Annotated in this window: 55 protein-coding genes and 1 pseudogene (2 of these 56 cut by a window edge); 19 read left to right on the forward strand and 37 right to left on the reverse strand. The window is 44.3% G+C overall.

What is annotated here, in order from left to right; genetic code table 11:
* The 21 genes from cadA to flgB all read right to left on the reverse strand — a co-directional run.
* Positions 1 to 1,314: the 5' portion of a lysine decarboxylase CadA gene (gene cadA / locus AACS80_RS06050; protein ID WP_135491320.1), read on the reverse strand. 819 nt of this gene lie to the left of the window's left edge; 1,314 of the gene's 2,133 nt are visible here — the first part of the coding sequence; its start codon is at positions 1,312 to 1,314; its stop codon lies off the left edge, out of view.
* Between the two features lie 77 nt (positions 1,315 to 1,391).
* A complete protein-coding gene (gene cadB / locus AACS80_RS06055; protein WP_135410977.1) occupies positions 1,392 to 2,723 on the reverse strand; it encodes a cadaverine/lysine antiporter in 1,332 nt (443 codons plus the stop codon).
* Positions 2,724 to 3,093: 370 nt separating this feature from the next.
* Positions 3,094 to 4,623 carry a lysine decarboxylation/transport transcriptional activator CadC gene (gene cadC, locus AACS80_RS06060; RefSeq protein WP_138183702.1) on the reverse strand — a complete coding sequence of 510 codons (1,530 nt, stop codon included), beginning with the start codon at positions 4,621 to 4,623 and terminating at the stop codon, positions 3,094 to 3,096.
* Between the two features lie 338 nt (positions 4,624 to 4,961).
* Positions 4,962 to 6,440, reverse strand: coding sequence for a methyl-accepting chemotaxis protein (locus AACS80_RS06065; protein WP_171021436.1), 1,479 nt, complete (start codon positions 6,438 to 6,440; stop codon positions 4,962 to 4,964).
* A gap of 82 nt (positions 6,441 to 6,522) precedes the next feature.
* Entirely contained in the window at positions 6,523 to 7,032 is a 510-nt protein-coding gene (locus AACS80_RS06070) for a chemotaxis protein CheW (protein ID WP_135410974.1), read from the reverse strand.
* Between the two features lie 10 nt (positions 7,033 to 7,042).
* Positions 7,043 to 9,061, reverse strand: coding sequence for a chemotaxis protein CheA (gene cheA / locus AACS80_RS06075; protein ID WP_135410973.1), 2,019 nt, complete (start codon positions 9,059 to 9,061; stop codon positions 7,043 to 7,045).
* 1 nt (position 9,062) lies between these two features.
* Entirely contained in the window at positions 9,063 to 10,004 is a 942-nt protein-coding gene (gene motB / locus AACS80_RS06080; protein ID WP_135410972.1) for a flagellar motor protein MotB, read from the reverse strand.
* Between the two features lie 6 nt (positions 10,005 to 10,010).
* On the reverse strand, positions 10,011 to 10,901 hold the full coding sequence (motA, locus tag AACS80_RS06085; protein WP_135410971.1) for a flagellar motor stator protein MotA: 891 nt from the start codon (positions 10,899 to 10,901) through the stop codon (positions 10,011 to 10,013).
* Between the two features lie 264 nt (positions 10,902 to 11,165).
* On the reverse strand, positions 11,166 to 11,876 hold the full coding sequence (locus AACS80_RS06090; protein WP_445236441.1) for an RNA polymerase sigma factor FliA: 711 nt from the start codon (positions 11,874 to 11,876) through the stop codon (positions 11,166 to 11,168).
* Between the two features lie 175 nt (positions 11,877 to 12,051).
* A complete protein-coding gene (locus AACS80_RS06095; RefSeq protein WP_138183704.1) occupies positions 12,052 to 13,704 on the reverse strand; it encodes a methyl-accepting chemotaxis protein in 1,653 nt (550 codons plus the stop codon).
* A 97-nt stretch (positions 13,705 to 13,801) separates the two neighbouring features.
* On the reverse strand, positions 13,802 to 14,737 hold the full coding sequence (gene flgL / locus AACS80_RS06100) for a flagellar hook-associated protein FlgL (RefSeq protein ID WP_135490165.1): 936 nt from the start codon (positions 14,735 to 14,737) through the stop codon (positions 13,802 to 13,804).
* A gap of 37 nt (positions 14,738 to 14,774) precedes the next feature.
* On the reverse strand, positions 14,775 to 16,412 hold the full coding sequence (flgK, locus tag AACS80_RS06105) for a flagellar hook-associated protein FlgK (RefSeq protein WP_138183705.1): 1,638 nt from the start codon (positions 16,410 to 16,412) through the stop codon (positions 14,775 to 14,777).
* Between the two features lie 98 nt (positions 16,413 to 16,510).
* Complete coding sequence (gene flgJ, locus AACS80_RS06110) at positions 16,511 to 17,461, reverse strand: flagellar assembly peptidoglycan hydrolase FlgJ (protein WP_240725719.1); 951 nt, start codon at positions 17,459 to 17,461, stop codon at positions 16,511 to 16,513.
* Positions 17,461 to 18,579 carry a flagellar basal body P-ring protein FlgI gene (locus AACS80_RS06115; protein ID WP_135490166.1) on the reverse strand — a complete coding sequence of 373 codons (1,119 nt, stop codon included), beginning with the start codon at positions 18,577 to 18,579 and terminating at the stop codon, positions 17,461 to 17,463. The genes flgJ and AACS80_RS06115 overlap by 1 nt, the downstream gene beginning before the upstream one ends.
* Before the next feature lie 11 nt (positions 18,580 to 18,590).
* Entirely contained in the window at positions 18,591 to 19,304 is a 714-nt protein-coding gene (locus tag AACS80_RS06120) for a flagellar basal body L-ring protein FlgH (protein WP_135410966.1), read from the reverse strand.
* A gap of 55 nt (positions 19,305 to 19,359) precedes the next feature.
* Positions 19,360 to 20,142 carry a flagellar basal-body rod protein FlgG gene (gene flgG / locus AACS80_RS06125; RefSeq protein ID WP_135410965.1) on the reverse strand — a complete coding sequence of 261 codons (783 nt, stop codon included), beginning with the start codon at positions 20,140 to 20,142 and terminating at the stop codon, positions 19,360 to 19,362.
* 23 nt (positions 20,143 to 20,165) lie between these two features.
* On the reverse strand, positions 20,166 to 20,903 hold the full coding sequence (locus AACS80_RS06130; protein WP_135410964.1) for a flagellar basal body rod protein FlgF: 738 nt from the start codon (positions 20,901 to 20,903) through the stop codon (positions 20,166 to 20,168).
* A gap of 11 nt (positions 20,904 to 20,914) precedes the next feature.
* Positions 20,915 to 22,123: a flagellar hook protein FlgE gene (gene flgE / locus AACS80_RS06135; protein WP_135410963.1), complete on the reverse strand. Its 1,209-nt coding sequence runs from the start codon at positions 22,121 to 22,123 to the stop codon at positions 20,915 to 20,917.
* Between the two features lie 44 nt (positions 22,124 to 22,167).
* Positions 22,168 to 22,878 carry a flagellar hook assembly protein FlgD gene (locus AACS80_RS06140; RefSeq protein WP_135410962.1) on the reverse strand — a complete coding sequence of 237 codons (711 nt, stop codon included), beginning with the start codon at positions 22,876 to 22,878 and terminating at the stop codon, positions 22,168 to 22,170.
* 10 nt (positions 22,879 to 22,888) lie between these two features.
* Complete coding sequence (flgC, locus tag AACS80_RS06145) at positions 22,889 to 23,293, reverse strand: flagellar basal body rod protein FlgC (protein ID WP_135410961.1); 405 nt, start codon at positions 23,291 to 23,293, stop codon at positions 22,889 to 22,891.
* Positions 23,294 to 23,301: 8 nt separating this feature from the next.
* Positions 23,302 to 23,715, reverse strand: coding sequence for a flagellar basal body rod protein FlgB (flgB, locus tag AACS80_RS06150; RefSeq protein WP_135410960.1), 414 nt, complete (start codon positions 23,713 to 23,715; stop codon positions 23,302 to 23,304).
* A 277-nt stretch (positions 23,716 to 23,992) separates the two neighbouring features.
* Here flgB and flgA point away from each other — a divergent pair, with 277 nt between their 5' ends.
* The 3 genes from flgA (at position 23,993) to AACS80_RS06165 (ending at position 25,515) form a co-directional block, all read left to right on the forward strand.
* Positions 23,993 to 24,691 (forward strand): flagellar basal body P-ring formation chaperone FlgA, encoded by a 699-nt coding sequence (gene flgA / locus AACS80_RS06155; RefSeq protein WP_135410959.1) that lies wholly within the window; start codon positions 23,993 to 23,995, stop codon positions 24,689 to 24,691.
* A 68-nt stretch (positions 24,692 to 24,759) separates the two neighbouring features.
* The gene (gene flgM, locus AACS80_RS06160; protein WP_135410958.1) at positions 24,760 to 25,053 is read left to right on the forward strand and encodes a flagellar biosynthesis anti-sigma factor FlgM; all 294 of its coding nucleotides are present in this window, start codon (positions 24,760 to 24,762) and stop codon (positions 25,051 to 25,053) included.
* A 15-nt stretch (positions 25,054 to 25,068) separates the two neighbouring features.
* The gene (locus tag AACS80_RS06165; RefSeq protein ID WP_135490167.1) at positions 25,069 to 25,515 is read left to right on the forward strand and encodes a flagella synthesis protein FlgN; all 447 of its coding nucleotides are present in this window, start codon (positions 25,069 to 25,071) and stop codon (positions 25,513 to 25,515) included.
* A gap of 103 nt (positions 25,516 to 25,618) precedes the next feature.
* On the opposite strand, the gene flhC is transcribed toward AACS80_RS06165, so the two are convergent.
* The 7 genes and pseudogenes from flhC to AACS80_RS06200 form a co-directional block, all read right to left on the reverse strand.
* The gene (flhC, locus tag AACS80_RS06170) at positions 25,619 to 26,170 is read right to left on the reverse strand and encodes a flagellar transcriptional regulator FlhC (RefSeq protein ID WP_135410956.1); all 552 of its coding nucleotides are present in this window, start codon (positions 26,168 to 26,170) and stop codon (positions 25,619 to 25,621) included.
* A 10-nt stretch (positions 26,171 to 26,180) separates the two neighbouring features.
* Entirely contained in the window at positions 26,181 to 26,528 is a 348-nt protein-coding gene (gene flhD / locus AACS80_RS06175; RefSeq protein WP_135410955.1) for a flagellar transcriptional regulator FlhD, read from the reverse strand.
* Positions 26,529 to 27,680: 1,152 nt separating this feature from the next.
* Positions 27,681 to 28,232 (reverse strand): C40 family peptidase, encoded by a 552-nt coding sequence (locus tag AACS80_RS06180; protein WP_135410954.1) that lies wholly within the window; start codon positions 28,230 to 28,232, stop codon positions 27,681 to 27,683.
* A 725-nt stretch (positions 28,233 to 28,957) separates the two neighbouring features.
* Positions 28,958 to 29,985 (reverse strand): annotated as a pseudogene (locus AACS80_RS06185) (IS481 family transposase).
* 143 nt (positions 29,986 to 30,128) lie between these two features.
* Positions 30,129 to 30,473, reverse strand: coding sequence for a hypothetical protein (locus tag AACS80_RS06190; RefSeq protein ID WP_138183706.1), 345 nt, complete (start codon positions 30,471 to 30,473; stop codon positions 30,129 to 30,131).
* 576 nt (positions 30,474 to 31,049) lie between these two features.
* The gene (locus AACS80_RS06195; RefSeq protein WP_171021437.1) at positions 31,050 to 31,751 is read right to left on the reverse strand and encodes a bactofilin family protein; all 702 of its coding nucleotides are present in this window, start codon (positions 31,749 to 31,751) and stop codon (positions 31,050 to 31,052) included.
* A 2,293-nt stretch (positions 31,752 to 34,044) separates the two neighbouring features.
* The gene (locus AACS80_RS06200; protein WP_135411011.1) at positions 34,045 to 35,016 is read right to left on the reverse strand and encodes a RepB family plasmid replication initiator protein; all 972 of its coding nucleotides are present in this window, start codon (positions 35,014 to 35,016) and stop codon (positions 34,045 to 34,047) included.
* A 1,174-nt stretch (positions 35,017 to 36,190) separates the two neighbouring features.
* Between AACS80_RS06200 and AACS80_RS06205 the strand changes: the two genes are divergently transcribed.
* Positions 36,191 to 36,823, forward strand: a complete 633-nt coding sequence (locus AACS80_RS06205) for a LuxR C-terminal-related transcriptional regulator (protein WP_135490170.1) — start codon at positions 36,191 to 36,193, stop codon at positions 36,821 to 36,823.
* A 156-nt stretch (positions 36,824 to 36,979) separates the two neighbouring features.
* Here the strand turns inward: AACS80_RS06205 and AACS80_RS06210 are convergent, their stop codons facing one another.
* Positions 36,980 to 37,327, reverse strand: coding sequence for a hypothetical protein (locus AACS80_RS06210; protein WP_138183708.1), 348 nt, complete (start codon positions 37,325 to 37,327; stop codon positions 36,980 to 36,982).
* Between the two features lie 634 nt (positions 37,328 to 37,961).
* On the opposite strand from AACS80_RS06210, the gene AACS80_RS06215 reads away from it, so the two are divergent.
* Entirely contained in the window at positions 37,962 to 38,147 is a 186-nt protein-coding gene (locus AACS80_RS06215; RefSeq protein WP_135490172.1) for a hypothetical protein, read from the forward strand.
* A gap of 301 nt (positions 38,148 to 38,448) precedes the next feature.
* Positions 38,449 to 39,081, forward strand: coding sequence for a winged helix-turn-helix domain-containing protein (locus tag AACS80_RS06220; RefSeq protein ID WP_240730931.1), 633 nt, complete (start codon positions 38,449 to 38,451; stop codon positions 39,079 to 39,081).
* 303 nt (positions 39,082 to 39,384) lie between these two features.
* On the opposite strand, the gene AACS80_RS06225 is transcribed toward AACS80_RS06220, so the two are convergent.
* The 8 genes from AACS80_RS06225 to fliE form a co-directional block, all read right to left on the reverse strand.
* Positions 39,385 to 39,798, reverse strand: a complete 414-nt coding sequence (locus AACS80_RS06225; protein ID WP_135410948.1) for a flagellar protein FlhE — start codon at positions 39,796 to 39,798, stop codon at positions 39,385 to 39,387.
* Complete coding sequence (gene flhA, locus AACS80_RS06230) at positions 39,795 to 41,891, reverse strand: flagellar biosynthesis protein FlhA (RefSeq protein ID WP_135411010.1); 2,097 nt, start codon at positions 41,889 to 41,891, stop codon at positions 39,795 to 39,797. Before flhA ends, AACS80_RS06225 begins: the two co-directional genes overlap by 4 nt.
* The gene (gene flhB / locus AACS80_RS06235) at positions 41,884 to 43,032 is read right to left on the reverse strand and encodes a flagellar biosynthesis protein FlhB (RefSeq protein WP_135410947.1); all 1,149 of its coding nucleotides are present in this window, start codon (positions 43,030 to 43,032) and stop codon (positions 41,884 to 41,886) included. The genes flhA and flhB overlap by 8 nt, the downstream gene beginning before the upstream one ends.
* Positions 43,033 to 43,104: 72 nt before the next feature.
* Positions 43,105 to 43,746 carry a protein phosphatase CheZ gene (gene cheZ, locus AACS80_RS06240; RefSeq protein WP_135410946.1) on the reverse strand — a complete coding sequence of 214 codons (642 nt, stop codon included), beginning with the start codon at positions 43,744 to 43,746 and terminating at the stop codon, positions 43,105 to 43,107.
* Between the two features lie 2 nt (positions 43,747 to 43,748).
* Positions 43,749 to 44,138 (reverse strand): chemotaxis response regulator CheY, encoded by a 390-nt coding sequence (gene cheY, locus AACS80_RS06245; protein ID WP_135410945.1) that lies wholly within the window; start codon positions 44,136 to 44,138, stop codon positions 43,749 to 43,751.
* 38 nt (positions 44,139 to 44,176) lie between these two features.
* On the reverse strand, positions 44,177 to 45,214 hold the full coding sequence (locus tag AACS80_RS06250; RefSeq protein WP_135410944.1) for a protein-glutamate methylesterase/protein-glutamine glutaminase: 1,038 nt from the start codon (positions 45,212 to 45,214) through the stop codon (positions 44,177 to 44,179).
* A gap of 3 nt (positions 45,215 to 45,217) precedes the next feature.
* A complete protein-coding gene (locus AACS80_RS06255; RefSeq protein ID WP_135490173.1) occupies positions 45,218 to 46,057 on the reverse strand; it encodes a CheR family methyltransferase in 840 nt (279 codons plus the stop codon).
* A gap of 186 nt (positions 46,058 to 46,243) precedes the next feature.
* Positions 46,244 to 46,579 carry a flagellar hook-basal body complex protein FliE gene (fliE, locus tag AACS80_RS06260; protein ID WP_135410943.1) on the reverse strand — a complete coding sequence of 112 codons (336 nt, stop codon included), beginning with the start codon at positions 46,577 to 46,579 and terminating at the stop codon, positions 46,244 to 46,246.
* A gap of 302 nt (positions 46,580 to 46,881) precedes the next feature.
* Here fliE and fliF point away from each other — a divergent pair, with 302 nt between their 5' ends.
* The 13 genes from fliF to fliR form a co-directional block, all read left to right on the forward strand.
* Positions 46,882 to 48,564: a flagellar basal-body MS-ring/collar protein FliF gene (gene fliF, locus AACS80_RS06265; protein WP_135490174.1), complete on the forward strand. Its 1,683-nt coding sequence runs from the start codon at positions 46,882 to 46,884 to the stop codon at positions 48,562 to 48,564.
* Complete coding sequence (gene fliG / locus AACS80_RS06270) at positions 48,555 to 49,550, forward strand: flagellar motor switch protein FliG (protein ID WP_445236442.1); 996 nt, start codon at positions 48,555 to 48,557, stop codon at positions 49,548 to 49,550. The genes fliF and fliG overlap by 10 nt, the downstream gene beginning before the upstream one ends.
* Positions 49,537 to 50,253 (forward strand): flagellar assembly protein FliH, encoded by a 717-nt coding sequence (locus AACS80_RS06275; protein WP_135410940.1) that lies wholly within the window; start codon positions 49,537 to 49,539, stop codon positions 50,251 to 50,253. Before fliG ends, AACS80_RS06275 begins: the two co-directional genes overlap by 14 nt.
* Entirely contained in the window at positions 50,250 to 51,638 is a 1,389-nt protein-coding gene (fliI, locus tag AACS80_RS06280) for a flagellar protein export ATPase FliI (RefSeq protein WP_135410939.1), read from the forward strand. The genes AACS80_RS06275 and fliI overlap by 4 nt, the downstream gene beginning before the upstream one ends.
* A gap of 2 nt (positions 51,639 to 51,640) precedes the next feature.
* Entirely contained in the window at positions 51,641 to 52,084 is a 444-nt protein-coding gene (gene fliJ, locus AACS80_RS06285; protein ID WP_135410938.1) for a flagellar export protein FliJ, read from the forward strand.
* A gap of 1 nt (position 52,085) precedes the next feature.
* Positions 52,086 to 53,408, forward strand: coding sequence for a flagellar hook-length control protein FliK (locus tag AACS80_RS06290; RefSeq protein ID WP_135410937.1), 1,323 nt, complete (start codon positions 52,086 to 52,088; stop codon positions 53,406 to 53,408).
* Positions 53,409 to 53,773: 365 nt separating this feature from the next.
* On the forward strand, positions 53,774 to 54,298 hold the full coding sequence (locus AACS80_RS06295; RefSeq protein ID WP_167852442.1) for a flagellar basal body-associated FliL family protein: 525 nt from the start codon (positions 53,774 to 53,776) through the stop codon (positions 54,296 to 54,298).
* A 5-nt stretch (positions 54,299 to 54,303) separates the two neighbouring features.
* Positions 54,304 to 55,317, forward strand: coding sequence for a flagellar motor switch protein FliM (gene fliM, locus AACS80_RS06300; protein ID WP_135490175.1), 1,014 nt, complete (start codon positions 54,304 to 54,306; stop codon positions 55,315 to 55,317).
* Complete coding sequence (gene fliN / locus AACS80_RS06305) at positions 55,304 to 55,690, forward strand: flagellar motor switch protein FliN (protein ID WP_135410934.1); 387 nt, start codon at positions 55,304 to 55,306, stop codon at positions 55,688 to 55,690. Before fliM ends, fliN begins: the two co-directional genes overlap by 14 nt.
* On the forward strand, positions 55,690 to 56,109 hold the full coding sequence (gene fliO, locus AACS80_RS06310; RefSeq protein WP_135490176.1) for a flagellar biosynthetic protein FliO: 420 nt from the start codon (positions 55,690 to 55,692) through the stop codon (positions 56,107 to 56,109). Before fliN ends, fliO begins: the two co-directional genes overlap by 1 nt.
* 49 nt (positions 56,110 to 56,158) lie before the next feature.
* The gene (gene fliP, locus AACS80_RS06315) at positions 56,159 to 56,872 is read left to right on the forward strand and encodes a flagellar type III secretion system pore protein FliP (protein WP_240725725.1); all 714 of its coding nucleotides are present in this window, start codon (positions 56,159 to 56,161) and stop codon (positions 56,870 to 56,872) included.
* Between the two features lie 12 nt (positions 56,873 to 56,884).
* Positions 56,885 to 57,154: a flagellar biosynthesis protein FliQ gene (fliQ, locus tag AACS80_RS06320; RefSeq protein WP_135410932.1), complete on the forward strand. Its 270-nt coding sequence runs from the start codon at positions 56,885 to 56,887 to the stop codon at positions 57,152 to 57,154.
* Positions 57,155 to 57,156: 2 nt separating this feature from the next.
* Positions 57,157 to 57,671: the 5' portion of a flagellar biosynthetic protein FliR gene (gene fliR / locus AACS80_RS06325; protein ID WP_135490177.1), read on the forward strand. Its footprint extends 265 nt past the window's final position; 515 of the gene's 780 nt are visible here — the first part of the coding sequence; the start codon lies at positions 57,157 to 57,159; its stop codon lies off the right edge, out of view.

The raw sequence follows: 57,671 nt of genomic DNA on the forward strand, positions 1-57,671 counted from the left end.
CTCTTTACGGAACCTGATTGCACGATTAATAGAGCCATCAATCAGACGCTTACCGGCATTTCCTTTCATCATTGCCGCAGCAGTTTCCGTCGATGCGACAATACCGTAGTGCGGTGAAGTCGTGGTGTGCATCATATAGGCTTCGCTGAACGTCTCTTCGTTAACATCCCCTTTCACATGGATCATGGATGCCTGAGAAAACGCCGCGAGCAATTTATGCGTAGACTGAGTTTCGTAAATCACTTTACCTTCAACACGACCACCGCTCATCCCGCATTTACCTTTGTAAATTGGCGAGAAATTGGTGTAAGGCACCCAGGCGGAATCAAAGTGGATGGATTTTACGTCCAGCGTTTTCTTGATGTAGTCGGTGTTGTACAGCAGGCCGTCATAAGTCGAGTTGGTAATGACAGCGTGTACAGGCCAGGTGGCATTCGGAGTTTCTTTCACGCGTTTGGCGATGGTTTCATGCTGAAATTCGCTCTGCGGAATACCGCCTAAAATACCGTAAGCATTACGGGTCGGGCGGAAGTAGATCGGCGTAATATCGCTCATCATCATCAGATGGGTCAGCGATTTGTGGCAGTTACGGTCAATCAGCACGGTACTACCCGCCGGAGCGGAATACATACCGACGATTTTGTTAGCGGTTGAGGTACCGTTGGTGACCATATAGCTGCGTTCAGCGTTGAACACGCGAGCAATATACTCTTCCGCTTCTTTGTGCGGACCAGAGTGATCCAGCAGAGATCCCAGCTCAGATACCGAGATGGAGATGTCTGACTTCATGGTGTTTGCACCAAAGAAGTCATAGAAAATGCTACCGACCGGGCTTTTCAGGAATGCCGTACCGCTCATATGACCAGGGGTACAGAATGTGTACTTACCTTCACGAACATATTTGAACAGGGCTTTGGTCAGTGGCGGCAGAATGGTATCGATATATTCGTCAGTGTTTTGTTTGATTTTTAAGGCGATATCTTCTGCCGCGCCCAGCGCGTATTCGAAGAAACGCACCTGCATACGCAGCTCGTTCAGGCTGACATCCAGGGTAGAGTGAGTATTTGCAAACGCATACAGTGGCATGTACTCATTCATGGCGCTGATTTCTTCACACAGCGCAAGATTGTACTTATCCCAGTCGAAGATCACGCCGCAAAGTTGAGCATTATTTTCAATCAGCTTCAGCAGATCTTCACGGTCGTTTGGATAGACAACCTGGAAGCCCCGTTTTTCAAGGGCACAATGCAATTCACGGATAGGCTCTTCTTTAAAGTAAACACCCATCTGATTCATTATCGCGATAACGTTCATATTTATATCTCCTGATAGAGCTGGCTCCTCCCGTCTCGTTGAGGGAGAACGAGAGGAGCACAGAGAAAGGAAGGGAATTAGTGGGTGTCTACGCTGCTAACGTCGTCAGCAGCATGTTCGCGCTGGTGCAATTTACGACCGTAAAACATCAGGATTATCAGACTGACGATAAATGTACCGGTCAGTTCGAAAGACGTAGCGCCTGCCAGGGCGATAAAGCAGAAGACACACCCCAGCACCGAACAAATCAGACTGGCGCCGTTACGCAGGTTGACGCCTTCGAAACGAATCAGATCAACACAGGAGTAGAAGTAAGGGAGCATGGTCAACAGCACTGCGATCCCGGTAAGTACGCCAAACAGGTCAGAAGCCTTACCACCGGTAGAGTTCATCACGGTTATCAACACCATCAGGACGGTCATTTTCACCGCAGCAAGCAGCAGGCCCTTTTTAGGAATATTGTTACTGTCAACATCAGCATAAATTTTCGGGAAGTTGCCGTCGTTTGCCGCACGAACACCCGCCTGACCAACCAACATCATCCAGGAACCGAGAGACGTCAGACAGGCAAAAGCAGTAAACGCAGAAACCACTGGCGCGGCCCAGCCGCCAAACATCGTCGCGGCGCTAATGGCGAACGGAGCGCCAGACGCAGCCATGCGGTCTGCAGGGTACATCCCGGAAAGGACCTGAGTCGCAGCAATATAAACAATACCGGCCATTGCTGTTCCCAGCATGGTTGCCAGCGGAACGGTGCGTTTTGGATTTTTCACCATACCGCTACTCACCGCAGCAGATTCAACACCAACGAAAGCCCACAGGCAGAGCAGAATGCTATGAATCACAGCGCGGCTGTCAGTCGTACCGGAGGTGTTCCAGTTCGCCTGGTAAGTCGCCAGATCAAACCAGTGCCAGCCAATAACGGCAGTCAGTGCGACAGGAATCAGCACCAGCATCAGACCAATAGTTGTCAAACGACTAACCCACGCACCACCAAGCATGTTGATGAACGTAAAGATCCAGACAATAGCAATACAGGCAATACCGGCCGGAATTGGATTATTTAATACAGGGAAGAAGGTAGAAAGATAAGAAACTGCGGTGATACCAATAGCAAGATTACCGATCCAGTTAGCATGGTAATAAAGTACCCCTGTCTGGAAGCCTAATGCCGGGGAGATTTCTCCCGCATAAGCAATTGGGCCGCCTTGTTGCGGGTTTTTTGTCGCCAGGCGGGCATAGACATAAGCCAGCGACATAGCGCCAATAATAGAGATAATCCATCCCCAGATGGCAATACCACCAATGCTGGCAAGATTCGCGGGTAATAATGCAATCCCGCTTCCCATCATATTACCGGCTACCACGCCAGTACAGGCAAATAGCCCGATCTGTTTGGCAGAACTCATATTTTTATCTCCTGAATTTAATATTGAAGGTACACGCCAGCATATGAACGTCTCTGCTACATGACCGACTACAGAAAAGGTTACTGATTCAGGAAAATGAAGTCATAAAGATAAAATGAATAAATAATAAGTAATAAATAAGTGATAAATAAGTGATGTTTTTAGGCGAATACATGAGTTTTCATGATCATCTATACTTATCAACAAAAAATAAATATCTTTAACTATCATTGCTTTAGAAATGTAGCGGGGAAAGTAAAACCGGAATTATACTTACTCAAAATGGATTGAGATAAATATACAATATCGATGGGGAACAAGATAAAAGCACCTTATCATATTCCTTCGGAAAAATATGATAAGGTTTTATTTATTCTGGAGAAGAGTAACTATCAAGATAGGGAACAATGCGTTTAATAGATGTCTGAAAGACACCATTTTTAATCCAGTACAGCGTGTTTTCACCAGGACGTAAATTAAATGCAGTAATGTAGGCATCAGCGGCAAGACGATTTTCACCTTTCATTTCGTAGACTTTACCTAACAGTATGTAATTTAACCAGGAGAGTTCATTCTTGATCCCAATATTAATCGTCCGATACGCCTCGTCCACGTTGCCCCGATCTAACAAATCGACAGTTTTAATCTGATAGTAAATCGACAACTCGTTGATTCCTTTGATGTTACTAATTTTCTCTATCGCTTCATACAATGTTTTTAGCTGTGTATCATCAAGCAACTGCTGCGTATGGCGGAAAATATCTATTAAGGCTTTCTCGGCATTGACATAGGTAAATTCCGGTGACTCTTTAGCAACATCTTCAAGTATTTCACTCGCCTTATTTAACGAACCGGCATCCCCCTGCATTAGCAACTGATGTGCCTCATAAAAGTGCGCCAGAGATTGACTTTTAATCGGCTGATAATGGCTTATCATTTCCGTCATTTTATCCGACCTGGGCAAAGAGAGCTCAAATGATAAATTGCTCAACAAATCATTCTGGATCGCAACCTCATTTCCTCCGGTAATGAAGTAACGTTTATCCAGCATAACCTCCCCGTTCGCATGATCGACCAGGCGGACAGACATAAAACATTGCTGAGCACGATAATGACGTTGATTGAGAAATTCCAACGTTAACGTTTTGCCGGAATTACCTGCAACATTGCCACTGTAGTTCATTTTGTCATGCACCATATAGTTAGAAAAAGTGTTCAGTGCAGATGTCACCAGGCTTCCTAAGCCAACAGCATAAAAAATCTGTAAATTCCAGTTATTACAGGCATTACCATTAACCAGGTTGATATCAATATCAAGTGGATTCAGGAGAAGCTGATTATTCATCGTCGTTAAATTAGCTTTAACTGCTGTTTTTGCAACCATAAATACACAGCTGAGGACGGCCAGTAAAAAGATGGCCCACACAAAAAAAACGCGGAAATGAAAATGTTTATGTGATTTATCTTCAAACAACCGGGGTGCGGTAAAGGAGGAGGAATTAGCCGGTGGTGGCGTATCTGAAACAATACCAGGCTGTTCAGGAGATAATGACGCCTTCAGCTCCCCTTCTTCTAAGCACCATGTAACCGGCGCTGTAAGTTTATATCCACGTTTGGGAATGGTAATGATGTATTCATGATTGTCATCTTCATTGCCATTTTTTAAGGACTTGCGTAGCTCCGAAACAGTTTGCGTTACAACGTGACTGGTGACGATATTTCGCTTCCATACATGGTCAATTAACTCATCACGCGTAAGTACCTCACCGGGGTGGTGAGCCAAAAAAACCAAAAGATCAATTAATCGCGGTTCGAGTGTTATCCGCCGTCCGTTACGACTTATTTGATTAACATCAGGACTGACTAACCATTCACCCACCAGAACGACAGGTTGCTGCATAAATTAGCTCCAAAAAACACTTGTTATATGCAGATATTAGCACCCTCTTCAATTGTTGTATCTGTTTCCATATTATTAATTATGAAATTAGTTTACGTTGTGGTAAAAAGAACCAGAATTAAGATATTTAACAAAATCAATTCAGGTGTTTACCTTGGGTAAATATAAAAACCTCGCATAAATCCGATCCCCCACTTCCATGGTAAACATCCACCCGAAACAAAATTCCAGGAGGAGAGTTTTAAAAGAAGAACAAAGCCATATTTATCACAAGACAGAAACAAGATGACAGAGATAATCTCTTGTCAGATTCTGTATCTGAATTTTATAATGTGTAATCAAAAATTATTAATCGGTAGTTTAAAGAATGAAATCATTTCCTGTAATTGTCTTACCTGATCATGCAGATCTAACGCAATGGTCTCAGATTCTCCCACCAATGCACTATTACGTTGCGTCACTGTATCCATTTCAGTGAGTGCATACGCAACCTGCTGAATTCCTTTATTCTGCTCTTCAGACGCCTGTGAGATATCATTCATAATGCTATTAACATCATAAATGGCACCTACCATTTCATTAATCGTCTTACCCGCATTGTTGGCAAGCGTATTCCCTGTCCTGACATGTGTAACTGCTGTAGCTATCAATTCATTAATTTCTTTTGCTGCACTGGCACTGTTTTGAGCCAGATGCCGTACTTCACTGGCAACAACGGAAAAGCCACGGCCATGGTCGCCGGCCCTTGCTGCTTCAACAGCGGCATTAAGCGCCAGAATATATGTCTGCCGGGCGATACCATCCACAACTTTGTTAATTTCAGATATTTTATTAACACTCTGTTCGATCGTGCGGATGGTTTCCGTTACTTCTTTCGCTGCCGTAACGCCTTCTTTTGCAGTCGTATTTGCGACACTGGCGTATTCATTAGCTTTTTTGGCGTTATCAGCATTATGCGCTACCGTCATACTGATTTCTTCCATATTGGCTGCCGTAAGCTGTAACGCACCAGCTTGCTCCTCTGTTCGGGTCGACAGGTCGCTATTTCCATGCTTCATTTTATCAGTACTGTCACTAATTAGCGTAATTGAATTTTTAAACGTAGTAATAATATCGCTTAAATTAAGCCGCATAGTATCCAGTTGTTCAATAACCTCGCCAATTTCGTTTTTCTGACCAATGATTAAGGTATGATTAAGTTCGCCATTAGAAATTAAAGAAAAACATTCCTTGATGTACTCAAACCGTGAAAATACATTATTTTTTAACCATGACCAGCATGCAACGGACAATATCACCAAAAATAAAAAAGAGATCACACTTACATAATAAGCGTTAGTTATCAGACTGTTAATAAAACCCTTAGCCTCTGGGACATCATGTTTATACACATAATCATCTGATGCACTTTCATAATCAACAAATTTATCCAGATTTTTTTGCACTTCACTTAGCCGCCCTGAACGAACTGCATCTTCAACTTTTTTAAAAGCATCACTGATTGGATTGATTTGTTTTACTCTTTCATGTGCATCAGCAACGATATTCATATAATCGTTAAAATATTTTTTTGCAGATTCCATGCTGTGTAATGATTTACCATTATCGCGGTAATCCCATTGTTCAACGACAAGCTCAAGTGCTTGTCGTGATTTGGACAATGTATTAATTTCTTCTACACCTGTCGTTAGCCTGAACACGTTATTCTTAATTTCAACAAAGTGATATAACATTAAGGCGTTCGATATGGTAAAAGCTATAACAATAAAAGAAACAGCAATAATAAATGTTGTTTTTAATGAGAGTTGTTCAAACAAAAACACGGGCTTCTTGTATTTTTTTAAGAAACAAATCATATGCACCTAACCTATAAGCATGAAAACGACTAAAGTACCATTTTCAGTCAACTACATTTTCTGCAGCACGTTCAACCAATTGCATTTCTTCACTATTGAGCAATTTTTCAATATCTACAAGAATCAGCATTCTGGAATCAAGCGTACCTAAGCCAAGCAAGTAATCTGTCGCCAATTTTGCGCCACTAAAATCAGGCGCTGGACGAATCTGCTCTGATGACAGAGAAAGCACATCAGAGACGCCATCGACCACTATTCCCACTATTTTATTGGAAAAGCTTAACACGATAACCACGGTGTTTTCACCAAACACGACAGTATCGAGATGAAATTTCACGCGAAAATCGACCACTGGCACAATAACACCGCGAAGGTTTGTTACACCGGCAATAAAATCAGGTGTATTTGCAATACGGGTAACTCGCTCATAGCCTCGAATTTCCTGTACTTTTAATATCTCGATTCCGTACTCTTCTTGCCCCAGAGTAAAAATCAAATACTCATTACCGACATTTTCTTTTGCCGTTTGTTTTTCGTTATCTGTGAATTTCATAATATTTCCCTTAATTGAGAATCTTACCAGAATCAGCTATTGCAGAGGATATTGCTTTTTTCGAATAAAGCGCAGCAACATCCAGAATCATAGCAACGCTGCCGTCCCCCAGAATTGTAGCGGCAGCAATTCCTGGTACCTTACGATAATTTTGCTCGAGATTTTTGACGACGACCTGATGCTGGCCGATCAGTTGATCAACCAGTAACGCATAGCGAATACCCGCACTTTGTACGACGACCGCAATGCCTTCATTTACACTCTGCAAATCACTCTTAATACCAAAAAGACTATTAAGTTCTATGAGCGCCAGATATTCCTCTCTGACCTTCAATACCAGCTCGCCGCCGGACATTCTGTTTAACGGCATTTCCATTAACATCAGCGATTCCATCACCGCGCCAAGAGGGAGAACATAAATTTCTGACCCAACGCGTACAGACATACCGTCCAGAATTGCCAGCGTCAGAGGCAATATTATCCGGATAGTGGTCCCGCGACCCTGCTCCGAATGGATTGTCACATGACCACCCATATCCTGAATATTCCGTTTCACCACATCCATACCAACGCCACGACCAGATACATCAGTGACTTTCTCTGCAGTGGAAAATCCCGCCGCAAAAATGAGCATCCAGACATCTTCATCACTGGGGTTATCGCCAATGGCAACCCCTTGTGCACGAGCGCGCTCAAGGATTTTTTTCCTGTTGAGTCCGGCACCATCATCCACGACCTCGATAACAATATTGCCGCCATGGTGCTCAGCCGACAGCGTCAGGCTGCCAGTCGCAGGTTTGCCATTAGCTCGTCGAACATCAACCGATTCAATACCATGATCCAGACTATTGCGTACCAGATGGGTAAGAGGATCGATAATGCGCTCGATTAAACTTTTATCCAGTTCCGCAGAACCGCCCCACAACGTCAGCTCCACCTGTTTATCTAATTTATTGGCAAGATCATGAACCAAACGAGGAAAACGGCTGAAGACATATTCCATCGGCATCATACGAATAGACATGACAGATGCCTGCAAATCCCGCGCATTACGTTCGAGTTGCGTAATACTGTTAATCAACGCGTCGTAGTGGGCTGGGTCCAGCCCCGCAGATAACTGTGTCAACATGGTCTGGGTGATAATGAGTTCACCGACCTGATTAATTATCTGGTCTACTTTTTCTACGGCGACACGGATACTACCAGATTCGGCACTTTGTTTACGGGATTCACTTGCACCACGCAGTTTTCTCGCAGGCGCACCACCAGTCGGAGAACTGGGGGGAGCAGAAAACCCATTATCTTGAGTTTCTTGTGGAATACTGTCTGCATCCAGACTGGCATTTTTTATAGAATCTTCATCACAAACATCAATAATGACTTGTTCCGGTTCCAGAATAAAACACAACACTGCCAAAATATCATCTGCAGTGGTAGTCGTAAGCATACAAGCCTGCAGGTTACTTTCCTCTATTTTAAGATCCTGTAACGTACCAAGATTTTTTAGTTCCGCAATAAGAGGTTCGAAATCCTTTTCATTTAGCTCCGTAAGGGTAATATTTAAATGATGTTTCCCAGGGCCAGTATCTTGTTTACTTTCTTTTTTCGGCTCGGATTGATTATTGCTCTTTACAGCATCTTCACTGGATTGAAGCGCTAACTGTCGCAGCGCCTCACAAATATATCGGTAGGTGTCCTCATCCGGCGTATGAGAAGATTTATATGCATCAAGTTGATCCTGCATAATATCCTTGCTTTCCAAAAAAAGGTTTATAATGTTCTCATTGAGTTGGAGTTTTCCGCTGCGGGCATCATCCAGAATATTCTCCAGAATATGTGTAGTTTCCTGTAAAATGGTAAAACCAAATGTCCCCGCACCGCCTTTAATCGAATGAGCGGCCCGAAATATAGCATTAAGCTTTTCCTTATCAGGCGATTGAGGATCAAGATCGAGCAAATGCCCTTCCATATCCGCCAGTAACTCATCGGCTTCATCGAAGAAAGTCTGATAAAAATCGCTGATATCCATCTTATTTCGTCTTCTCCTGAACCGGATTTACGGACTTAGGGTTTAACGGAAGATTTGCTATGTCAGGTTTAGCGGATAGTACAGAAATTTTATTTCCTGTCTCATCACTGTTAAGCAACTTATCCTCATTCATAATTTCTTTTTCTTTCTCTTCACTCATCACGAGGATACTGATTCGACGGTTAACGGGATCGTCTTTCGCAGTCCCGGGCTGATTCATACTGTCAGCATCACCAACAACCTGAAGGAATTTACCGATTTCCAGACCACGACTAATAAGTATCCTTCTCGATGCGTTGGCGCGATCGACTGAAAGTTCCCAATTGCTGTACCCTTTCTCACCGCCAGCATAAGCCAACGAATCGGTATGTCCGGTTATCATTATGTGATTAGGTAATTGATTCAGGATCGGAACCAATGCTTCCAGAATTCCAACCATATAGGGTTCTGGTGTCCAGCTACCGACTTTAAACATCGGATGTTCCTGACTATCCATTATCTGTATCAACAGGCCATTCAGGGTCAATGATAACCGTAAATTTGAACGGAAGTTGTTCAGACGGCTATCCGTTTTTATTATATTTTGCAGACTTGTCTCTGCATGCTTCAACGCTGTATTTCCCGTATAATAAGGCTGCTGTTGATTGTGTTGCGTTTGCAACAAAACATGTTGAAAAGCCTCCTTACCTCCGCCAGGAATAAAATTTTGGCTGAGATTACTTTTCTCACCATAGACAGTACTGACAGGCATTTTGAAATACTCGGCAAGCTGATGACGCTGCTCTGGCGTGGAAGAAGAAACTAACCACATAACCAGAAAAAATGACATCATGGCGGTCATAAAATCCGCATAAGCGATTTTCCATGAACCACCGTGTAGACCTTCTTTTTTATTACCTGACCGTCTTACTATAACAACATTACCGGTCCCTTTATTCTTCATGACGCCTTACCTGTGAAATGAGGTAGGATTATTGGCTGAATATTTAGCCTGGCGAACATGCTCCTCTAACTCGGCAAAGCCTGGACGTTCACTGGTAAATAGCGTTTTCCGCCCAAACTCAACCGCAATTTGCGGCGCAGAACCATGAATACAAGACAGCAACGTGGTTTTAATACACTGAAGCATTTTTATTTGTTCGGCACTTTTCTGGCGTAGCAAAGATGCCAAAGGAAGGATCAAACCATAAGCTAGCAGGATCCCTAAAAATGTACCAACCATCGCATGGGCTATTAAAGCACCAAGTTCCCCGGCAGGCTTATCTACTGCACTCAGGGCGTTTACCACCCCCATAACAGCCGCCACAATACCGAAAGCCGGTAAAGCATCACCTGCGGTTTGCAGACTATGAACCGTTGTTTCATATTCCATTTCACAGGTTTCAATTTCCTCATCCATTAAAGATTCCATTTCAAAGGCATTCATACTGCCACTGATCATCAACCTCAGGTAATCAACCAGAAAGTTCATCACAATTTTATCTTTCAATAAGCGAGGATAAGAAGAAAAAATATCACTGCTTTCAGGGTTTTCAATATCCTTTTCCAGCGACATTAGTCCTTTTTGGCGGCCTTTATTTAGCAGCAAAAACATCATGGCCATCAAATCCATGTACCATTCTTTCGGATAAAGAACCTTTGCACGAAATAAGACAGGAAATGTTTTTATAGTTGATCGAATAGCCTTTCCGTTATTACCAACAATAAATGCGCCCAGTCCTGCGCCAGCGATTATCAAAAATTCGGTAGGCTGATATAATGACATCAGATATCCTCCAGCGAGGACATAACCACCAAAAACAGTTACAAAAACAACAAAGTACCCTAATAAAACAAGCATGTTCGCTCCTTACTATCGGTCATACCTGATATGAAAAGGCTGACAAAGATGTTCACTACAATGAAAAACTACCGAACATCCCGACGGCAGAGTAAACAACCTCAATTAGAAAATCTCTATCGTGGTAATAATATCACGAAGGCAAATGCTCATGGCTGTATATCTGTACAGGAAGTACGACAATCACATTATTAGATAATACTGTAACTGGATGACCAGCCTTAGGACATCAAATTACTGCAGGTTGTTAATATCTGCATGCATTTAAAGCCTTGCCCTTAATCTTTTGATTGTCTGACTATGTAATTGGCTGACACGTGTCTCTGTAACGGATAACAAAAGTCCAATTTCTTTCATATTAAGTTCCTGCTGATAATACAGGTTTAATAGAAACTGCTCCCGCTCAGGTAAGTGCTGAATTTCTTCGCTAATTTTCTGCATAAGATTTTTGCGGAGAATATCATTCAGAGGATTTGCCTCATCTGTTTGAAATTCAGAAAGTTCAAACCCCTCTGCCCCATCCTCCATCAATTCATCAAGCGAACATATCAGGCTTGAGTTTGTTTCTTGTAAAATGGTCTGGTAATCCTGCAGCGACACTTCCAGTTCCGCCGCGACGTCCTGTTCTGTCGCTGCATTCCCGGTTCGTTGTTCCACACGGGCAATCGCTGCACTAACTTCGCGCGATTTTCGCCGTATGCGGCGCGGCGCCCAATCACTCTCCCGCAGTTCATCAATGAACGCCCAGCGAACACGCTGCGCCAGAAAAACTTTCAGTTTCACGCCCATACTAGGATCAAACTGATCAATTGCGTTCATTACTGCTATTGCACCGGCCTGCATCAGGTCATCCAGTTCAACACCAACAGGAAGTCGAGCTTGCAATTTAAGAGCTTCGTTGCGTACTAACCCGCCAAATTGCGCCCATAAATCACTCTTATCATATGTTACTGCCAAATTATATAACCCCTTCACTTTGCCATATTCCATATTATTTCAATGAAGGTTTATTATTCGACATTTCCCTGTAATCACATAGCTTGATAAAAGCGATTAAAGTGAAACATATCAGGACTTCAATATTCAAAGATAAATAAACCTTCTATCTACCAAATAATTATCCTGATATGTGTCTTACTATTATTTTAAATTAGAACGATTCCCACGCATCATCCGATTGAACGGGCGTTTTTTTCGTCATATCAGGTAATAAATGTTTTCTAACCTGTTTTTTAACATTCCAGGAACGTTTATCATTATCTTCTTCAATAACAAAAGAAGAAACCATATTATCGAGTTCACCGGCATTCGTTTCGACATCACTGGTAGTTTTAGCAGCCTGCTCTACCATCGCCGCATTCTGTTGCGTAACCAGATCCATTTCATTGATTGCCTGTGCAATCTGGCTTATGCCGATACTTTGCTCATCAGAAGCTGATGTAATTTCTCCCATGATATCAGTAACCTGAATGACAGATTTTACGATCTCCTTCATCGAGTCCCCAGCGACAACCATTTCCTGAGAACCGGTATTCATATTGGCGACACAGGTATTGATAAGTAAACGAATCTCTTTTGCCGCATCTGCGCTACGTTTAGCCAGGTTACGAACTTCACCGGCAACAACGGCAAATCCACGCCCTTGCTCACCTGCACGCGCAGCTTCTACTGCCGCGTTCAGCGCCAGGATATTGGTCTGATTCGCAATGCTGTCAATCACGCCGTTGATGTCGCCAATCTGACGGGAACTATCTGATATTTCACGCATAATCCCGTCTAACCTGTTCATCACATCACCTCCGCTGCGTGCACTAATACTGGCGCTTTCCGCAAGTTGCTTGGCGCTGTGAGCATTATCGGCATTCTGACGAACGGTAATTTTGAGTTCTTCCATACTGGCAGCAGTTTGCTGGAGCGCAGAAGCTTGCTCTTCCGTGCGTGAAGACAAATCATTGTTACTATTAGCAATTTCATGAACGTTGCTGTAAATATGCTTCACGCCGTCACGGATACCATTAACAGTTTCCGTAAGCGATACTCGCATTTTTTCAACTTCCGCCAGCATTAAGCCGATTTCATTCAGATTACCAATTTCTGTCTGATGGCTCAGATCTCCGCTGGCGATTTTTCTGAATGTATCTTTTGCTGTCTCAAGGCGATTAAAAACGTTACGTTTTAACCACATACGAGAAATAAAAAATATAAACAGGCCCAGTATTAGCGTGATCACCGAGATGGTAGTCATTCTTTGGGTTTCTCGGTCTGACTCGCTATTAAACTTGCTGGTAGTACTGGCGGCTTCATCCAGATAAGCCTCAATGCTGGCGCGTAATGCCTGCTGCACGCCCATATCGTCAGCAACGATATTTCCAGGATAATCCTCCGGATGAGAGATGTATTCCATTTTTTTGGTTTCTCTGTCCAGAGCATCATCAAAGCTTTTTTTGACAGCCAGTGCCCGGTTATGCTCTTCCTGAGAGTCGAATGGTTTATCCATAAACTGGCTAATTAATTTACGTGCTTTACTTAATACATCACGATAAGAATCCACTTCATCCTGAGTAATTTCTTGTTTGGTAAAATGATGCATCATCAGCGAATTAATTCCACTGAAACTATCCAGAGTATAGATAGCAGCCGTCATCAGGGATTCATTTCGTTCCTGAGATAAGACTGCCCGTCTAAAATTATCTGTCGCATTCCTTGAGCTAAAATAACTTAGACCGGATATCAGTACGAGAAATAAGATGAATCCACCCAACAGGATATTCATCCAGGTTGCAATTTTAAAATGTTTTAACATAATTTCTTAGCCAAAGTAAAAATACCCTTACTGGTAAATAGTTATCTGCAATAACAGCTATATTTAATCAATCTATAAACAAGTTATGCTTAAATATTTACGCAAACATTTTGAATATAGAAAGCTGTTGCATTGTCTGAAAGACGCTCATGGATGAATTTAAGGCAAATTCAGCCATTTTCGATTTAGTTATCATATCGCTCATGCTACCCATATCAGCACCCGTTGATTCTTCCAGTCGACTCTCGATGGTAATCGCCTGTGTATCTGCGCTGCTTCCGAGCGTTTCCAGTTGTTGCAGGCTTGAACCTACGCCAGCCTGTATTTTACCAATATTATCAATGGCTTTATGAACATCTGTATTGGTTTGCGCAAGGGTCGCTTCAAACGTTTTACGTTCAGCGTCCGTCGGGTTTTCCGGTAGATTATTTAACGCGTCAATGGTTTTCTGTAAGGATTGCATGAGATTATTCCCTGTTGCCGCATCAGTCGGGAAAAGCTCATTACCTGTCGTACTGACGTCCATTTTTGCACTGTCGGAGACATTCTGCGTCATTGCAGTCGTGCCACCCACGTAAGTACCATCATCTTTGAACGGTGCAGAACCCGTTTTATAGCCCGCAAACATGTACTGACCATCGCTGTTTTTGCTATTCCCCAGGTCAATCAAACGACTGCGGATACCGGCTAATTCTGTTGCCAGCGCTTCGCGGTCCGCTTTACTGTACGTTTCAGATCCCGCCTGAACAATTTTTCCGGCCAGATCGTCGGTCAGTATTCCTGAGATAGATGTCAGCTTGGTATCTTCTTGTCCAAGTGCATCCTGGGCATATGTTCTCGCGGTACCAAATTCGTCTATACGCGAAAGCTGATTTTGATACGACAGCGCCTGCGATGCCTTGTTCGGATCATCAGACGGTTTCAATAGACTCTGACCGGATGCAAGACGCTCAGAGATATCATTATAATTACTCATGGCTTTAGACATACTGTCTAACTGACGCTGATACAAAAAACTGGTGCTAAGACGCATAACGGTTATCTCAAAATAGAATATTGTCAGTTACGTATTATTTAAGGTTTAGCAATGTGTCAAAAAGACTATTAGCTGTTTTAAGCACTTCGGCATTGGCCTGATAATACTGAGAAAACATCTGCAAATTGACGAATTCCTCATTCATATCTACCCCTGCGACGGCCTGTTGCTGCAGCAGCCACTGGTCGTGGGCATTACTGGCGGTATCCTGTTCCCCTTCAAGGGTACTCACCGTCGACCCCACAGAGCTTACCAGGTCGGCATAGGCGTCTGTCATGGACTTATCACCAACAACGTCTTCATCTTTAAGATCCATCAACTTCTTGATATTTTCGTTGTTGTCCTCATCTGTCGGATCTGCCGAACTGGAAGCTGCAATACCATCACCATCGGTAATCGCCACCTTCATGCTGCTTGCCGCGCCGGAAACAGGATTCAAAGTGAAACTGTCACCATCCTTTGGTGTCCCTGTCGGCGTCACAGTGATGCCGTCAAATGAGAGAGCCCCCCCCGGACCCGCAGTTGTCGTAACAGATTTACCAGTACTGTCTTTAACTTCCCAGGCACCAGAAGTGCCATTCCAGGTAATGGTATAATCCTCGGCATTCACCGCTGAAGGGTTATCTACATTCACCCCCAGGAAAGCATTGCCACCATTGGAGCCATAACCTATTGCCTGCGGAGCATCAATACTAAAAATATCGCCACCGGCATTTCCGTTATGATCAAAACCGCCTTTATTGACCTCATTGAATTTCGACGCCATTTTCAGCGCTAACTCATTAAGCTTATTACGGGCATCCACCAGGTCGGTATTACGGAATTTAAACAAACCGCCGAGATTACCTGTGGTGGCATCTTCATCCAGCGGCTGAGCATTACCGGCTTCATCAATGTAATCCACTTTCATCTGAGTCGGATCTTTATCTGACGGACTGACTTTTAAATTGCTGGATTTGCTACCGTTAACCAGTGACATACCATTTTGCATCGAGACATTTACAGTCCCCGTCTCTTTATTTTCCGTTACTTTAATACCGATCTGCGTACTCAGTTTACTTAGCAGTTGATCGCGCTCATCGAGCAGATCGGAAGGCATACCCCCCGTCTGACCATGAATCTTGTCAATCTCCGCATTCAGTTCTGCTAACTGAGTAGTACAAGAGTTGATATCGTCAACACTTTGACTAATTTGCGTGTTGGTATTTTTATCAAGACCGTTCAGGGTTTTGCTGTTGGAACGAAACTGATTAGCAAGAGCATTAAATTGTGACAATACGCCCTGACGCGCAGCAGGATCGGTCGGATTTTTACTGACCCCTTCCATCGCCGTAAACATATTGCCAAATGTCGTGGAAATGTTATTTGTATCATTCCCTAACATGTCATCTATCTGGCTGACCTGCTGATAACGGCCCTGCAAGGTGGTAAATTCTGTTGTTGCGCCACGTACCTGATCATTCAGGAATCCATCGTACATGCGCTGAACACCATCGACGGCCACACCATAGCCAAAAAAGCCATAATTTGTAGACTTCCCGCCCGCTTCACCAAGCAGAGCATTCTCTCGGCTATACCCTGGCGTTACGGCATTCGTCATGTTGTTTCCAATGACATTAAGGGCACATTGCGCCGCGCTTAATCCGTTCTGAGCCAGATAGAATAAATTCATAAAGTACCTGCTATGTCGACGCTGATTAAAATGTTTAAGTTATAAAAACGCTGCTTTATTAATAAATCGGCCTGTAGGTAATTCCCTAAAGGCTGTATTTAAAATATTGATGAAAGGTCTGTGGTATATGCATTCACGGCATGCTCGGCCCGACCTTTAACCTGTTGAATAATGTTGATTAATTTATGTGCGTATGAAGGGTCAGTTGCATAACCTGCCGACTGAAGTGCTTTTGCCGCCGCCTCTGGTTTTACTGCATCACAAACATGTCGGTAACGCGGGTTATTAACCAGTAATGACGCGTAATCCTCCAGCGCCGCTGTATAAGAGGGATAAACCTTAAATCGTGCTTTAGTTTTATTAGCCACCCCATTTTTATATTCCGTGGTGGTTATTTCCGTTGTTTCACCGTGCCAGTCAGCCGACGCTTTTATGCCAAACAGATTATGGCTAGGTTTGCCGCTTTGCGTTGGAATTTCACGATTTCCCCAGCCTGATTCGAGTGCGGCCTGCGCAATAATAAGTTGATGCGGAATGCCACTTTTGCGGGCAACGGCCAGAGCAGGTTGCAGCAGGCGTGAAATAAAACCGCCCCCTTCCCGTAGCGCTGTTTCGGGTAGTTCCCGAACAGAACGAGGCACTAATTGCGATAGCGAGAAAGGATGCACCGGTGAATGAGGCAGCGCCGCATTAAAATGCGACGAGGACGGAACATACGGCTGAGAAGTGGCGGTATGCGGATGAAGACCGCCGCCCATCTGGGCGACCATCTGATCCGCAAAGCCGAGTTTCCCCGTTTGCGCGATATTCTGCGAAATTTGCTGATCGAACATCGAAGTAAACATCGAGGACTGTTGTGAATCCATCGCCCCGCTTCCCAACGAGGCATCACGCATACTTTTCAGCATCATCTGTACAAACAGCCCTTCAAGCTGTTGTGCCGCGGCTCTCAGACCATTTGCCGAATTACTTTTTACGTCCCGCTTAAGCCCGTCAAGGCTATGTTCATCAAATGCGGCACCATTAGATATCATTGACAGGCTGTTCATTAATTAACCTCCAGACGAGCATGCAGGCAACCGGCATCATTCATTGCTTGCAGGATCGCCATCAAATCATTCGGCGTCGCGCCGAGGCTATTCAGCGAACGTACTACGTGGCTTAAATCGGCACTGGTGTTGACGCGCTGCAGAGAGCCACCTTGTTCACGAATAGAGACTTGCGTTTGCGGCACAACTACCGTTTCTCCGCCACCGAATGGTGTGTCAGGTTGACTCACCTGGCTGGTATGGGAAATATCCACACTCAGATCGCCCTGGGCAACGGCACAAGTATCAAGCGTGACATGGCGGTTAATGACCACTGATCCGGTGCGCGAGTTAATAATGACACGGGCATCTCCGGAACCAGCCTGTAGTGACAAATCCATAACAGATGCCAGAAAACGGACTCTGCCAGCCGCATCACTTGGCGCATACAGTTTTACTGTCCGCGCATCTTCAGCCACGGCAGCGGAATAGAAACGGCGATTAATGGTATCGCTGATCTTCTGGGCAACAGAGAAATCACTCTCGTTAAGCAGCAGTTTTAACTGACTCTGGTTGGCATAATCCATCGGCACTTCGCGTTCGACAGTTGCTCCATCGGTAATGCGTGCACCATTAAGCTGGTTCACCTGTACGCGACTTCCCCGACTCTGCGCTCCGGCGCCAGAAACCAGCAAATTACCCTGCGCCAGCGCATATATCTGATTATCCGCACCTTTCAGCGGTGTCATAAGCAGGGTGCCGCCACGCAAGCTTTTTGCGTTACCCATAGACGAGACGACAACATCAAATTTTTCACCAGCACGGGCAAAAGGCGGTAGTTCCGCTGTCACCATTACCGCGGCGACGTTTTTCAACTGCATACTCGAACCGGGTGGGACTGTAATCCCCAGTTGCGAAAGCATGTTGTTCAACGTCTGAGTCGTAAACGGGGTTTGCATGGTCTGGTCGCCAGTACCATCCAGACCGACGACAAGGCCATACCCCATCAGAGAGTTACCGCGCACACCTGACAAAGAAACCAAATCACGGATACGCTCCGCCCTGACCGACAGGGAGAGCATAATTAACAATAAAAGGCCGGTCAGACGGGTAAATTTATGCCAAAAAAAACGATTCATCGCCGATACCTTTAGAACGGAGAAAGATTCAGGAACAGACGCTGTAACCAGCCCATTTGCTCTGCTTCGTTGATATAACCGTTACCAACATATTCGATACGTGCATCAGCAACCTGTGTGGAAACAACCGTATTACTGCCGCTAATCGTGCGCGGGTTAACCACACCAGTGAAACGGATAAATTCTGTACCCTGATTTATAGCGATTTGCTTTTCTCCAACCACGCGCAAGTTGCCGTTGGCGAGAACATCACTAACCGTGACGGTGAGCGTACCGCTAAAGGTGTTACGGGCTGCCGCCCCGCCTTTACCCGAGAACTCATTCTTGCCGCTGATATCCGCATTAGCCCGATCGCCACCGAACAATCCTTCTATGAAATGCGGTATTGTCTTGAAAGATAGTCCCGTTGATCCGCCATGAGAGGCATTGGCAGACGAGCTTTTGCTGGCGCTGACATTTTCCTGCAACACGATGGTCAATGTGTCACCCACATTTCTTGGGCGACGATCTTCAAACATCGGCTGAAAACCGTAATTCATCACGCCGCCTGGCTGAAAAATCGCGCCATTATTAGCAGCCCGAGAAGGGATCTGTGGCGTCGCAGACGTTGCACCGTCGACTAACGGCTTATGAGGGATATACGCGCATCCGGAAAGAAGCGCCACCAGAGCAACATGCGTTAACTGACGCCGGAATAAGCGCCCTGAGTCAATCGGATAGGTCATAACGATCACATAAGAAAAAAAAGCCGCGAAACCACCTGCGGCTTAAAGGCACAAATTAAAGCTGCGTTAAACGCTGCAGCATCTGGTCGGAAGTAGAGACAGCTTTGCTATTAATTTCATAGGCACGCTGGGTCTGAATCATGTTGACCAGTTCCTCGGCCACATTGACGTTGGAGGTTTCCACGTAACCCTGTCGCAGCGTACCCGCACCATTCTGACCTGGCGTTGATTCATTCGGCGCACCAGATGACTGCGTCTCGCGGTACAGATTTTCACCAATACTTTCCAGCCCGGAATCATTGATAAAGGTACTCAGAGTAAGCTGTCCTACCTGTTGCGGCTGCGCTTGTCCGTCAATTGTGACGCTAACAATACCGTCGTTGCCGATGGTGATAGATTTCGCATCCTGCGGCACGGTTATTGCCGGTTGAACCGGATAACCGCTGGCAGTCACCAGTTGACCGTTCTGATCAAGCTGGAACGAACCATCACGGGTATATGCGGTAGTACCATCTGGCATCATGATTTGCAGGAATCCATCCCCTTGAATAGCCACATCTTTTGAGTTGTTGGTCTGGGCCAGGCTGCCCTGGCTGTGAATTCGTTCAGTCGCCACCGGTCTTACCCCTGTACCTAACTGTAAACCAGAGGGAATAGTGGTTTGTTCAGATGACTGAGCACCCGGCTGGCGTAGTGTCTGGTACAACAGATCTTCAAATACAGCTCGCTGACGTTTAAAACCATTCGTGCTTACGTTAGCAAGGTTGTTGGATATCACATCCATATTGGTCTGTTGTGCTTCCAGACCCGTTTTCGCAATCCACAGGGAACGGATCATGTGTTATTACTCCTTACCAGTGATTAGCTGGCGCTCAATAACTGATTAGCATTACGTTCATTGTCATCAACCGTTGTGATGACCTTCATATTCATATCAAAGCTGCGGGCAGTGGTGATCATGTTCACCATCGAATTGACCGGGCTGACGTTGCTGCCTTCCAGCATACCCGGCATAAGTTGCAGATTCGTATCTGCCGCCAGCGAACTGGCATCACTGGTATGGAATACTCCATCATCGCCGTGCTGTAGTTCGCCAGGTTGCGCATTAACTATCTTGATGCGCCCGGCTTGCGCCATAGCAGATGGTTCTTCACCGGCTCCCAACGCAGAAATCGTGCCATCTGGCGCGATTGTTAACTGAGCCTGAGTTGGCACTGTCAGCGGACCGTTATCCCCCATCAATGGCAGACCACGGACTTGCAGTTGCCCGTCTGCTGTCATTTGAATATTGCCGTTTTTGGTGTAACCCTCGGAGCCATCTGGCAGTTGTACCGCCAGCCATCCCTCTTTCGGCAGCGCAACATCCAGCGTACGTCCTGTTTTTTCGACTGTCCCTGAGGAGTAGTCACTACCAGGGGTCGATTCTGTCACCAATGTGCGGGTCGCCATTGACGGGCCTTCTACTGGAACGGCACGATAGGCAGCTATCTGTGCGCGAAACCCTGGCGTTGAAGTGTTAGCCAGGTTATCCGACACTACTGCCTGGCGATCGAGGGCCGCCGTTGCGGCCCCCATTGCGGTATATATCGCATGATCCATGTTTTAAGCCATTAGCCCAGGTTAACCAGCGTTTGCAGGATTTCAGACTGTGTTTTGATAGTCTGGGAGTTAGACTGATAGTTACGCTGATAGACGATCATATTGACCATCTCTTTACTCAGATCCACGTTCGAGGCCTCCAGTGCGTTCCCGCGCAGCGTTCCAAGATTTCCGGTATCAGAAACCCCGATGACTGGTTGCCCCGAGTCCGGGCTGGCAGACCAGCAGTTATTCCCTTCTGACTGCAGCCCGCCTGGGTTGGTGAAATTCGCCAGAACAACCTGGCCTATTAACTGCTGCTGTCCGTTGCTGTAAGAAGCAACAATCTGACCATTATCACCAATAACATATCCGTTCATGGTACCCGGTCCATAACCCGTAGTTTCTGGGCTATCCATCGAGTTATCAGAGGCTTGCTGCGACAATTTGGATAAATCAAGATCGAAGTTAAGCGCGTTAGCACCATTGTATGGTTTACCCTGAACACTCAATTTAGCGGGAGTCGTCTTGAGTTTTCCGCTGGCATCAAATTCTATGTCAAGTTTTTGAGGTGCCGCGGCTGGAGAGGTAGAGTCATCAGAGTAGACGCTCCATTTGTTATCGGCCGTTTTTACAAAATACACATTAATTGAATGCTCATTACCCTGGCTGTCATAAGCATTCACTTGAGTGGAATAGTTATAGGAATCGCCATCGGTGGTGCTAAAAGGATGCGCGGTCTGGTCAATGACTTCATTACCGGAATCCAGGTTACCGCTCAGACTACCAGAATCCGATGCTTTAGCTGGCATCGCGCCCGTAGGGATCTGCATCGGTCCGACCGGTGAACCCGCCTGAATAGTCGGCGGTACACCCATTGCCATATAACCACTCAGGCGCATCCCCTGGCTGTTTACAATATAACCATTGGCATCTGTCTTAAACTGACCGTTACGGCTATAAAATACTTTGCCCGCTTCAGATTCCATACGGAAGAAGCCGTTGCCCTGAATACCCATATCCAGCGGGCTGTTGCCAGCGCCAAGAACACCATCACTGAAATTCTGACTCACACCGGCAACCTGAACACCCATACCAATTTGCGAACCTGCAAACATATCGGCAAATGAAATAGCGCCAGCCTTAAAGCCGACTGTTTGCGAGTTAGCGATGTTGTTACCAACGACATCCAGCGCTTGGGATGCGGCATTCAAACCGCTAAGACCTTGTGAAAAACTCATTTTATTTTCCGAAAAATAAGATAGTAAAAGTTATGTGAAATTGATTATTTAATGAGAAAGACGTCGTTCAACATGGCTGTCTCATCATTCTCTAACTGCAGAACAGCCCCTGAAGGGGTGAAAGAAACGCTATCTACACTTGTCTTCTTCAGCGGTGTGATGTCAGGATTGTTGCCATCAGTGTAGGTAGAGTCATATGAAACCGTAAAATTCGTATCGCTTACAGTGCGTGGATCAGAAGGCTCAAAATCACTGAGATCATCCAGGGTATATTCATGCACGCCGGCTTTAACATCTTTCAATTTTCCGGTGTAAGCATTTCCGGCATCATCAGTCAGCGTAACCGAGACATCACCCGCATCATTCGCGGCAGAGAGAGCAAATTGCTTATTACCATCCGGGGCGGTAGAAACGGTGGTATCACCTTTCACCCATATCTGCCGTCCTACCCACTCGGCTGCATTCATCTGCTGCAAACTCATGACTAACCCCCCGAGTTGACCCGTAGTACTGTTCAACTGCTGTACACCCGCCGCCGTATTAAACTGCGCCAGCTGAGTTGTAAGCTGGTTGTTATCCATCGGATTGGTGGGGTCCTGATTCTGCATTTGCGCAACCAGCAACTGCATAAAGTTATTCATAATATCTTCGGCGCTGCTGCCATTGGTGGCGGAGGCCGCGCTATTACTGGTTGCTTGACTGGCTTTATTAACTGCGGCAGAACTGCGTTGTGTCATGACGGGTAAAACCGACATTACTATTTCCTTACTGACCCAAAGTCAGTGTTTTGAGCATCATGGTTTTAGCGGTGTTCATTACGTCGACATTGGCCTGATAACTACGGGAAGCCGAGATGGTATTAACCATTTCGCCCACCACATCGACATTCGGCATATGGAGATAGCCTTTTTTATCTGACTGAGGATTGTCAGGGTCATAGACCAGACGATCCGGCGCATCGCTTTCCACCACATCACTGACTTTCACTCCGCCGATCTCCTGATCCGCAGCATGATCAACGCTAAAAATGACCTGTTTCGCTTTATATGGTTTACCGTCCGGCCCCGCGATACTGTCGGCATTGGCCATATTACTGGCGCTGACGTTCAAACGCTGAGACTGGGCAGCCATCGCTGAACCGGAAATATCAAAAATACTTAGAAGTGACATAATGTTATTTATCCCTGACTAACAACAGTCATCATGTTTTTAATCTGTGATGTCAGAAACGTTAAACTGGACTGATATTTCACTGAGTTATCTGCAAAATTAACACGCTCGCGATCCATATCTACGGTATTACCATCAGCGCTGGGCTGATCAGGTATACGATAAAGAGGCCGCGAATCACTCATTAAATGCGTACTGTCAGCAATATGTCTTTCAGAAGTGACCGTCATACTCATATTATTGTCAGTCGTCTGACTGCGGTTAACGGTTTCTTTTAACTGTTGCGAAAAATCGATATCCCTTGCGAGATATCCTGGTGTATCAGCATTCGCGATATTAGAAGCAAGGATGCCCTGGCGTTGCGTCAGCAGACTCAACGCTTGCTGCTGAAACCGGAATTCACTGTCGAGTTTATCCAGCATGAGATAAAACCTTTCTTGTTTATTAACAATATTGCGGTGCATTTTATGGTGAGTGGTCGAAAAAACCATAACGCAAATATGCGACAGCAATGACGTCAATTAACTAGATTGTTCTCCAAAATGGCATACAAAAAACACTTTGATATATTTTGAAATGTCTATCCTGCAAATAAGCGCTTTTATGGCATCACATTAGCGAGTAAAAATTTTGCTTATCAGGATATATTATTATGTATCTCTTAAGTCGAAAGCTTTTCTGACGAAAGGTCGATAACAAATGTTATTTAAACGTTTACCCCTCGTTTTATTACTTTTCTTGATAGTTTATCTTAATCTGACAATCCTGGCTCATGCCTCACAGTCACCCCGTCAGTCGCTGTCCACGCGTATCGCGTTGCTGTTGGCCCCCTATAGTCAGGGAATGCCACAACTGCAGGTTACGCTCCTGACCCCCACCACTCAACTGGCAACACTTTGTGGAACCCCGGCATTACGTTTACCAGGCCATTCAAAAAAACTAAGCGGCAATCACAGCATTATCGCCTCTTGTGGAGCACACCAGAAATTCATCCAGGTTTCCGTGAGTGCCTCTGCGACATACTGGCTGGCAGCACATGAACTTACGCCAGGGCAAACGGTAAGTCAGAATGATATCCAGTCACAGCGAGGGAACATTGACCATCTTCCAGCCGATCTCATCCTCGACCCACAGAAGATTATTGGTGCAACGCCAACCCGGTGGATACAACCAAATCACCCTCTGACTTTCAGCGAACTACGCCAACAATGGGTGATCCACACAGGTGAAAAAGTTGATGTTATGACTAAAGGCGATGATTATGAGATTCATACCACCGGAAAAGCATTAGACAATGCAACCCTCAGAGAGTCATTTCGCGTACAAATACACTCCGGGCAAACCCTGCTGGCTACAGCCGTTGGTAACGGTAAGGCATTTATCAGCCAGAACGACTGACTTCAGTTATTTCCCTGTACGCCGATATACATAGTAACCGTTCATTATTATTTCGAATCAGGATAACTATGAGTATCGAGCGTATTTGCCAGACCGCTCCTGTACAGGGAGCTGATATCCGACAATCAACGGACTCACGTCAGCATCAACCGCAGGATGGATCACTGCGATCCGACGATCAAGATGCCAGTGTGCATGTTGAATTAAGTCATCTGTCTGACAGATTTACCTCAGATGATTCCAACGATGTAGACCACGCCCGCCTCGCCAAAATCTCTGCGCAAATAGAAGCCGGTGAATTAACCCTGGACAGTGATCATATCGCCGCCCGGTTGGTTGATGAGATTATTCGATTTTCATAAACAAGGAGCAACAAAGTGAAAGATCAGTTAGAAAAAAATCTTATTAAATTACAAACACTGCTTGATGAACTGGAGGGTACTTTGCTGGAAGAAGTTTCCCAACTCAGTCGCGCGAGAATAAATCCAGTCTCGCTTCAGGTTATCTCTGACAATAAAAGTCGTTTGTTGGCTGCAATTAATTTTTATGATGAAGAACGTAAGCATGCAGAAAAAAATGCACAGCTTTATATTCCTTATAAAAATAATGCCAGACTTGCCACTCGTTGGGAAGGAATTACTTTGGTGCTACGTCGTGCAAGTGATTTGAATCAAAAAAGTAATCAGCTACTCGAAATCCATATGGAAAGAGTAACTGCTCTGCGAAAATTAATTATTCAAACAGGGAATATGACATCAATTTATGGAGAAGATGGTGAACATTCTTATCATCGCACTGGAAACAGTTACCGGATTTCTGTATGAGGATTAATAATCCAGAAAACCTCTATTATCCATATAGTTATAATCATCAACCCCCCTGCCATTCAGTGTATTTATAATCCACCAATGGCAGAGGATGCATGTTTTAGTTTTCATTGCTTACATATTCTAGTGATTGCTCTTTCATTTTTTTGCTTGCGCGAGAAGGCGGAAAGCAGAGGCTACAGGTAAAAGTGTGCAAACTGTATCCCGGTGTGGTGACAAAACGACCACCACAGCAGAAACAACGAGTCAATTCAACCATTCCACAGTCAATGAAGCGTAACAGAGTCCAGGCCCTGGTTAAGCTCAGAACAGGCTTTTCATCAGGTTCCTTCTGAATCTGGTCCAGATACAATCTGTAAGCTTTAAGCATAACTTCAACCGGACGTCCAAAGTTTTTCTTTTGCAAAAAACGATAGATGTTATAGAAAATAGAAGAATGAATATTCTGTTCCCATGACATGTACCAGTCAGCAGAAAACGGCAACATGCCTTTTGCAGGTGAACATCCTTTAATTTCTTTATAAAGTCTTAATAACCAACGACGGCTCAGGTTAGTTTCACTTTCCAGAACCTGCATCCTGGCACCAAGATGAATCAGTTCCATTGCAATCTGAGCATCTTTAACTTCATTAATGATACTTTTATCACTCATAATCTTAACCTCAGACAGCAATATTTGTTTGTTCAGATAATGAGTCCAGTAATTCTGTAGAAAGAATAATCCCGGTATGAATACGTTGTAGTGCGTCAATCCTTGAATCTCTGGTTAAACAATTAAGTATAATTTCACTATCTATACGTAAACGACAAATTAATTGTCCAGTCGACGACAGTTTAACCAGTTGGGGAAGTGATAATCCTACCAATGATTCCATTGTCACTTCATTCAATCCCAGTCTGAATCCGGCAGAAATTTTATCTTCCAGAATTAATCGTTGAGCCAGTAAAAGATAAGTCAGATTCAAATCATGGATTGCTTGTGACTGTTCAGAAAGTTCAATAGCATTCATCAGGTTCTTTCTCCAGACAGACTCTTATCGAGTCTGATTATTCGTATTTAGACGTACAATTAAACATCGTGGTACCGTCTGATTTTACTTAACCCATCAGGATAGCTTACATCTAAATATTTAAAGATGACTGATTCAACAATAATATCCGGATGTTGGTCAAACTTGAGTTTTGTCACTATTAAGTAAAAAACTCACCTAACATGTTATTTTAAAAGAAATAATCATATCCCCAGTGCCACTCGCATAGTAATCAGTATCGAATTGCATAGCACAGGTCGCCAGTAGGGTGAGGGTATTAAATTTCGCCTAAAAGACCATAACTATTAGTAATGGCAATAACTATGGTTATTATCAGAAAAGCAAACTGCCAGCGAGTTACTTCATTTGTTAGATTTTAAACAAATGAAATCACTATCAAAAGACCTTAGGAACACTCTGGTTATAAATATATATTAGAATAAAAACAACAAGTTAATCACATAACATAAAGTTATTCCTAACGCTATTCACAATACAATTCAGCATATTATATCGTAAAATATATTTATACAGTGAATAAAACTGGAAAAGAAGTTTTTATTTTTATTAAGTTGTCATCCACCTTTCAATCGAGTTATTAGACAAATACCTATATTTGTATGTATTGCGGATAACGGCTGCTGTTGATGAAATTCTGGAGTATTAACTTGTGCTCCAGCAGAGGTTTCAGCTCTTTGCGCGGAATAAACTTAGCAACTCGTCATCATTCAGGATGTGAAGCATCCCTGGTCAACACAGGGAAATATTCATGACAACCGAAAATAAGATGCCTGAAACGGCTAACAGAGTCGTTCTGACTAGACACCGATGGATGCAGATTGCTTCACTACGGTGATATATCATCTGACAAGATGACATGAAAAATAGTAAGCATGAGACAACAATAACGTTGCATATAGGGACAGATGCAAAAAGAGAAGGAAATAACCGCGGATGAGAAAAGGGGGAAAAATGTATGTGTAACGTAAGACTCCCCTCGAACATAGCTTCGCGAATGTAAACAGTATCGCAGTTACCATTGTTTCAGGGGAGCTCTCCAGTCAGCCCATACATAAGGATATCCTTAAGTTCTCCTGGTTTTGTATCGCCAGCACCCAGAACCAGAATGCCTCAGGAAATTATCAAACGCCTGGCCCCCAGATAATGGCGGCGATAAAAATCCTTTTCCAGACTGACAATTTTGACATTTTGTCCGGTATGCGGTGCTTCTATGAAATGGCCATTTCCCACATAAACACCGACATGATCGACATGTTCCCCATGTATCGAGAAAAAAACCATGTCACCAGGTTGTAGATGCATATAAGGAATATGATGTGCATGTGGCATGGCATACATACCTGCGGCAGTTCTGGGGAGGGTAATGTGGAAATTCTTACGCCACGCGTACCAGATGAGGCCACTGCAATCAAATCCGGTTTCAGGGGAAGCGCCTCCCCAGCGGTACGGTTTTCCCAGTTGTGCCATCAATGTATTAATGACGACTGTATTGGGTGACAATTTATGTGGTTCTGCCGATTTAGATGGGTGATGAGATGTTTTCGTTTTGCGGTGATGATGGATGACAGGAATCTGTCTGAAGTGATGTACCGGCGATGCCAGTGTTGAGGCATGATAACCTAACATCAGCAACAGCAATAAAGAACGATGATGTCGATACATAATGTAGACCTCTCGTTAATTTGTAGACCTTCCGATGCGGTAAATTCATCCGATAATTTCTTTCGGTTCCCTTAAATCCACATACAGATGCAACGATCAAAGACAACTCTTAACTCTGACTGCACTATGTAGTGGCTTTTGAAGGGAGAAGAAAAGAGCGGATTTTGTACTGCAATCATTGCAAGGAGGAACAGAGACATCTTGATGGTGTCGTGATGCGATTTTGATGGGACGTTGTGAAATAAGAGGAGGTGAATTGAATATGCTTTGCTTTCTAGCGATGGTTGAGAGCGTGCCTTTCAGCATGAATGCTCCTGAACTAATCAACTATCAGGCCAACCATTTAGAAGCATTATAAATAACTTTGTTATTAAGAATGACATATAACTGACTGTCGTTTTACTTATTACTATTCAGAATAAATAAACAACTCATCAGAAAACTTTCATTTTCTAATAAAAACCAAAAATGCTTCGTCTGGATTTTTAACGCTAAAGATAATCGAATACAATGCTTTTATAGTGTATTCATCACAACGAAAAAAAACCACCATGATGCATGGTGGGTAAATAAAACAATAAATAGGACGGTTGTAGCAGAAGTTACCTCACATGAGATCTATTATTAACAGGATTAAAATCTGAGTATATAGGGTTGTTTCCTGATTTGTATTAGCTCAGACCTGATCTGACAGTTACCGGTTATTCATACAGGTATCTGTCAGATTACATCTGGCTTAAATTTTTCTCAGCCCAGATGCGTTTTCCATCAAGTAATCTTTCCATTCGCGTCAGCCCACAGCACATTTTCATCTGATAGGTTCGCTCATTATTATAGTGAGCCAGCCATTCATCAAAATCTGATTGTAATGCATCTAGTTCGCCATACAGTTTTTTGCGGAACGCTACCTGATAAAACTCCTGCAATTTCGTCCTGTGGAACCGTTCGCAGATGCCGTTTGTCTGCGGCGACATTGCTTTGGTTTTCGTGTGGTCAGTATCATTTATTGCCAGATAAAGCTGGTAATCATGTTGCTCCACTTTGCCGCAGTACTCCGTGCCCCTGTCTGTCAGTATTCTCAGCATTGGCAGGCCCTGAGACGCGTAAAATGGCAACACGCGATAATTCAGCAGGTCAGCCGCTGTAATCGGCGTTTTAGTGACATACAGCTTACAGTGCGCAACCTTCGAGTATGTATCAACGAATGTCTGTTGATAGATTCGCCCGACGTCTTTCAGATTGCCCACGTAGAACGTGTCCTGTGGGTCCAGATAGCCCGGATGAGCGGTTTCAATCTCACTACAGGCTTCATCATCATTGGTTTTACGTTCCAGCGCTGCGATCTCGTTGTCAGTCAACTCAATGCCGTCACGGGCCACTTTTTCTTCCAGTGCTTTCAGACTCTTTTGACGTTTTCACGATTGTGTCGAGCGGACACCACTTCCTGAGATAAAAATGCCCTGTTTACGCAACTCACTGCTGGTCCGGTGCTGACCATGCGCAGGGAGCGCGACAGCATAATTAACAACAGCCCGTACAGTTGCGTCGTCGGTACGATTTTTGAGATTAGGAACGTGTCGGCTACGGTTAATCAGCACATCCACAGCGACTTCATCAGCCGGTTGCGATAACGGTAAAACGTATCACGGAAGACCCCCATGATTTTACAGACTTTAGATACGTTGCTGAGTTCTTCATCCAGATTGAGCAAGCCTGTTTTGTGTTTAATAACGGGATTGGTAGTATGAAGCATGAGAGTTACCTCGTGTTTTGTATAAGGATTCGACACCCATATCAAAAACGGTAACTCTCAACCTTTCAAGGTTATATGTCAGATTAAGTCGCGACTAATACACCTGATTATACTCGATGCTAATAAGTATCCGGATGCTTCGATTACATCAGGACTTTGACTTCAGATACCCATCCCCTTTGCTGCATGCAGCGTTCCATCCATTCATAGCGAGTATTCTCATTCACATCAATCACATAACTTTGTACGGTTGGAGAACTATCATATTTTTTTTTGCAATGTTTGTTGCGGCGACACTTTTCAACGTGCGCTTCGTAAACTGTTCTTTCTGCAATTCTGTTCTTAACTGGGTATTTTTCTTCAGCCAGAGCTCCACATTCATATTGCGCAGTTGAAAGATCCTGTGCATCGTAGCGAGTTTGTTTCCATTCTGTTGTACATCCTGATAACAAGAATGAGGTTAGCAGTAGAGAGTATATTTTTTTCATACCATATTCCTTATGCTATTTAAGAGCATCTGTTTTTTATATCACATATACTTGATCAACGTTGTTGCAGAGAAAACTGTATTATTGAAATTCATTATATAAATAAGGCTAAAAATATAAGACATACTCCCTACATTCAATACAGTTAATTACCTACCTCTGAGAACATTGAAGATGTGTGATTTGTTATGCCAGAAGATACACAAAAAGATCGTCGTGGCTGATTAAGTGGAAAAGTGCAGCAGAATCGCGCGGCTTCAGGATGCGCCGTTGTAGCCGTTGCAACAATTCCGGAAAGACAATAATTGAGCATGCAAAAATGACATCCAGACGCGGTCAGCTTTGCCCGTTACATAAAAACGGATGCAAAATAAGCTTTCCGCTCCCGGTAGCCCCCATATGAGAGAGTGCGTAGAAAATCCGTTTGATATACCGCCTTGCTGTCTTTCGGTCTTTTTCACCAGTACCCCCGAAGCGCACAACGATTCATGGCCAACAATCGAGTACCGGTATTGCAAATCTCCGCGATGAGCTTTCAACAGTTACAGTGTTGAATCACAGCCATAGCGCCAATTATCATTTTTCGCATAATGCAGCTTTTTCCGGAACAGCAATAACACTTTCAGTCTTTAGCTCGACAATTTTTTGTTTTACAACGGTCTGGGTTAATACTTCTGCCTTACCGGTAAAAACACCGCCTTTTTTAATAGACAGAGAAGCGTAAACCAACGTACCATCAAGACGTCCATTTTCATAAATGTCGACAGAGTCAGACTGGCAATGCCCTTTTATAGTGCCATCAACGATTAATTCCCGGCTGTTAATATTTCCTTCCACCACCCCGTTACGCATGATTTTCACCAGTCCATCCTTAGCAATTATATTCCCATTCACACAACCATAAATGTATATTTGTTTATTAGAGTTGATATTACCGTCAAAGACGACATCACTGGCAATAACTGTACTATCTGTACCCGCCCCGCTATCACTGCTTAATTTACTGTTTTCAAATTTTTTCAAGGTACTACTGACATCTGAATTTTCTATTGTTGACACTAATTCTAATTTATCTTTTGCTGACTTTGATTTATTAAACATCGTTAGTATCCTTTTCTTTAAAAAATTAGCTGAGAATGCACAATGCATGAAGAAAAATAATATGATTGCGATAAGTAATTTACCTGAACACCAGAAAATTAATGCCAGCGTCCAGAACATTATTCCCGCGTTAAGAAACATGTGTTTAGATAAGTAATCATGAAAAATAGATTTCATAGGTGAAATCATCTTCAGGAAATATCTTCGGGAAAAATCGAATCCCAAATGAGATTAAGACAATATACTGCCCTCATAAATACAGCCGAAATCATCGCTACAGAGCATGCTACCTCCTCACGGGATAACAGTGATGTATTGCCACTCCTCTCAATATATTTACTCTGTTTTTGGATAATCATAACTCGGTACATAATATATTCTTCTTCTGTTGGCATAAGGAGATGGCTAAACTGCATTGAGGATCCGCTGCCGTAATGTCTATAGACTTACTATACAAATCGGCCTAAAGGGGAAAATACTAAAGAGTTAAAGCCACGAACTTAAAACGACAGACGACATGAGGTCAGTTTCTCGTGGTTCGAATAGTGAACAGAAGAACGGAGAGAGCCATTCAGAAATAATATTCTTCGTTATCGGGTAATAACCTTAAGGTGACTATTATTCGTAATATTGTCTTATCCAACGCAATTTTATGCACTGCTGAACGCTCTTTTTACCCATGAAAGATTAAAATCTTTCGCCAACAGTCGACGTAAGCAATCTGTTGATTTATTGGTTTTTTTCCATAAATTTCAGGTTGAAATCGTCAACAGAGTTCTCAAGAATGAGGAAACGTTGAACTATAGCCAGTCATTTAACATGACTGAGCAAGGCTTTGCCCTGGATACATATTATAACGCCGCGCCATCTTCAATTCTTATAACAATCATGATCCATAAGCTATTAAGTTCATAAATATAAAAAATCCCTGATAAAATTTTACCTTTACGAAGCGACTTATTGCCCATTCCGAAAAACAGTAAGTAAAACACCTCATAAACCAACAATAGGTAGCGAGTGAAGGTAAGGATCTGATCAACAAATTTTTCCTGCAGTTTCGGTGTCAATGTACAGTCAATGACAACCATATGACATGCAAAAATCACAGGATATAAGCCATCCCAGAACATTCTGATTTCGCCACAGTAAAACAACACATAACCGATTGATTTTATTTAATTTATCTCATCTATTTCATAGTGAAATCGGCAAATATTGCATTCAGCTTTGATGAAATTTTCTATTTATTTCGTACAGATAAAACATGACAAAAGAGAAGATTGATTCCTGGGACTATGTGTGAAAGCACTATACGACATAAATAAGTGTCTCACAGAGGCTATAAAGCGAGAACTAAACAGCACTATTGCAGAAAAAATGCATGAAAATGCCCTGTAAATGGCGAGCTGGAAATGATCCATCATCCAGATAAGACAAGAGGTACAAGGTTTTAAATTTACAGACAGAGCAGTTGTATGGTGAAAGAAACACCACAAATAGATGATTGAAAAAATCGTCAAATAACATGTTGATACATGGGTTCGATGTTATGAATATAAACTATAGGTAGTACATCTTCATTCGGGCGATAGGCTATCGTGAGTAACAAGCTCCTTTGATAAACATGAACGCAGGAATTCATATAATCGGTTTCATCCAGACCTGTTCGCAAACCGATTGTTATACTCTTTATTAATACATGCTTTTAAAATTATACAAGCGTTAATATGCCCGACCGAGGCAGAAGATAAGATACCCTATACCAACGCTATAAGACACTATAAGCTATAGAGAGCTCACAGGTAGCGCAGGAAAATAACCGCCTTAACACTTACTTATTGTAAGGATATATAACCGTTAAAATACATATGATAAATCATACAGATACGCCAAAGACCTCCACTAATTGACCAACAAAAAGCGTCATCTCTCAAAAAAATCTAACAGCACGTAATCAGCTCTCTTTAGCTCATGGCCTGATAACCACACGATGGCATTTAGTTCATGATACTCACGTTTATGCGAAGAGATTTCTGATATATCAATGAGTTATATTCACATAAATAAACTGTAGGCAGCAGTATAAACTATAGAGAGTAACCTATGATGCAGGCAGTAACATAAGCTATAGCGAGTATTTAACGTTACTGCAAAAAACAACCAATAAACATATCATTATTAATCATTGATTTTATTGTTATTTTACTCAAAGAGATGACGTTTAACTTGATGTAAAGGCAATTGAGAAGAGTCAAAAACATCAAATCCTATGCCTAACCTGTTTTAAAAGAAATAGTGACGAAAACCAGTACCACTGGTGATGTAACAACGTAGTAAATAGCATATAAAAATATTAAATTTCAATATGTTAAGCACAAAACTAAAGGCACCAGTGTTGTAACCCCGGGAGAAAATATAAGACTGAACATAAGCTATAGTGAGCATTCAAGTCCATGTTACTGACTACAGCTTATGTTTTGTGAAGGTTCAGAAGAGCCTCCAAATCTTTGAGATTAATCCCCAGCTTTTCAAGTAAATTAACCTTCTCAATCAGAGAAGGGTCAACCGAATCATTTGTATGCTCAGGCTGCTCGTAAGCTTCGCTGTCAGTACGGGGAGCTTTTAGTTTAGGCCTTCGATAATGAACGTTAAAATACACACTCCGCCCACGTTGTAGCTCCGTGTAATCGAGGTACCCAATCTCTTTCAATTGCTCCATAGCTCTGCGAACAGTCTGATTTTGAGAAAATACGGGAGATTTCAGGTTTAGTCTGGCGCGCAAACGCGCTATTGAGATAGGCGCCGGGTTTTTTGGCAAGCTTTCGATATAGGTATATAGCGCCTGTGCGGACTCGCGCCTCTTCAGTGCGTTTATCGCTTTCAGTTGCAAAAGGACTTTACGATCAAACTGATAAAGCTCAAATAATCGGGGATCAGCCTGGAGTATTACGATATCTTTAGCTGTGTCGTAGTATGCGGATTGAACCAAATGTGTCGTATACTCTTTAGTCTGGCTGGTAAACGAAATAACGGTCCCGGCAATTCGCTTTAGCGAAGGGCTGATGCGTTCGCGAAGCTTTTTAGAAGATCTGCTCGATGGGATCCCACAAAGCTTAACAAATTCAACAAAAGAAAGTTGAACTTTATCACCTATAACCTTATGTTTTGCAAAGGAATGTATAATTCCCACCCAGGTTTTGAAATCATTGTCCATATCCAGTCTGGGTCCAATGATTTCCACTTTGTCAAAACCTTCCGCCTTCGCAAGAGTGAGCCTGGTCAGCTCCTCTGTGGCATCTGTCGTCGAGAGTGTATTTTTTTTACTGTTTTTAAGCGATTTGAGGGTAGGCACAAATACCCCCAGACGCATGAGCGCAACGGGCTGCACAGTGTTATTAGCGTTTGGAGTAAGAGAAACGACTTCTCCTGTTCGCTTATCCACCTCATCAAAAAAAAATTTAATATCACTATCTTTTTCCAAAATCAGCTCCAAGTTTGGGCACCCAGTCCATATAACCGAGCTAACAGCACAAGAAAACGGCTGTTGATACACTGTGAATAACATGTGTATATCAATGTATAATGGTATATCACTACCTTTATCTCATTGAAAAATAAAATAAATATCTATTTTCTTTATCATACAATTTAATATTGAATGCTCACTATAGCTTATACAAACTGCAAACTACAGCCTAGGTTTAACTCACTATAACATATGTATGTGCAAGCTATAGTTTATAATTTACTTACTATAGCTTATCAAGAACGTCTGGAAGGCATGGTGGGCGCGGGCTACAACGATCAGGGATCTATTTGGGATCTTAAAGGGATCTACTTAGGATCAATTATTTTGATCTAAACGAAAACACAATTACCAACAACAACCCGGCAAAAATGCAATTAAGGCATCCTGTTCCAACTCAGCAAGAGTAAGCACACAGCAAAGTAAGCTCTCAATCAGAGGCAACTAACATAACAAAAGCTGAATCAACCTGAATTAAGCACGGTGCACAATACTTGTTTCATCAGTAGTGAAACAAAATCAAGCGTGATGCTCTCTGTCAGGCAAGATAACATTATGACTACCATACTTGACATAGGGCACAAAAAAGCCTCCAGAGGTCCCTCAGATATCTCCAGTGGCCCGAACCAAAAAAGAGTGGGGTTGTACCAGTCTGTAGTAATCAACCTTCAGTAGTGAACGTCATTGTCTGATACATGTTATCGCTCATACCGATGGTGAATATTCAGCGGATTATCAGGTGTGACTGAAGCGATATCCTCTACATCACAGTATGAACGCAAAGGGCTATTAAAAGATGAAACTTTATAAAAATAATGATCTGAATGGTATAAATAACTAGCTTGCTATTACAGGTAATAAGCATGTTAATAATATGACGGAGATCAAAAAATCTCCTCTATTTACCCAAAGAAAATAATCAATAATTATAACATTAAACATATTTTATGAAAAATATATAACAGTCACGATGAAACATAAATCATATTTTCATCATGACCATATAATTTGTTCTATTTACAATCAATAAGGGTAATCACCTAAATTTCTTATGGTGATCCAGGGATTTGCTGGATAAAGGACGCAGACAATGAAGAAAATTAGTGTGGTAGTGGCTGATAAATATCCACTGATGTTAAAGGGAATAGTGACATTTTTATCAAATGATCCATCTCGTTATGAAGTGTCATCTACCTTCACTGATGCACTGAGTGCTGCAGAGTATTGCTCACAATATCAGCCAGATATATTCATTCTTGGTGAGTTCTCTGATGGGCTGGGAGGCATCGAATTAATACGTTGGGTGCACTCTATGCGTATAACATCCAAATTAATCTCATATATGGAAAAGAAACCGTATATAGATGCAACAAAATTCATAAATGCGGGTGCTATGGGGGTTGTATGGAAAAACAGTCCGCCAGAAAATTTAAAACGTGCAATTGAGCACATTTATAATAACTCTAATTATTTTGATGACGGTTTACTTCAGCAGTCATCTGTTATACGGAAACCTGTCCCCAGTAATTTTCTGACTGGACGTGAACGACAAATTCTACAACTCATCGCTGATGGACAAACAAATAAGCATATAGCAAAGATTTTAGATGTCAGTAATAAAACTGTTGAAACACACCGCTTAAATCTGATGAAAAAAATGGATGTTCATAGCGGCATTGAACTTTTGAAAGTAGGACTAAGAATGGGAGTATGCACTATATAGTGTGAAAAAAACTCGTTATTGCTTAATGTGAAATTTTCTTATCCTGGTAAACATTGGGTACTAACAACCTGTTTTAGTAAAAAATGCCGTAAAGCCTCGCCCTGTCTGAACTGCAACCCAAAAGTTGGTGTTCAGACAGGGTAAGGCGGGGAAAAGTCATTGTGGTTGTAAAACGGCATTTCTATCAGGATATGGGGTGTGGTGATCAATAACAAAACGGGTAACTTTACCTGTTACAGAAGACAGATCACAGCGGAAAAAGAATGGTATCCATTTCGAACCAGAAATACGATATTGGCCATTTCCAGTTAGTCTGATAGGACTGTGTAATATCAAACTATTTTGTTTTTCATCGCCAAGAAAGACTTTATCAACGAGTTGTTCATTTTTTTGTATTACAGCCAGTGCTGCCGGTTGGCATAAGAATTCTGCTACTTGATGCGCTTCTGTCCAGTCTTTTTCGATCGTAGCTCTGTCTTGATTATTACGAATCTGATTTGTCATAATTTCTTCCAGGTGATTTCTTTGCTGTGTAGTTAGAACTGATGCAAAGGAAAAATAAGGAAGAATTAGAGTCCCGGTAAAAAGTAATCTTGCCATCATCTTTGTTATCATAGAATTATCCGTTAATAAAAATTAAACTCTGAACTGTTGAGCAATTTGATACGTTAAATTTTACATGAATAACGGTTATAATCTTGATGATGATTATGAAAACTGGCATCGTATGTCAGCTTTTGCATATCCTGTATATGGATTTATTATTGGTCACAAAACAATAACCAAATGTAACTGACAATCATTTTTGTGAATTTAACATAATAAAAATGTATATCACAATGGGATATAAAAGTGCATAAAACGGATATATTTGAGCTTCACTGTACAATCCCGATTTAGCCAAAGACATCTTAGTTTGTGTCCAGTGCATAGTTCAAGATAACCTGATAGGTTATCGCTGCCAGAATTACATAACTAATAATTATCAGGCTATATATTCTTTATTTCGTCTAATTTAGTGATCACAGCTCAAAATCATTAGATTTTGAGCTCGTTCCTTATAAGTAAAACTTATCTAAATCTTTTTTCTGCCGATAACTATACATAGTGGTGATAATTTTATCAGTGAGGTGATGCTATGAACGATCATGAAACACTTGAGAATATGATGAAAGAAATTCAGCAAGTCGTCACACATCATGCGGGAGCTAAAACGCGTGTCCAGGCGAGAGTGACAATAAAAAACAATGATGATAAACATATATTAATAGATATAGGTGATATATCCGTTATGGATATTCATTTTAAAGCCCCATCCATATAGCAAGGTTATATCCTACCATATTGGCAATAAGCTTTCTGGTAACTGAACAAGAAAGATCACAATAATATTTTTATCGTGATCTTTCTTGTTTTTTTGTCTGAAAAAAGATAGCTAACACACTCTTTTTATCTTAAATGACACAAGTTTTATTTATTTAAATGATAATTAAATCAATAATATAGATATTAAATGTGTTAATTAAGATAATGTCACATCAAAATTGGATAATTCTGTCATAAAGTTTAGCTAAGTGAGATGCGGTAGTTTTCACTAGCTGACATACAAAGAACTTGTTCTCACTATGTTAGCCAGATTACTAACATGCAAAACAGAATTAACCGTTGGGGATAGTTATCGCTACAATAATTCACACAAGGGAGTTAGGGTGAATATGATTAACAGTCAGGATCGTCGTGCTACTTTTCAGTTTGGCAATTTCTCTTTCACATATGATGGTTTTTTATGTTGCGGAACGGAAGAAGTTTATCTGCCGCCTAAAGAGGCCGGTGTGCTTACCGTTTTATTAAAAAATGCAAAACACGTAGTCAGTAAACATAAAATCATTAATGATGTCTGGTCTTCTGCGGTTAGCGATGAATCGCTGACCCGTAGCATTTACCGCATTCGTAATGCGCTTGGTCAGGACAAAGATAATGTTTTTATTGAAACCGTTTACGGGAAAGGATACAGATTTGTAATTGAGGTCAGTACCACGGCGTTTGGTACCTCCACACCGACTAAAAACAGTGAATGTAATACGTCTCTTCATGCAGCGCAGATCCTGCAAGAAAAATGTGCGTTAGCGGGTTATGAATTTGCGACGTCAGATGCTGTCTATTACGCTGCATCAAAAGCAAAACGCAACTGTAGCCAATGTGATTTTCTGAAAGAGTTAATCTCCGCGCTTAATAACGATTTTCCGGCTATAAGGTAATTTGACTTGTATGTGTGCCATCTGTGTTAGACAGGAGAAACTTGCCATAAAAACCATGCCGTAAAGATATTTCCTGCGGCTATTGTAGATAGTCATGGGAAAGATTAAGCATAAATATACGCTATGCTTAATAGCCGCAGGTTTAATAAAAAATAGAAGTCATGGAATTTACATCTGTACTTCTGTGATGAGTTACCTGTCTTCAGGTAGCTCCAATAATAAAGGGTATAATTCAGAAATGATCTGACACCGGGAACTCTTATCTGGATTTATTTGTTCAATAAAAAATGACTCTCACGATTGTTAGCCGTAGCCAATCGTTAATTGGTTTCGCACCACCGTCACTGCCGGTATTAGCTGTCCTTTATAGCGCACGTTGTAAATAAAATGAAATGGGCCATTCGCCGACAAATGACGGACTGGTGTTAAATGACCAGAGAGAGCTGGCAGAGGCTGACACCAGGTGGTACTGCATAAATTGATTTCCAGTCCCTGTGGTGGGGGGGTTAGAAGATTTATTTTCCACGAAATAGATCTCACTGGCGCATTATGCGGTACCGCGGCGGGGGCGTGAATAACACGCCCAACCAGTAATATTTCGCCTGTAGTCAGCGTGCCGCCTCCGCTCTGTTGGCTCCAGGTTCCTGTTGTAGAAGCCAGACACAAAGATGAGTGGAGCGCCAACAGCAGAAAAGCGCTATTGATGGCTTTCATCATTTTTCACCACCAATGCAGGTCGACATATGTAAAATTCTGTCTTGTGCAATCTCTTGCGTTGACAGCACTACCAACTGTGGGTAAATCCGACGCAGGAAACGTGAAAGCATAGTTCTTAGCGGCGGAGAGACAAGCAGTACTGGTGGTACATTTCGTGAATTTTGCTCAAGGATAGCTTGTTCTGTCTGGCGGATCAGGTTGTCTGCAATACCCGGTTCAATGATGCTGTTATTCTGGATCGCCTGCAGCAAAATCTTTTCGAGATTATTGTCGAGGCCAATCACGTTGATATCTTTATTATTACGGAACCACTGTTGGGTTATTGCCCGACCAAGACGGCGGCGAATCTGAGCTGTTAAATCATCAGGATCGGTGGTTGTCGGCGCGAATTCAGCCATTGTATCGAGAATGGTGCGCATATCGCGGATAGAAACTTGCTCCACCAATAGATTTTGCAGCACTTTATGGAACAGAGTTAAAGAAAGTACGCCAGGGATCAAACCGTCAACCAGTCGTGGCATATCTTTTTCAAGGCGATCAAGCAGCAGTTGTGCTTCGCTGCGGCCAAACAGTTCTCCGGTATGCTGGGAAATAAGATGATTCAGGTGAGTCGCTACGACGGAGGCTGGGTCAACCACGGTATAACCCTGTACCTGGGCCTGATCACGCTGTACTTCATCAATCCACCATGCCGGGAAACCAAATGCCGGATCTTTACACGGCGTACCGTCCAGCTCACCTTCGGCGCATCCTGGGTCAATCGCCATCCAGCGTTCCGGATGAATAGTGCCATGACCAATTTCCACGCCTTTCAGCAGGATCCGGTAACGATCTGGCTCAAGGCTCAGGTTGTCACAGATATGCACAGACGGTGGGAGAAAACCCATTTCATGCGCAAAGTTTTTGCGCAGGCCACGAATACGAGTCAGTAGCTGACCGTTTTGCTCGCTATCAACCAGCGGAATTAAGCGGTAACCCACTTCCAGTCCCAGCACGTCTTCAATCTGTACGTCCGCCCAAGAGGCTTCGGCGGTGGCGTTAGCGGCTTCGGCGTGGATTTCGTCGCGCGTTTTATCTTCTTTGTTGACTGATGGGTTATTTTCCTGACGACCGCGTAACCACCAGGCTAAGCCCAACAGTGCAGCGGTAAAGAGCAGAAATACCAGATTAGGCATTCCGGGAATCAAACCAAGCAGACCGATAACACCTGCCGCAAGCAGCATCACCTGAGGATTGTGGAATAATTGCCCAACCATCTGCTCCCCGACATCCTGTTCGGTCGCTACGCGGGTCACAATAACACCGGCTGCAGTGGAAATGATCAGCGCTGGGATCTGGGAAACTAGGCCGTCACCAATGGTTAACAGAGTATAGGTTTCACCTGCTTGTCCGATCGCCATACCATGTTGCAGGACACCGATAGCGAGACCGCCGATGATGTTAATGGCCATAATCATCAGGCCCGCGATGGCATCGCCGCGCACGAACTTACTGGCTCCATCCATTGAGCCGTAAAAGTCGGATTCCTGGGTCACTTCGTTACGACGACGTTTGGCTTCAGCTTCACCGATCAGACCTGCGTTAAGGTCGGCGTCAATGGCCATCTGCTTACCAGGCATCCCGTCGAGAACGAAGCGAGCGCCCACTTCGGCAATACGCCCGGCACCTTTGGTGATAACCATAAAGTTAATGATGATCAGAATCGCGAACACCACAATGCCGATAGCAAAGTTACCGCCCACCAGAAAATGACCAAACGCTTCCACTACGCGACCAGCCGCCGCTGCACCAGTGTGACCTTCCATCAGGATGATACGCGTTGAGGCAATGTTCAATGCCAGTCGGAGCAGCGTGGCAAACAGGAGAACAGTCGGAAATGCCGAAAACTCCAGCGTGTTTTTGGTGAACATGGATACGAGCAGTATCATCAGTGAGAGGACGATATTGAACGTAAACAGGGTATCCAGAAGAAACGCCGGGAGCGGCAGGACCATCATGGCAAGGATCATCATGATCAGTACTGGCCCGGCCAGCACTCGCCACTGCGTGTCTTTCAACTGCGGTAAACGTAATTTAGTGGCGATATCAGACATCGGCATTCATCTCGTGGTTAAAGTCCAGTTTTTCCGGTACAGGAAGGTTCCGGGGGGGGACGGGTTTATTTTCGCCGGTGTGACGCCAACGACGCAGGCTGTAGACCCACGCGAGTACTTCTGCCACCGCGCTATAAAGTTCTGTCGGGATTGGTCTGCCAATCTCGCTATGTCGGTAAAGAGCACGAGCAAGCGGTGGAGCTTCCAGCATAGGGATCTTATGTTCTTTCCCCAGCTCCCTGATACGCAGAGCGACTTCCCCCGCGCCTTTAGCCAGCACTATTGGCGCACTCATACTTTTTTCTTTGTAGGATAAAGCAACGGAGTAGTGAGTCGGGTTATTGACAATCACATCTGCCGTCGGTACATCGGCCATCATTCGGCTCCTGGCAGCGGCGCGTTGCATCTGCTTGATTTTACCTTTGATGTGCGGATCACCTTCCTGCTGCTTAAATTCATCGCGTATTTCTTGGCGGGTCATACGCAGCTTTTTCAGGTTGCTGAAGATCTGGTTAAAAATGTCATAGCCAACCATCGGGATAATGCACAGTAGTACCATCATCAGGCAGTGCAGAATCAGGTCCATCGCGCGGCCAATCGCTTCAGGCAGTGGAGCACTCACTAACTGGATGAAATGCTCTTTATTATTAATAAGATACAAAGTACAGCCTGTTCCTACTAAAGTAACTTTCAGACATCCTTTTAATAATTCAGCGACCATTTGCCCTGAAACCATCCGTTTCATTCCTGAAAGTGGATTTAAGCGTTTTAAATCTACTTTCAGGCCACCGCCCAGGTGAAGCCCACCAATCAGTAATGGCGAGGCAATCCCCACGACAAACAGCCCAAGCAGAAAGGGCATCAATGCCTGAATCATCATGACCAGCATGTCGTAAAGCTGGTGAATCATGCTTAACGGGTCCTCAATTTGATTTCTGTTGAGGGTTAACCCGGAATGCAATAACTGTAATAACGTGCGGGCAAGGTTTTCTCCGCTACCCGTCATCAGCGACCAGCCTGCTAACAAAATCAGCAGGGAGGTGAGTTCTCTGGAACGAGGAATCTGCCCTTTTTTCCGAGCTTCTTCTTTTCGGTGAGCTGTGGGTTCTTCGGTTTTTTCCTGATCGCTTTCTTCTGACATAAGCTTGCCTGGGTCCCTTTCCTCTGATAGCCATCTCAATCATGGTTATCAGAGGAAATGACCTTTCATGGATTAAAATCCGAGACTCTGGAGAAGGTCATCAACCTGACCCTGGGAACTAATCACACCTGCCTGGGTATGATCGATTTGCGGACCATTAATTAATGGGTTAGCCACTTCTTTCTTCGGTTCAGTACCTTCAGGAATGTTATCCACCAGAACCCGGATCAACTCATTTTCGACAACTTCAATAATAGTCATCATGCGCTGGATAACCTGACCGGTCAGATCCTGAAAGTCCTGCGCCATCATGATTTCCATGAGTTGATTATTGGTTTTACCAGCCAGTTCGGGGGCTTGTTTCAGGTAATGCCGGGTATCTTTTACCAGCTCACGTACTTCTGGCAGTTCAATTGGCTCATCAAACCAGGCGTCCCAGCGTTTCGTTAATTGCTCGGCTTCGCGGGTGATAACGTTCTGCATCGGTCTTGTTTCTTCCACGCAGCTCAGAACAAGCTCCGCAGCCTGAGTCGTTTTCTTTACCACATAATTCAGGCGTTCGCGGGCGTCAGGGATCGCCTCTGCCGCATCTATGATGGTTTGTTCAAGACCAAGACAGACCAGACTATCCCTCAGCATTCGTGCGATGTTACCAATGCGGGTAAAGACGTCTGGATCGTGATTAATTGATGACACTTGTGCTGACTTGGCCATGATTATCCCTTGAGCTTCTCAAATATTTTATTTAGCTTTTCTTCGAGAGTGGCTGCAGTAAAAGGCTTAACTACATAGCCGCTGGCGCCGGCTTGCGCCGCCGCAATAATATTTTCTTTTTTCGCTTCAGCAGTAACCATCAGTACTGGCAGAGCTTTAAGCGCACTATCCTGACGAATTTCACTCAACAGTTGTAAACCGTCCATGTTCGGCATGTTCCAGTCACTAATGACAAAATCGAATGGTTCTTTTTTCAGACGCGTCAGCGCGTCATGACCATCTTCCGCTTCGTCAACATTATTGAAGCCGAGATCCTTAAGGAGATTGCGGATAATGCGACGCATGGTGGCAAAGTCATCAACAACGAGGAAACGTAAATTCATATCTGTCATGGTATATCCTGAAATATTTCTAAGTGCGAAATAGGTTGTTAAATACGGCGAGATTGCCCAGTTACGTTATTGATAATTTGTTGGCTCATTTCATCCAGGTCGGCGATTTCTACTACCGCCTCTAATGCTATCGCTTCACGAGGCATACCGAATACCACACAGGTACGTTCGCTTTGGGCGAGAGTTCTGGCCCCCGCTTTACGCATAGCCAGCAGACCTTTCGCGCCATCACTGCCCATACCGGTAAGGATGGCGCCTACTGCATTTCGTCCGGCTGCGTGAGCAACAGATTCAAACAGCGTATCTACCGAAGGACGATGGCGGTTAACGGGTGGCGTGTCGCTAAGTTTGATATGGTAGTTAGCCCCGCTACGGAACAGTTCCATATGTCTGCCGCCTGGTGCGATGTAAGCATGGCCGGGTAGAACTCGGTCATCATGCTCTGCTTCCTTTACTGACAGCAGGCAGGTTTTATCAAGTCGCTGGGCAAAAGAACGGGTAAAACCTGGCGGCATATGTTGGGCAATGACGATCCCCGGACATGATGGCGGCATAGGTTGCAGAACATGGCTTAATGCTTCCGTACCACCGGTAGATGCGCCAATGGCAATAATTTTTTCACTACCAATAAGCGGGGCGCGAATAATTGGTGGAACGGTTCTTTTCTGGAAAGTCCGAATGTTCGCCGCTATACGTATTTTGTCAGCGATCATATCGCTGTATTTTTCCATGCCCTCCTGAAGACCTTGCTGAGGTTTAGTAATAAAATCTATAGCTCCCAGCTCCAGTGCAGCGAGGGTGATATCTGATCCTTTACTGGTCAGTGATGAAAGCATCAGTACTGGCATTGGACGCAGACGCATTAAGCGTTCAAGAAAATCCAGACCATCCATGCGTGGCATTTCAACATCAAGCGTCAGCACATCCGGATTATGTTTCTTAATCAAATCCCGGGCCATGATTGGATCATGGGCAGTAGCAACCATTTCCATATCGGGTTGCTGATTGACTATTCGCGTCATTATGTTGCGGATTAATGCCGAATCATCCACGCACAACACTTTTATCTTTTTCATTTGTTACTCCTTTGCCAGACAGTAAACAGACTGGCCGCGCAGGCGAAACAGACTATTTGCGGTATTAAAATGTTCTGAGTGACCGGCAAACAGTATCCCACCAGGTTTCAGTATTTCTGCAAAACGCCGCATGAGAGTATCCTGTGTCTTTCTGTCAAAATAAATCATCACATTACGACAGAAAATAGCATCAAAAGGTGCCGGAATATCCCAATGCGGAGCCACAAGATTAAGTTGCTGATAATGAATCGTTGCCAACAGATCTTTTTTGACTTTAACTTTATCTTCGTGATCTCGTGTTCCACGCAGAAACCAGTCTTTTTTCTGTTTTTCATTCAAATTGGCTAAATCGGATAATTGATAAATACCTTTTTGGGCACGAAGCAGAACGTCGGTATCAATATCGGTAGCCAATACGCGAGAACCAGTAATACTATGACCCAGCGTTTCTTCCAGCGTCATTGCAATTGATAGTGGCTCTTCACCTGTAGATGCAGCCGCACACCATACGTTGTACATACCACGCCGACTCCGCGCGTGTTCCGCAAGAATAGGGAAATGGTACGCTTCACGAAAAAAAGATGTCAGGTTAGTTGTCATCGAGTTGACAAATATCTGCCATTCCGGATCTTCTGAACTGCTTTCAAGCAGAGTCATATACTCGCTAAAACTGTTCATCCCTAACTGATTAATGCGACGGGATAAACGATTATAGACCATATCTTTTTTTTGGCCATTCAGGACAATACCTGCGCGACTGTAAATTAGTGCGCTGATGCGTGTTACATCTTTATCCGTGAGAGTGTTCAGACTTTGTGTTAGGAATTCAGTGTGGTTAGCCATATTGCGGATTTTTATTTCTCAGTGTTTCCGCTTTTAGCGGGGGATAGAGAGTTATTTTCAAAAACGCTCATGATGTGCAATGCACATCACCCAATCATACACATTGCCTGATGGTGATCAGGTGATACGGAATAAAGGAAAATAACAATCAGGATTAACGAAATGACTAACAAGAAAAATCGGCAATCAAACACCCATGCTCATGATGTCCTGATACGCACTCACCATTTTATTACGTACCTGAACGCCAAGATTAAGCGCTACAGATGACTTCTGCATCGAAACCATAACATCATTTAAGCCAACTCCCGGGACTCCGCTCAGATAGTCTTCAGCTCCTTGTTTGGCCTGATTCTGGAGCTGGCTGATATTATTAAGACTATTGAATAACACATCAGAAAATTGTGTTTTATTTTCTGTGTCATTTATTCCTGTTGAACCGAGCAAATCAGGTATTGTAGAAATCTGGCCTGCCTGATGCTGAATTTGATTTACTACCCCATTAATTGTATTTAGGGACATATCTTCATTTCACCTTTCTGACGCTTAACAACAGATGGTTGATACCGACTGCTAATCCGCTCTGTTTAATTTAGGGGTACTTTATCATGGAGGAAGTTCAACAGCATTGTGGGAAAAGTCAGCATAAACCTGGTCTTATTGCTGATTAGGTTTAAGGCTGTTTCAGGCGATAATTCTTATCTGGCAAATTTTCCGGAATGAAAGATTGCCACGAAATAATACTCATCACCAGTTTGTTCATCTGCATCTGCAATATGACACCTGCGTTGAAATCGTACCATTTAACTTTACAGGAATATGGCATGAATGCCACAACCCAGGGTAATAAAAAAAATAGTCCCTTTGATTTTAAGGCGCTACTGGAACGAATTCGGGCAAATCCCAGAATTATCTTTATGATCGCTGCTGCGGCAGCAATATCTATTGTTGTTGTCTTGCTATTCTGGATGCAAGGTCCAGTTTATCGAGTGCTCTACAGTAACATTAGCGAACAGGACGGTGGCGCTATTGTCACTCAGCTTAACCAGATGCAGGTTCCTTATCGCTTTGCTGATCATAGCGGCGCCATCATGATTCCGGAAGACAAGGTTTATGAGGTCCGTCTTAAGCTGGCACAACAGGGGTTGCCGAAAGGTGGCTCAATAGGATTTGAACTGCTGGACCAGGAAAAATTTGGTATTAGCCAGTTTAACGAACAAGTCAACTTCCAGCGTGCGCTTGAAGGAGAACTGGCTCGCACCATTGAGACGCTGGGGCCGGTTCAGAACGCCCGTATCCATTTGGCAATACCCAAACCATCACTCTTTGTTCGCGAACAAACAGTACCCACCGCGTCAGTAACCCTTACTTTACAAAGTGGCAGGACACTGGATGAGGGGCAGGTTAACGCCATAAGTTATATGATAGCCAGCGCGGTTTCCGGTCTTGATGCCACTCATGTCACCATTGTGGATCAGTCCGGTCATCTGCTTTCCGGCAGTGGCGCTCAGAATACCCAGACGACACAGCTCAAATATATCCGCGAAGTTGAAGACGATTATCAAAACCGTATTCAGACCATTCTGACGCCCGTAGTTGGCAGCGCTAACGTTCGCACACAAGTGACAGCACAAGTTGATTTCACACAGAATGAGCAAACAGTTGAAGAGTATGCGCCTAACACTTCGCCAGACAAAATGTCTATCCGCAGCCGTCACGTGGTTCGTGATGAGCAGGGGGGGAAAAGCAGCGTGGGTGGCACACCCGGCGCGTTAAGTAATCTCCCCCCTGTGGCGGCAAGTACGTCTGTTACCTCCCCAACGGCAGCACGCGGCGGCAAAGATAGCACTTTCCGTTCGACTTCTCAGACGGCAAGTCAAAAACTGCAACCTTACAATCAGAACCAGGACGACATTACCAATTACGAGCTGGACAGAACGCTGAAACATATCACTCATAACACGGGTAATGTCGAGCGTTTGTCTGTTGCGGTTGTTATCAACTATCTGCCAGGGAAAAAAGGAGAACTGGCAGCTCTAACGCCAGGGCAGATGAAGCAAATCAACGATCTGGTTAAAGAGGCGATGGGTTATTCCGCTTCCCGTGGGGACTCGGTAAATGTCGTCAACACGCCATTTAGCCAGACAGATAAAGAAACCATTTTACCTCTGTGGCAACAACAGGACTTTATTCAGTTAGTTCTCACCGTACTGCGTTATTTCTTAGTCGCGTTGGTTGCCTGGATTCTCTGGCGTAAAGCCGTATGGCCATTCTGGGTGAAACATCAGGAAATGCTGCTCCAGCGGCTCGAAATGGAGAAAGAAGCTCGTCAGGCCGAAGTAACAATGCAGCGGCAGAAAAAAGAAAGCAGCGAACGTGCCAAAGCGCAACAGCGCATGGATACAGAGCTTACGACTCATCAACTGCGTGAAATGGCCGATGAGGCACCGCAGATTATTGCACTGGTGATCCGCCAGTGGATGAATAAGGAGCAGAAATCATCATGAATGCCGCCATGCGAAGCGCCATTATTATGCTAACGCTCGGCGATGACCGGGCAGCCGAAGTCTTACGCCATCTCAATTCTCATGAGGTGGCTCAGATAAGCAGCGGCATTGTCAGCATTAACAATTATTATACCCATGAGCAAATTTCCCAGGTACTAAGTGAGTTCAAACGCGATTCTGAAGAGTTCGCGGCTATCAGCATCAATGCGGATGAGTATTTACGCAATGTACTGGTGAAAGCGCTGGGAGAGAACCAGGCCGAAGAATTGCTGGATACTTTGCTGGATGCCCGTGGCGAAAATAACGGTATTGAGACGCTGGGCCTGATGGAACCGTATATGGTTTATGACCTGATTCGGGAAGAGCATCCGCAGATTATTGCTACCATACTGGTGCATCTGAAACGCGCTCAGGCCGCAAATGTACTGGCGAAATTTGAAGAACGCGAACGTAACGACATTATCTTGCGTATTGCTACCTTTAATGGCGTCCAGCCGGTTGCACTACAAGAACTGACAGATGTATTGAATGGTCTGCTTCACGGTCAGTCAGTTAAGCGCAACAATATGGGTGGTATCCGTCCGGCGGCTGAAATTCTCAATCTGATGAAAACCCAGCAGGAAGAAGCAGCGCTCGCTGCGTTCCATGAATTTGATCCTGAACTGGCACAGAAAATCATTGATGAGATGTTCTTGTTCGAAAATCTGGTGGATATGGATGACCGCAGTATCCAGCGCCTGCTGGAAGATATCGATGGCGAGTCCCTGCTGGTTGCGTTGAAAGGTGCCGATCAGGTACTGCGTGAGAAATTCTTCAGCAACATGTCCAAACGTCAGGCTGAAATTATGCGTGATGATCTCAATTCACGTGGTCCTGTACGCATGGCCCTGGTCGAAGCCGAACAGAAATCAATCCTGTTGGTAGTTCGTCGTCTGGTGGACTCCGGTGAGATAACAATTGGGGGAGGTGAGGATGTCTACGTCTGAGGCAACCTGGAAACCCTGGCGGCCTGACGATCTGCTCGGGGCGGGCAATTCGTCATGGCCGAGCCTGGAGCCTGAAAATTGCGCAGATGCAGACCTCATGTCTGACCAGGACCGGCAGGATGAGCTTGCCCGTGTTCGCCAACAGGAAGGGCAAAAAGGATTTACGCAAGGGCTGGTAAAAGGCGAAGAAGAGGGACGTCGTCGCGGCTATGAAGAAGGGCTACAGCAGGGAAAGGCTGAAGGCATTAAGCAAGGGTTAGCTGAAATACATGCTCAGCATGCGCAGTTTCATTCGCAGTTTTCCCGTGTTATGGAAAGTTTTCAGATCTCGGTTGAAAACATGGATAGCGTCATCCCTGCCCGCCTGGTGCAACTGGCGCTGATGGCGGTGCGTACTCTGCTGGGCGAGCATGGCGTTACGGATAAAATGCATACCAGTCTGATGAATCACATCCGTACTCTACTCAACGAAGATAGTTTACTGAAAGGTAAATTTCGCCTGACCATCAGTGCGGAAGAACCAGAAGAGGTACGCCAGCAGCTTGAGACGTTGCTCTCAACCTATGACTGGGAATTGTGTGCCGATCCTCATCTTCTGCCCGGCGGCTGCCGGATCAGTACGGACGAAGGGGAACTGGATGCCTCGCTGGAAACCCGTTGGCAGTCGTTGTGTCAACTGGTTCGCAACAGGGAAGGTGTATGACTTCGCATCTCAAAAACTGGCTGGGTGCTCTGGAACAGCAAGAACAGCGGATGACGACATTACCCGCTTTTCGTCGGTACGGCAGACTGATCCGCGCGACCGGGCTGGTGATGGAAGCCACCGGACTGAAATTACCCATCGGTACGCTGTGCATTGTGGAACGTGATGGCCCGGATGGTATCCACTGTGTGGAAAGTGAAGTTGTCGGTTTTAGTGGGAAAATGTTGTATTTGATGCCGCTGGAACACGTGGACGGTATTTTACCGGGAGCCAGGGTCTGGGCTGCAAGCAGTGGTGATAATTTAACGCAAGGCAAGCAGCTTCCTGTTGGGCCTGGATTATTGGGGCGTGTGCTGGATGCCAGTGCGCGACCATTGGATGGTCTTCCCCCCCCAAATGATAGTGATCGGGCAACCTTATTTACTGCTCCGTTTAACCCTTTACAACGCGATCCCATTCGTAATGTGCTTGACGTCGGTGTTCGGGCGATCAATGGCTTACTGACCGTGGGACGGGGCCAGCGTATGGGACTGTTTGCGGGGTCCGGCGTAGGGAAAAGCGTCCTGTTAGGAATGATGGCTCGCTATACCACGGCCGATGTGGTGGTGGTGGGACTCATTGGTGAACGAGGCCGTGAAGTCAAAGATTTTATTGAAAATATTCTGGGACAGGATGGTTTACAGCGTTCAGTTGTTATTGCTGCGCCTGCCGATGTATCGCCAGTACTACGTATGCAGGGCGCTGTATATGCCACCCGCATAGCTGAAGATTTCCGTGACCGTGGATTAAACGTGTTGTTGATCATGGATTCGTTGACGCGCTATGCAATGGCGCAACGTGAGATCGCATTGGCTATCGGTGAACCGCCAGCAACCAAAGGCTACCCGCCCTCTGTTTTTGCCCGTTTACCTGCGTTAGTAGAGAGGGCCGGGAATGGTATCCGTGGTGGCGGGTCAATTACCGCATTCTATACCGTATTGACTGAAGGCGACGATCAGCAAGACCCCATTGCGGATTCTGCTCGCGCCATTCTTGATGGGCATATAGTTCTGTCACGCCGACTGGCGGAATCAGGCCATTATCCGGCTATTGATATTGAAGCCTCTATTAGTCGTGTTATGACGGAAATTACGCAACCAGCGCAATTTAAAAAGGTACAGCGTTTTAAACAACTTCTGTCCTCGTGGCAGCGGAACCGGGATTTGGTTAGCGTCGGGGCGTATGCCCGAGGTAGCGATCCCTTACTGGATCAGGCGATCACGTTGTATCCAGAAATGGAACGCTATCTGCAACAAGGTATCCATGAACGTCAGGAATATGATGTTTCATGTAACCAGCTCGATGCATTATTCCCGGATAACAACGTTCCTGAAGCAGGCAAATAATCATGGCAACTTCTGCACCAATGGATGTTTTAAGGGATCTGGCCGAAAAGAAACTCAATGACACAGCATTGCGCCTGGGGCGTGCGCGCCAGTCGCATGAGAATGAAATCTCACGCTTACAACAATTACAGACATACGAATCTGAATATCGTCGACAACTGCAAGATACTATCACCGATAAAGGGATGTCTATTTCTGCACTTCAGTCATGGCAAGGTTTTATTGGTGAGCTGGAGAAGGTTGTTTTGCAACAGAAAAAACAGGTGAGTAACAGCAAACAGATTGTCGATGCATCACTCAACGACTGGCAGAAAGATCGTCAGCGGTTGAACGCATTTGAAACATTAAAAAGCCGGGCTGAAGCCCAGCGTTTATTGAAAGAAAACCGTCAGGAACAAAAAATGATGGACGAATTTGCCCGCCGCGCCAGCCAGAGAGGAAAATAAAATGCAGGTAATTTCTTTACCCATGAATACCGGCAATTTGGGGCACGGATGCTCTGCAACCCAGAATGATAATGATACAGATGCACCATCATTTGCAGTTGAGCTCGACAGCAAACTGCTTCCTGACTTCAACACGAAGCTTCATCTTCCGGCGCAAGGACCTTTAAATCTGTTACCGACAGACGAAGAAAAAGGGAAGGATATCTCTGAAGAGGGTCATCCTGGCGTAATGGATGGCCTGCTTTACATGCTTCCGGGGCAAAGTACTTCCTTACCGGAGGTGGCTGAAAATCAGGAAATAACTGCATCAGCGGTTATTGAGGGCAATGGACAAATTCTCGCTCTGAAAAATATGACGGTATCACCTGGACATGTGGATACTCCGACACAAAAAGGCGATTCAGGCGCTGGTTTACCAGAAACTGAACTTTTACCCGCACGGGCTGAACATTTGCCAGAACAGACCGAAAATTTACCCACGCGGGCGGACCATTTAACCGCTCAGGCGGAGCTTTTATCCGCCCAGAATGGGGATGCGTTACAAAATAGCCATATCGATAACAGTCATCCACAAAAACTGAACAAAGCCGCGGTATATTCAGCGTTTGTCGGAAAAGTAGGTAAGCCGGTGGCCCATCCAGCTTCATCGTTTTCACTAAAGCCTGATTCCTTGCCTTTCGAAACGGCAACCACTACGGGTGAAACTTTGCCTCAGCCATCAGAACAGTTGGCAACATTTCTTGATCCGGCGGTAGCGAATAAATCAACGGAACAGATGCCAATACAGCATCAGGAAAGTAACTCGGCGGATGCTTTTCATATCCCCACCATTGGTGACATGAATATTCAAATTCATGAACCCATTACGGGGGGGGCTCCCGCTGCGCAAACATCTGTACTGACAGCGTCAGTGGGTACCCCGGAATGGCAGCAGAATCTGAGCCAACAGCTTGCCTGCTTTACCCGAGAAGGGATCCATCATGCAGAACTGAGGTTACATCCTGAAGATCTTGGTAGTCTGCATATTAGTCTGCGGATGAATAACGATCAGGTACAACTTCATTTTGCCGCTGCAGACCATCAGGTCCGCGCCGCGCTTGAAACGGCGATGCCTCATTTGCGACACTCTCTTGCAGAATCAGGGATCTCTTTGGGGCAAACCAATGTTGCCGCAGACTCCAGGCCTTCGTGGGAAAATGGTTCACAAAATCAACCTGCAAAACACGATATGCTTTCTGAGGATGGTGCGGAAATTGTATCGGATGAGCCAGTTGTGACTCTTCATCCTCTCAGTCGTTCAGGCGGAATAAATACTTTTGTCTGATTCCCTGATTTTGTCATTTATCTTAAAGCCCAACTTACGGGCTTTGTCGTTTTATTTTGGCGGAATTCCATCCGGGATTAAGCGGATGCATTCACTGGCGGGAGAAGGTTTTTCTCGCCTTTAATATTATTATAATTCAATAGATTATAACTTTTGTCCGGAGGGGGTTGCATGTCGTTCCGGGCAATGAATTCTTTATCGTTCCTGCAGTATTCATTTTTATTAATGATGCAGGCAAACATTTACCATGTTGTCTGAAGTTAAAATCTATCTACCAATCTAATGACAACATCGACTTTTTTTTGCCGGATTATTAATACCTGGTTATGTAATAGAATACATCTCCAGTCCCGATGTGTAACGGGGTGAAAATTACTGAGTATATTTTTGTGATGTCAAAAATGGATCTGGATACCACTCAGAGTGGCAGAAAAAGCAAAGGTCGCATCGCGTTGACCTCCCTGGCATTTATTATTGCTGGCACATGTTTCGGTTATACCTGGACACAACTGGGGAAAATAAAAAACAATATTAAAAGCAGTGGTATAGAACAGAGAATAGGAGAAATAGAGGAACCTATTTATACACCTCTGGATACGTTTACCGTCAGTCTGAAGCCAGGCGCTGATGGGACAGAACATGTTCTGTGTGTTGGATTGACGTTGAGTCTGAAGGATCCTCGTTCCCAAGAGCTGTTAAGACGTTCTATCCCCGTCGTTCGTAGTCGACTTCTGATGTTATTTTCTCAACAGATGATGGAATCGCTGAGCACAGACGAGGGTAAAAAACAACTTATTCAAAAAGTTGAAAAAGAACTGGCAAAACCACTATCCGGGAAACAGACGGTTAAAGTTACCGATGTTTTATTTAACGTCTTTATTTTACGGTAATCGATATGTCTGACATTATTTTGTCACAGGATGAGGTTGACAGTCTTCTGAATGGCGATAGTAACAGCACATCTGAAAACAATCTGACCACAGCTTCTGATGAAGATATCCGTCCTTATGATCCGGTGACGCAACGGCGAGTGGTTCATGAACGACTCAGCACGCTGGAATTCATTAACGAACGTTTTGCACGCCAGTTTCGTGTTGGATCGTTCAACGTTTTACACCGCAGCCTGGATGTCACTACCGGTAATATTCGGGTGCAGCCTTACCATGAATTTGCGCGTAATTTGCCAGTGATGACCAATCTCAATTTGGTTCATCTGTCGCCTTTACGCGGAACATCGCTTTTCGTCTTTTCTCCGAATATGGTGTTTATGTTGGTGGAAAATTTATTTGGCGGCGACGGGCGTTTTAAAACAAAAGCGGATGGACGGGAGTTTACCCCCACTGAACAGCGTATTATTCAGCGTATTTTGTCAATTGCCCAAGAGGCTTACGACTTTGCCTGGAGTGCGGTGTATGGTCTTAAAACAGAATTTATTCGCTCAGAAATGCAGGTGAAGTTTACCAATATTACGTCGTCACCGAATGATATTGTGGTTACTACACCATTTTATATTGAGCTGGGTTCAGAATGTGCACAGATGGATATCTGTGTTCCTTTCAGCGTTATTGAGCCAATACGTTCTCTGCTCACCAGTCCACCACAGGAAAATGCCTGGCAGGAAGATCAATCCTGGCGTAATACGCTGGCCTCACAGGTTAAAAATACTGAACTGGAACTCGTGGTGAATTTATCCGACGTCCAGATGCGACTGTCGCAAATTATGAACCTGAAGCAAGACGATATTTTACCATTAGATAAACCTGACATCGCACAAGCTTATGTTGATGGCGTGCGGGTACTGTCCGGTAAATATGGCAGTGCAAGCAATCAGTATGCCTTGCAGGTCGAAGAACTTTTTAATACAGCACTAGCACCTTTTTCTAAGGAGAGCTCGCATGAGCAAGAATGAACAGGCGGGCACTACCTCTACTCCCGCAGATACGGCCTGGGCAGACGCACTGGAAGAACAGCGCGAATCCGCAGGAACGACGGGCGTGATGGACGGAGCGAAAGCCATTTCCTCTGACCTGAATCTGGTTATGGATATTCCGGTCAGAATGACGGTAGAACTTGGCAGAACCCGTATGACCATCAAGGAACTTCTGGCATTGAGCCAGGGTTCTGTGGTTGCGCTGGAAGGTCTGGCGGGTGAACCTCTGGATATTCTGATTAATGGTTATCTTATTGCACAGGGAGAAGTGGTTGTGGTGTCGGATAAATTCGGTATTCGTATTACCGATATTATTACGCCATCTGAACGTATTTATCGCCTGAGCAGATAATGATCAATAGTACCCATACAGTTTTACCCACCGCTTCAACAACCAGCATGTCGTCGGTATGGATTCATACCGGCGGTATCCTCTGTCTGATAATATTCGGGTTACTTCTTTTACTCTGGTATTTACGTCGTTCTGGCGGCATCTCGGGGAAAAAAAATGGCCGCAATGCGCTGTTAAATATTAAATTCAGCCAGTCGCTGGGGCCGCGTGAACGCCTGGTTCTTGTGGAAGTGGGAAATCAATGGTTACTGCTTGGCGTGACGGCAGAAAATATCTCCTGCCTTAGCACCATCGACAAAAAAACGGTCGAAGAAAATGTTTCTGCAGAGGAGCAACAACTTCCCCGTACCTCGCTGGTTGACTGTTTTCAGACGGTACTGGCAAATAGTCTGCGGGGGCGTTATGGCAACCAGCAATAAAATAAAGCCGTTATGGCGGGTACTGCCGATTATCTGTGGTCTGATGATTATGGTGTTTGGCATCGGGTTTCCTGTGCATAGCGCATTCGCTGCTAACAGCGACATTCTGCTAACCCGCCCGGCCGGTGGGGAGGGCTGGTCTTTACCGATACAGACGTTGGTGCTGCTGACGTCTCTGACGTTTCTGCCCGCTATTTTACTGATGATGACCGGGTTTACGCGCATCATCATTGTGCTGGGCTTACTGCGTAACGCGTTAGGGACATCATCAACGCCGCCAAACCAGGTTCTGTTAGGCCTTGCGTTGTTCCTCACTTTTTATGTTATGTCGCCAGTGATTAACAAAATCTATGACGACGCGTGGGTGCCTTTAAGTCAGGATAAAATCACCGCCCAGGTTGCCCTTGATAGAGGTATCCAGCCGCTGCGGACATTTATGCTGCAACAAACGCGTCAGGATGATCTGGCTTTGTATACCCGCATCGCCCATCAGCAAAACTTCGCCGGACCGGAAGATGTGCCGCTAAGTCTGCTGGTTCCGGCATTTGTCACCAGCGAACTGAAAACAGGTTTCCAGATTGGCTTTACCATTTTTATTCCGTTTTTGATTATCGACCTTGTGGTAGCAAGTGTTCTGATGGCGCTGGGGATGATGATGGTGCCGCCAGCGACAATCTCATTACCTTTTAAATTGATGTTGTTTGTTCTGGTCGACGGCTGGCAGTTGCTGATTGGTTCGCTTGCACAAAGTTTTTTTAGCTGACGAGGAGAAAACATGACAGAAGAACAAGTCATGGCGATGGGGTTCCAGGCCATTAAAGTCGGTCTGATGATTGCTGCCCCTTTATTGCTGGCGTCGCTGGTTGCCGGGTTGGTTATCAGTATTCTCCAGGCATCCACGCAGATAAATGAGATGACATTGTCTTTTATCCCCAAGATCCTCCTGCTTGTGGTCGTCATCATTGCTCTTGGTCCCTGGATGTTAAACGTCATGCTCGATTATATGCATGGGTTATTTAACAGCCTGCCTTACATGATTCGCTAGTTATGCTCACTCTGTCTTTGGCTGATCTCTACCTGCATATCAGCCAGTATTTCTTCCCGTTTTTGCGTATCCTGGCTCTTTTTACTTCAGCGCCAATATTTAATGACAATTCGGTCAATAAAAAGGTCAAAATCGCGCTGTCGTTACTGATAGCCTTTCAGATAGCTCCTTTGTTACCTGACTGCAATATTCATATTGTTTCTTATGAGGGATTTCTGGCAGGCGTGGGGCAGGTTATTATTGGTCTCATCTCCGGGTTGATAATTCAGTTGATTTTTGTAGCTGTACGCCACGCTGGTGAGATTATTGGCCTGCAGATGGGGCTTTCTTTCGCTACTTTCTATGACCGAAGCGGCGGGCAAAATATGCCCGTAGTTGCTCGTTTTCTTAATTTGCTGGCCACGCTAATATTTTTAATTACCAACGGGCATCTTTACCTTCTGGAGATTATTGCCAGAAGTTTTGATGTTTTGCCGGTATCGGCATCGTTACCCAATGCCTCCGGTTATTTAGCATT

Source organism: Escherichia sp. E4385 (genome assembly GCF_963883145.1).
GTDB lineage: Bacteria > Pseudomonadota > Gammaproteobacteria > Enterobacterales > Enterobacteriaceae > Escherichia.

Excerpts from the sequence above, each read along its gene's own strand:
- cadB (WP_135410977.1), bottom strand. The coding sequence starts at position 2,723 with ATGAGTTCTGCCAAACAGATCGGGCTATTTGCCTGTACTGGCGTGGTA.
- cadC (WP_138183702.1), bottom strand. The coding sequence starts at position 4,623 with ATGCAGCAACCTGTCGTTCTGGTGGGTGAATGGTTAGTCAGTCCTGAT.
- AACS80_RS06070 (WP_135410974.1), bottom strand. The coding sequence starts at position 7,032 with ATGAAATTCACAGATAACGAAAAACAAACGGCAAAAGAAAATGTCGGT.
- cheA (WP_135410973.1), bottom strand. The coding sequence starts at position 9,061 with ATGGATATCAGCGATTTTTATCAGACTTTCTTCGATGAAGCCGATGAG.
- motB (WP_135410972.1), bottom strand. The coding sequence starts at position 10,004 with ATGAAGAATAAAGGGACCGGTAATGTTGTTATAGTAAGACGGTCAGGT.
- motA (WP_135410971.1), bottom strand. The coding sequence starts at position 10,901 with ATGCTTGTTTTATTAGGGTACTTTGTTGTTTTTGTAACTGTTTTTGGT.
- AACS80_RS06095 (WP_138183704.1), bottom strand. The coding sequence starts at position 13,704 with ATGTTAAAACATTTTAAAATTGCAACCTGGATGAATATCCTGTTGGGT.
- flgL (WP_135490165.1), bottom strand. The coding sequence starts at position 14,737 with ATGCGTCTTAGCACCAGTTTTTTGTATCAGCGTCAGTTAGACAGTATG.
- flgK (WP_138183705.1), bottom strand. The coding sequence starts at position 16,412 with ATGAATTTATTCTATCTGGCTCAGAACGGATTAAGCGCGGCGCAATGT.
- flgJ (WP_240725719.1), bottom strand. The coding sequence starts at position 17,461 with ATGAACAGCCTGTCAATGATATCTAATGGTGCCGCATTTGATGAACAT.
- AACS80_RS06115 (WP_135490166.1), bottom strand. The coding sequence starts at position 18,579 with ATGAATCGTTTTTTTTGGCATAAATTTACCCGTCTGACCGGCCTTTTA.
- AACS80_RS06120 (WP_135410966.1), bottom strand. The coding sequence starts at position 19,304 with ATGACCTATCCGATTGACTCAGGGCGCTTATTCCGGCGTCAGTTAACG.
- flgG (WP_135410965.1), bottom strand. The coding sequence starts at position 20,142 with ATGATCCGTTCCCTGTGGATTGCGAAAACGGGTCTGGAAGCACAACAG.
- AACS80_RS06130 (WP_135410964.1), bottom strand. The coding sequence starts at position 20,903 with ATGGATCATGCGATATATACCGCAATGGGGGCCGCAACGGCGGCCCTC.
- flgE (WP_135410963.1), bottom strand. The coding sequence starts at position 22,123 with ATGAGTTTTTCACAAGGTCTTAGCGGTTTGAATGCCGCATCCCAAGCG.
- AACS80_RS06140 (WP_135410962.1), bottom strand. The coding sequence starts at position 22,878 with ATGTCGGTTTTACCCGTCATGACACAACGCAGTTCTGCCGCAGTTAAT.
- flgC (WP_135410961.1), bottom strand. The coding sequence starts at position 23,293 with ATGTCACTTCTAAGTATTTTTGATATTTCCGGTTCAGCGATGGCTGCC.
- flgB (WP_135410960.1), bottom strand. The coding sequence starts at position 23,715 with ATGCTGGATAAACTCGACAGTGAATTCCGGTTTCAGCAGCAAGCGTTG.
- flgA (WP_135410959.1), top strand. The coding sequence starts at position 23,993 with ATGTTATTTAAACGTTTACCCCTCGTTTTATTACTTTTCTTGATAGTT.
- flgM (WP_135410958.1), top strand. The coding sequence starts at position 24,760 with ATGAGTATCGAGCGTATTTGCCAGACCGCTCCTGTACAGGGAGCTGAT.
- flhC (WP_135410956.1), bottom strand. The coding sequence starts at position 26,170 with ATGAGTGATAAAAGTATCATTAATGAAGTTAAAGATGCTCAGATTGCA.
- flhD (WP_135410955.1), bottom strand. The coding sequence starts at position 26,528 with ATGAATGCTATTGAACTTTCTGAACAGTCACAAGCAATCCATGATTTG.
- AACS80_RS06180 (WP_135410954.1), bottom strand. The coding sequence starts at position 28,232 with ATGTATCGACATCATCGTTCTTTATTGCTGTTGCTGATGTTAGGTTAT.
- AACS80_RS06190 (WP_138183706.1), bottom strand. The coding sequence starts at position 30,473 with ATGAAAAAAATATACTCTCTACTGCTAACCTCATTCTTGTTATCAGGA.
- AACS80_RS06195 (WP_171021437.1), bottom strand. The coding sequence starts at position 31,751 with ATGAAATCTATTTTTCATGATTACTTATCTAAACACATGTTTCTTAAC.
- AACS80_RS06205 (WP_135490170.1), top strand. The coding sequence starts at position 36,191 with ATGAAGAAAATTAGTGTGGTAGTGGCTGATAAATATCCACTGATGTTA.
- AACS80_RS06210 (WP_138183708.1), bottom strand. The coding sequence starts at position 37,327 with ATGACAAATCAGATTCGTAATAATCAAGACAGAGCTACGATCGAAAAA.
- AACS80_RS06215 (WP_135490172.1), top strand. The coding sequence starts at position 37,962 with ATGAACGATCATGAAACACTTGAGAATATGATGAAAGAAATTCAGCAA.
- AACS80_RS06220 (WP_240730931.1), top strand. The coding sequence starts at position 38,449 with ATGTTAGCCAGATTACTAACATGCAAAACAGAATTAACCGTTGGGGAT.
- AACS80_RS06225 (WP_135410948.1), bottom strand. The coding sequence starts at position 39,798 with ATGATGAAAGCCATCAATAGCGCTTTTCTGCTGTTGGCGCTCCACTCA.
- flhA (WP_135411010.1), bottom strand. The coding sequence starts at position 41,891 with ATGTCTGATATCGCCACTAAATTACGTTTACCGCAGTTGAAAGACACG.
- flhB (WP_135410947.1), bottom strand. The coding sequence starts at position 43,032 with ATGTCAGAAGAAAGCGATCAGGAAAAAACCGAAGAACCCACAGCTCAC.
- cheZ (WP_135410946.1), bottom strand. The coding sequence starts at position 43,746 with ATGGCCAAGTCAGCACAAGTGTCATCAATTAATCACGATCCAGACGTC.
- cheY (WP_135410945.1), bottom strand. The coding sequence starts at position 44,138 with ATGACAGATATGAATTTACGTTTCCTCGTTGTTGATGACTTTGCCACC.
- AACS80_RS06250 (WP_135410944.1), bottom strand. The coding sequence starts at position 45,214 with ATGAAAAAGATAAAAGTGTTGTGCGTGGATGATTCGGCATTAATCCGC.
- AACS80_RS06255 (WP_135490173.1), bottom strand. The coding sequence starts at position 46,057 with ATGGCTAACCACACTGAATTCCTAACACAAAGTCTGAACACTCTCACG.
- fliE (WP_135410943.1), bottom strand. The coding sequence starts at position 46,579 with ATGTCCCTAAATACAATTAATGGGGTAGTAAATCAAATTCAGCATCAG.
- fliF (WP_135490174.1), top strand. The coding sequence starts at position 46,882 with ATGAATGCCACAACCCAGGGTAATAAAAAAAATAGTCCCTTTGATTTT.
- AACS80_RS06275 (WP_135410940.1), top strand. The coding sequence starts at position 49,537 with ATGTCTACGTCTGAGGCAACCTGGAAACCCTGGCGGCCTGACGATCTG.
- fliI (WP_135410939.1), top strand. The coding sequence starts at position 50,250 with ATGACTTCGCATCTCAAAAACTGGCTGGGTGCTCTGGAACAGCAAGAA.
- fliJ (WP_135410938.1), top strand. The coding sequence starts at position 51,641 with ATGGCAACTTCTGCACCAATGGATGTTTTAAGGGATCTGGCCGAAAAG.
- AACS80_RS06290 (WP_135410937.1), top strand. The coding sequence starts at position 52,086 with ATGCAGGTAATTTCTTTACCCATGAATACCGGCAATTTGGGGCACGGA.
- fliM (WP_135490175.1), top strand. The coding sequence starts at position 54,304 with ATGTCTGACATTATTTTGTCACAGGATGAGGTTGACAGTCTTCTGAAT.
- fliN (WP_135410934.1), top strand. The coding sequence starts at position 55,304 with ATGAGCAAGAATGAACAGGCGGGCACTACCTCTACTCCCGCAGATACG.
- fliO (WP_135490176.1), top strand. The coding sequence starts at position 55,690 with ATGATCAATAGTACCCATACAGTTTTACCCACCGCTTCAACAACCAGC.
- fliP (WP_240725725.1), top strand. The coding sequence starts at position 56,159 with ATGGTGTTTGGCATCGGGTTTCCTGTGCATAGCGCATTCGCTGCTAAC.
- fliQ (WP_135410932.1), top strand. The coding sequence starts at position 56,885 with ATGACAGAAGAACAAGTCATGGCGATGGGGTTCCAGGCCATTAAAGTC.